We start from the raw sequence: 56489 nt of genomic DNA on the forward strand, positions 1-56489 counted from the left end.
CCAAGATAGCTGTTGTTTATTATCGCAACTTTGACAGGCAAGTCATATATTACAGCAGTAGCAAGCTCCTGTATGTTCATCTGAATACTACCGTCTCCAGCAATATCTATAACAATCTTGTCAGGATGGGCAAGCTGTGCACCTATGGCAGCAGGAAATCCGTAACCCATTGTGCCAAGCCCTCCAGAGCTAACCCATCTTCTTGGTTTATTGTATTTATAAAACTGTGCTGCCCACATCTGATTCTGACCAACTTCTGTTGTGATAATTGCCTCACCCTGTGTTAGTTCATAAATTTTTTCAATTACATATTGGGGCTTTATGACTTCAGGGTCAAATTCATAGGTTAGAGGTCTCTCTTTTTTCCACTGAGCTATCTGTTTTAGCCAAGCCTTTCTGACTTCATCCCATTGGGGCTTCACCTCTTCCTTTAGAATCTTATTCAAAACCTCTAAAACTCTACTCACATCGCCAACTATAGGAATGTCAACTCTTACATTTTTACGAATGGAAGTAGGGTCTATGTCTATGTGAATAATCTTTGCATTAGGTGCAAATGCATCTGTTTTTCCGGTAACTCTGTCATCAAATCTCATTCCAATAGCTATTATGAGGTCTGAATTTTGAACAGCCATGTTTGCATAATATGTGCCATGCATTCCAAGCATTCCAAGAGAAAGTTCATGGGTTCCAGGGAAACTTCCAAGCCCCATAAGAGTATTCGTGACAGGAATTTGAGTGAATTCGGCAAGTTCTCTTAAATGTTCGTGAGCTTCTGATATAACACATCCGCCGCCGGCTATGATTACAGGCTTTTTAGCCTTAGCAATTTCACTGGCAGCCTTTTTTATCATGTAAACATTGCCTTCATATGTGGGATTATAACTTCTGATATGAATCTTTTCAGGCCATACAAATTCTGCCCTTCCCTGTGTCACATCTTTTGGCAAATCTATTAAAACAGGCCCAGGTCTTCCTGATGTGGCTATGTAAAAAGCTTCTCTTACTTGCCTTGCAAGGTCTTTCACATCTTTCACTAAAATATTGTATTTTGTGCAAGGTCTTGTAATTCCAACAATGTCAGCCTCTTGGAAGGCATCATTTCCTATAAGAAAAGTAGGCACTTGACCTGTGAAAATTACAAGAGGGACAGAATCCATAAATGCAGTGGCAATTCCCGTTACCGTATTTGTAGCACCAGGACCGCTTGTAACCAAAACTACTCCAGGTTTACCTGTAACTCTTGCGTAACCATCGGCTGCATGAGTTGCTCCCTGTTCATGTCTTGTGAGGATCAGTTTAATATCAGGGTCATCGTAAAGAAGGTCGAAAATATCAAGAATTACCCCGCCGGGGTAACCAAAAATGTGCTTTACACCTTCTCTTTTAAGACACTCAATTAAAATTTCTGCACCCTTCATTTTTGCCATGGCTATACCCTTACTTTAATATATTTTAAAGGATAAAATAACACAGTTAATCTAAATTAATCAATTCATTGAATTTTTTTATACTTTTGAAAACTTCTTCAGCATTATGAGCTTCTATTGTGTAGACATAATCTCTCTTATCGAAGAGACTGAAAAGTTTTTTAAAATCAAAAGAACCACTGCCTATTGATAGATGCTCATCGAAACCGCCGTTGTTGTCGTGGAGATGAAATTCAAATATGAAAGGACCAAGCGTTGATATCCATTCTTCGAGAGCTTTCTTTGAAAATAAGTTAAAATGGCCTGTATCAAAACAAATACCAAAGAAAGGAGAAGAAAATTTATCCATGAGCAATTTTAAACTCTCCGGTTCCTCTTCAAATATGTTTTCTATGGCAATTTTTATCTTTAAACTTTCCGCTTTCTTTAAAATCCTCTCCCATGTAAAAAGACTCTGTTCAAGCCAAATATTAACCTTAAAGGCATATTTCCATTTATCATAGCCAGAGTGAAAAACTATACACTTAGGATAGAGAATTTCAGCAATATCCAAGACCTGATTAAATCTCTCAATAGTTATATCTCTTACTCTTGGGTCAACAGCACCGGGTGAAAGGTCCAAGAATGGACCATGAAAAGACAGAAAAGGATTATAAGAGAGAGAATCTTTGAGCCTTAATATAGCCTTTTTATCAATCTCATCAAGGCTTACTCCGTCAAAATATATCTCAAGATTTAATTTCTCCCTCTGAATAATATCAATATAGTCATAAAATTTACGGTAAGGAATATGGACATGAGGTTTGATAATCATCTATGAATTTACCTTTCCATCAGATTTTTCTTGTGAAACATTTGTTTTTTCTGTATCTTTCGACTTTTTTCCGTTTGAGCCATTATTTGAATTATTTTTTCTTACATAGTCTGTAACATACCAACCACTTCCCTTTAAAATAAAAGAAGACTGAGAGATTAACTTTCTCAGCTCTCCTCCACATATAGGACAACTTTTCAGGGGCTCATCGCTAAACTTCTGGATAAACTCATGAATTTTGTTGCAATTCAGACATTCGTACTCATAGATGGGCATAGGTAGCACCTCCTTCTGTTATTTTATGAAGTCTTCTATAGAAATATTTTAAAATATACCCTCTAAATTTTGGTATAATAACAAAAAAGTCTTAGGAGGCACTCATAATGAAAGTCCTTGTAACAGGCGGTGCTGGTTTCATAGGTAGTGATTTCGTAAGATTAGCAGCCAGAAAGGGCTGGAAAGTTACTGTGGTGGACAAACTTACCTATGCAGGTGACCTTGAGAGACTTAAACCTATTCAGGATAGGCTTGACTTCTATAATGCCGATATCCTTGACAGAGATGAGATGAGAAAAATATTTGAAAAACACTCTCCTGAAGCAGTTCTACACTTTGCATCAGAGACAAACATAGATAGGTCTGTAATTGAACCAAGCATATTTATGGAAACTAATATCATTGGAACTATCTATCTCCTTGAACTTGCCAGAGAATTCAATGTTAAGAAATTTATAAATATCACCTCTTATGAAGAATATGGTGAGATTAAAGAAGGAGAAAGAGATGAAGACTGTCCCCTTAATCCTCGTTCTCCCTATGCAGTAAGTAAGACTTCTGCTGACATGCTCGGACAGGTTTACTGGCGAGCTCTTCAATTACCTGTGATTACTTTAAGGCTATGTAGCATCTATGGCCCTTGGCAAAATCCTGAGAGACTCATACCTATGACCGTTCTAAAAGCCTTGAGAAACGAACCGATACCTATATATGGAACAGGAGACATAATTCGTGAATGGTTATACTTATGCGATTGTATAAGAGCGGTTTTTGCGGTTTTAGAAAAAGGAAAACCAGGAGAAGTTTTTAATGTAGGAAGTGGAGAGAGATTTCAGGTCATCGATATTGTTAAGCATATTCTTAAATTACTTGACAAGCCAGAAAGCTTAATCAAATTTGTTCCTGACCGTCCAGGACACGAGAAAAGATTTGCCATTTGCAGTGAAAAAATAAAAAACAAACTCGGTTGGACACCTACCACAAAATTTGAGTCAGGATTAAAAATAACTATTGATTGGAATTTAAACAACAGAATGTGGCTTTTCAAAAAACTTTTCTATTACGAAGACCTATGGAGCAAGCTTTACAGGGAAGATTAAAAATGAAGAAGCTTCGCTGTTAATTAACTACTTACAATCGGCAGGTGAAAATATTGGACACACTTCTCCTGCCTCCTGTTTAGGAACAGCTTTTACAAGAAGATAGTTTTTTATTTTATCTGCTCCAACTATAAATTTCTTCTCCACCCCTTCATCACAAAACAATATGGGAACAGAGTTTATATTTAAAGCTCTTAGTATAGCTGTAACTTCCTTTACATCAATTTTTTGAACAGGTATCGACATTTGCTCACAATACTGAATAACTTCCTTGCATTTAGGGCAATTACTTGAATAAACAAGCACATACTTTGAAGAGGGTATTTCATTCAGTTGTGGATTGACAATATAAGTAATAAAAAACACCGAAATAAAGCTAATAAAGGCATAAGCAAGTTCTCTTCTACCCCGGAGAAATCTAATTAATGCTGAGAAGAAAAGAATTACAAAAATAGTAATACAAAACAAACAGAACTCCTTAAGTATAAAACTCTGAAAACCTAATAGATATCCCTCCACGGAAAGAGCAGATATTAGCAAAATTGAATGTAGAGACTGTAACTTCTTACTGAATGTAAGAAAAATTAGAGCTCCAAACAGCAAAACTCCTCCCAAAAGTAAGATAGCTTCCCCACCCCTTACAAAGCTTTCAACAATTCTACATCCCTCAGTCCTGCAAATGCTTTTACCATAGACATTCAAAAGTAATTCTATTGTTGTGAGGGCAAAACCTATGGCATAAAGAAAAATTTGTGCGGAAAACTTCTCTTTTAGTCTCATAGATTTAATATACCTTAAGAAGAGATTAATTTCAATTTACCTGACTTGCGAAGATAAAATTTCATTGAGCTGAGAGTTGCATTTTTTGTTTAAGTCATATAAATTATCTAAGGAGAAATTTTTAAAGGAGATAAATTAATTGTTAGTTCTCACGAGAAAAGCAGGTCAGTCAATCCGAATTGGCGATAGTATAGTTATCAAGATAGTCAGCGTTGATGGTTCTCAAGTAAAAATAGGCATAGAAGCACCGAAGGGGATAGCAATATTCAGAGAAGAACTCTACGAAAAGCTAAGAGAGAGCAATATAGAAGCAGTTACCACAGCGAAAGAACTCAAACTTGATGAATTAATCTTTAATTCTGAAACTTCTTTGAAAAAGACCGAAGTATATCAAAGCAAGGAGACAGGCAATGATAACCCTTAAATCAGAAAGATTCGGAGAAATACAGATTGAAGAAAATGAGATAATTCATTTTCCCCTCGGCATACCCGGTGTGCCCTTTGATAGATTTATAATAAGAGATTTAATTGAGCCAGTAAAATGGCTTATAGCGATTGATGATACAGATATAGCCATGCTCATTATTTCACCGTTTAAATATTTTCCAGAGTATAGTTTTGAGTTAAACGATGAAATTGTAACAGTACTTGATGCCAAAAGTGAGGAAGAACTTGAGATATATGTCTCACTTCTAAAACACGAGGACGGAGTAGCAGCAAATCTTAAATCTCCGTTTGTGATAAATAAAAATAAGAAGATAGGGGTGCAGATTCTTCTCGAAGATGACCATTACAGCTTTAAAGAACTCATAAAAAAGTGAGGTCTCATAAATGAAAGTATGGAAAGCAAAGACAAAGTTTGACTTAAGTTTCAACGGATACGACTTCAACATAAAGCCGGGCGATAAATTCCTCTTTGCCGATGATGTTTTTAATCTCATGCCAGAAAACATAAGAAACCTCTTTGAGCAGGCTCACAGTGTCCTTCCTCCCTTTTACAAAGGTGAAAACCTAAATGGTAAAACCCTTCTCGTTATTGCTCAGGCTGCATTCGGTGATGCCCTATGCATGACTCCAGCCCTAAGGGAGATAAAGAAAAAGTATCCAGAGATGACCCTGAATGTAACAATTTCAGGAAGGGCAAGACCTGTTCTTGAGGGACTTCCCTATATTGACAATCTCCTGCCTATGCCAGTGTCATTTAAAGAAGTTTCAAGGGCAGACTATATTGTAAAAGTAATTGAAATGGTTAATACTCCCCAGTTTGACAACCTCTCCCTTGTTGATTACTATCTTTGGAAACTTTACATATATAAAGCTGAGAAGGAAACTCCTGATGTGATTGTTGACCAGAATATTTTTACTGAAATGAAAGAGGCTTTCGATAAGATTAGAGAAGCATCGGGCGGAAAAAAGGTCTTGCTCTTTCACTATCTTGCCTCTTCAGTCCATAGAACCCTTCCGCCAAGGCTTCTAAAAGAGATTGAGGACTTAATATGGGATGAATATGTGCCTGTCATATGTTCGCTTCCCGAAGAGGATATTACTGTTGAGACAGCCCTTGATGCCTATGGGATTAGGGCTGCAAATCTATCAGTTTTTATGAAAGATATTCGATACTTGATTGCCTCTGTTGCCCTCTCTGATGCAGTGATTACGGCAGACACGGCAACACTTCACATTGCAGCTGGACTTGAAAAACCAACTGTGCTTGTAGCTGGTCCTATTGATGCTGAATTGAGGGTTGGAAATTATCCTACTGTAATTCCTGTTTCACCAAATTACAGAGGTGATACCTGTGTGTCTCCCTGTATGAGACACGCCATAAATGAACCATGCATTGAGGCACAGGTAAAAAGACAGTTTTATAGTCCCTGTATTTCGGCAATACCTCCAAAGGTAATTTACTTTGCCCTAAAAGATGCTGAGTTGCTCATTCAGAAAGAATACGAGAAACCTTCAAAATGCATAGTTTGCGATTTTGAGGGAGAAATACCCCTTTTTGAAGTAATCAACTCTTCAAGAATTTTCGAGTGTCCATCTTGCGGTGTTCATTTTGCCTATCCAATGAAAACAATGGATTATGAAAAAGCCTATGAAAAGGATTATGATAATCTATTGAAATTCGGTTCATCCCTTGCCTATGAATCCTATCAAGAGATAAAGGATGAAAAAGCAGAGATAGAGTCTTGGAGTAACTTGCCAAGGTTTAATGTTTTAATTCCTCTGCTTACTCAGATTCCAAAGGGAAAACTTCTTGATGTAGGATGTTCTACTGGTTTCTTTATGCTGATTGCAAGAAAATGGGGATTTGATGTCTATGGAATAGAAGCCTCTGAGAAGGCTGTTAAAATTGCCCAGGAAAAATTTAAATTAAATGTTGTTAAAGCAAATACTTTTGCTCAATTGCCAGAAGAGCTTAAAAAACAGTATGACCTGATTACTGCCTTTGAAGTTCTTGAACACTTAGTTAGCCCCATTAATTTTTTAAGTGAGGCTTTCTCATTACTCAATGATGGAGGAATGCTTATACTTAGCTGTCCTCCCTTCTACAAGTTTGAAAACACAGCAAGAGGTTACAGAAAATACAAGTGGTGGTATAATGATTACCCACCCCATCACGTAACTCGTTGGAAACCTTGGACACTTCACTATGCCCTTAAAAAAGTTGGTTTCAGTGAAGTCCATATTTTCACAGAGCCTCTCCTCCCAGGAACAGTCTTTGAAGGAGTTACGCCGCTTAGTTTTCAGCTGAAACTTCCGAATGAGCAAACGATAAACATAGATTCAAAAACTACAAAAGCAATTGTAGCCGAGACACTTAAACCCCTTTATCTTAATTCCCGTCTTCTTGGTAACTTTCAGTATGCCATTGCTGTCAAAGGTAAAAGCCCAATAAACTTTGAAGAAGTAATCAAAAGGGCAATTCGATACTCGGCAGTTGAGACTATATGGAGTAAAGGAGATTTTCTATAACAAAAATGTTGACTTTTTTGTCTCTTAATATTATCATTTCAAATAAAAAAAATTGGGGGGTCAATATGAGAAGAATACTTCAAATGCTACTGTTTGTCGCTATAACTTTCACTTTTACCATACTTTACTATCAGATATCTGATGCAAAGGAAAAGTTAGTTCTAAGATGGGGTGCTACTTCTGTTCGTTCTGGGCTTTATGCCATTACCGCAGATATGGCAAGAGTTGTAAACAAAGCTTATCCCAATGAAATAGAAATAAGAGTTGTAGAGACAGGAGGATATACTGACAATCTTAATCGTATACAAAAGAAAACAGTACATATGGGGCCTTCTGATATTACTGCAGGATATGCTAACTATCTTGGTTTACTCGATTATAGAGGTAAAGCTAATCCAAATCTCCGAATAATGTGGGGAGGTTATATTACTCCTATACATATAATAGTCTCAGAAAAAAGTGGAATAACTGACATAAGACAATTAAATGGAGTTGAATTTGCCATGAATCCTGGAACATCAACGGGAAGACTGGTTGATTTTTTCTTTAAATCTTTAAATATCTACCCCTCTTACAAAATGATTAGTCTTGCAGAAAGTGTAGATGCTATGAAAGCAGGAACAGTAAAAGGCTGGTATAAATCAGGCTTTAGGGACAAGGCAATAGTTGAACTTGAATCAAGTATGGACATAAGAATTCTTCCCGTAACACAACAGATGATTGACCAATTCAATAACACCTATCCTGGCTACGGACATTCAATTAAAATTCCCGCAGGATTATTTAAAAGCGTCAAAAAACCCCAAATGAGTCTCGCTTTTATAGTAACTGATTTTATAGATAAAGACGTGCCAGAGGATGTTGTATTCAAAATAGTAAAGGCAGTATGGGAAAACAGACAAAAAATTGCAGGCTCAAACTCCACCCTAAAAGAAGGTGATTTTGAAGATATGTTTGGTATGGCAGTTAAATATAGCAATGTCCCCTTTCATGCTGGAGCTGTTAAATTTTACAGAGATGTATTAAAATTAAATATTCCGAGGAAATTACTGCCTCCAGAGATGAAAGTAAGATAAGGGAAAATAATAACATTTTTCAAACTCTCAAGAGCGACATATTGTTTATTTCTAAATTTTTGTTTGAAAAATCAGGAGGAAAAAGATGAACTTTTTTTTAAAGAGTCTTATGGTGCTAATTATCAATCTAAGCATATTTTCCTATTCTTTCGCTGAACCAACTGTAGTTGTAAAACCTTCGAAGGGTAAACCAGCTGAAATAATAACTATAGAAGGGAAGGGATTTAAACCTCAGGAGGAAATCGAAATTGTCTTCGTTGTAAGCGAAGACGAGAAAGCAGTCCTTGGAACGGAAAGAGATGATGTAATAAAGACTGACTCGAATGGTAATTTCCTTATTGAAACAGGAATACCCATAACTGCAAAGCCTGGAAATCATAAGATAGAAATTTCAGGAAACAAAGGAAGTTTTATAGAGACTTATGTAGAAGTTGTTCCCTAAAAGTCTTTCAAGGAGTTATTTTTGAGAAAAAAAGCTCTTAAAAAAGCGAAATGTAAATACTGTAAAAATCAAATCTTAGTTTTTTTCTATTGAAGTAGAGTAGTGCTCTGCTGTAGTGAATGCGGAGCAGAATTTAAGGTTTCCGAGTATATGAACGACATAGATGAAGAAACATGGGAGCTTATTTCAAGACGCTCCTGCGACAGAGCTTAATCTATTTTATCTTTGCCCCCATTTTTTGTAATTCTATAAAAACTAAGCAAGTTGAAATCCGCTATTATAGTTGAAAGCTGAATATGAAGGGAGCTGTGAAAAATAACTTGATAGGGCTTCATGTATTTGATAGAATTGAAATAAAAAAGTTTTAACTTTATAAGTAACGGGAGGAATAGCTTAAAAAAATGATATAAAAGGGGGCTAAAATGACAAAGGTTTTTATTATCAAATTTTTTATTTTTATCCTATTTTCCTTTATTCTTTCAACTGTTTCTGCTTTTGCCCAAGTAGACGTAGAAAAAATGGCCAAAAATTTCAATATATATCTTTCTTTCCCTGAAAAACATTTTCAGCTCAAAGATGGAAAATACTCCGGTAGAACATCTCCTCAAGATTTTGCAAATGTCTCGATTGAAAAGATAGTTATTAAGGACTTAAACGGAGATGGCTTGGATGATGCTGTGCTTGTTACAGTTGGAAACTATGGAGGAAGTGGAGGCTTCTATGAGCTTACAGCTCTGCTTTCAACAAGCTCTGGCTTGGTTCAGACAAACTCAATAGTCATTGGAGACAGAATCAATATAAAGAAAATTCAAGTGCACAGTCCAGAGGCGCATAGTCCTCCAGAGTTAGGACTAATTAAGCAAAACTTCGAGATATTGATTTACATGCTTAAACATAAACCTAATGACCCTGCCTGTTGTCCAACAGAACCTACAATAGAATGTTTCACTATACATAAAAACAAACTCATACCATGTAAGGAAGCTCCAGAGCCACCTGTAGTAAAAAAACCTGCTTTATATCTTTATCCAATCAAAAATCAAGAAGTAGAAGTTGAGATAAATCCTAAAGGCAAAGTTTTAAAAACAATTCCAGAGTATAGAGAAAAATGGAAAGTATATGTAACAAAGAATGGTAAAATTAACGGTAAATACAACTATCTTTTTTATGAAACAACCTTGAATGCTCCTATTCCCGAATATCAAAGGGGATGGGTAGTAAGTCATAAAGAACTCTCCCGATGGTTTGATGAAACTCTAACGAAATTTGGTTTAAATAAAAGAGAGATTAGAGATTTCAAAGCATACTGGCTTAATGAACTTCCTCAATTTCCATACTACGAAATCAGACCACTGGATACTCAGTTCGTAGAGGAAAATCTTACCATTAAGATAAATCCAAAACCTGAGACAGTCATAAGAGTAATACTACACTTCAAAGGAACAGATACTCCCTCAAAGTTAGAAGAACCTGCGATAATTACAACTGTAAGAAAGGGCTTCACAGCTGTTGAGTGGGGAGGCATATTAGAAAATAGCCCCAATTCAGACATTAAGCCTCAAGCTAAATACAGCTTTCTTGCTCAGGATACGGGGGTGGTAGTTTTAAGAGCAATAGATTTAAGGGAACATAAACTCTCAATCAAGCTGAGCTCAAACGGCTGCACAGATAAAAAAGCTTTAAAATCTCTTATTAAAAAATCAGAGGGACTTGACAGGGAAGTGCCTCACTATGAAATTACGCTCATAAGGGAAAAGCCAGACAGATGTAAGGCACTTATTTCTGAGGGAACTACAATTGTCTATGACTTAAAGGAAGAATTTGGGATAAATACAAAACTCCCATATACAGTAACAGTTAAAAATCCAATCTACCCGCTCATCACTGATGAACCATACTTTCAATTTTTCCCTAAAAAAGAGGAGAAACCAAAGCCTGTTGAAGAAGATATGTCTCTAAAAGAGCATCTGATAAAAGCAACTGTCAGGGCGATTGAAATGGAGATAAAAAGATATGAGACAAGTCAGCAGAGGGATAAAGAGGATAAGATTGATAGGCTTAGGAATGAAATTGAAAAATTCAATAAAATGAAGCCTGAAGATTATATTTTAGGCTATCCTAATGGTGCTGAATCTTCTATGGAGATGTTCACCTACGGTCCTCTAATGCCTCCGATTCATAGACAGGTAGAAGCTATTATAGAAGAGCCTCTTAAAATTGGTTCAATACTCAAACTCACAACCATGACAAAATCTGGTCCTTTTTACCATATTGCAGGAATAAATGAAAATATAGATATAGCTAAAGAACTAAAGCAGGGACGATATAGAATGAAACTCTATTTAGTTTACAAAAGAGAATACTTCGGATTTATTCCAAATTACTACGTTTACATAGCAGAGGTAGAAAAATGATGAATTTAGTTAAATACAGCATTTCTCATAAAAAACTAATAACACTTCAGATAAAGAAGCTGAGTTAGAGATAAAAATGCTACCACTAAGGAGTTTTATCGCAGATGCTCTCTAATCTTGAGAAAATGAAAAAATTTGGGTTTAGCATTCAGACTGTTCTATTTTTAGCGTTCTTTTTAAATACTACTTTAACAGCTGAAACCCTTTCAAAAAATATCATAACAGTAGAAACAGATATGCATACTTCTTTGATAACATCAATTTCTGCTGATAAAAACAGCAAATACTTTCTTACAAGCTCCTATGACAAAACTCTCAGACTTTGGGATACAAAAGATGGAAAATTAATAAAAGTTTTTATTGTTCCCCCACCGGATAACACTAAACTGTATAAAGCTAAAATTTCCCCTGATGGTAAACATATAGCTGCATTAACCTCAGAAGGTGTCTATGTTTTTAATTTAGACAATGGAGAAATCATCAAGAGAATTGACCTCTCCGGATATCGAATAGAAAACTACTACTATTGGTTTGATATATACTATTCGGAGAATTCTCAGAATTTGGCAATTTATAGCTTATACGACCAAACAACAAAAGTTTATAGTGCGAAAAACTACGAATTTATAAAAAAATTCAATGGAAAATTGTTCTTCTCGCCATCAGGAGATATACTTAATTTTGATGGTAGAAAGGTTATAATTTACGACTCCCATCTCAGAGTAAAGAGAAAGATAAAATTTCCATCTTATCCTGATCATGTTTCTTTCTCTAAGGATGGTAACATGATTGCTTTTGGATATTCGTCAGCCTTAAATGAAAAAACTCATTATATTAAAATCGAAATTTACTCTGCTGAGTTAAAGAAAGTAGTTACGATAAGTGATAAAGTTAATCAAGAATTACTTCACAAACTTTTCTGGTCTTCTGATGGAAAAACTATTTATGCTGTTTACGGAATTGTAACTTTTAAAAACTACTCTTTCAATAAGATTTTAAAAATTGATACCTCCAATAAAAAGATTATTTCAACCATAAATATCAACAATTTTGGGGAAGTTACAGATTTAGTTTATTTAAAAGATAATAAATTCGCTGCTGTAACAAATATACCATCGATTTTAATCTTTGATAAAGACAAAACCATTTTACTCAAACTTAATCAGAGAAATTGATGGGAGCAAAATTTCATAATGGACAGAAACCATTGAGTTTAATCAATGGGCGATGAGGGATTTGAACCCACGACCTCTTCCGTGTGAAGGAAGCGCTCTCCCCCTGAGCTAATCGCCCATTTGATGAATTATAAAGTTATTTGAGTTTGTTTTGTCAATCTTACCAAAGAGCAGGAGCATGAATTACGTAAGATTTTAGTGGAATTTCGCCAGTGGATTTTAATCCGTGAAGTTCATTGGCTCCTACCACTATAATGTCTCCCGCTTTTATTCTTATCCATTCATTATTTAAAAACATCTCGCCCTCGCCCTGCAATATGAAAATGCTGTCAATTTCTCTTTCATGGGTATGAAGAGGAATTTGAATTCCTGGCACTACTTCAAGAATAATTATGCTTAACTCTGGATGCCTCTCTTTTGTTGAAACATATCCAACCTTTACGCCTTCAAATTTAGGATGAGGCTGCATGTTTACCTCTTGCAAATTGATTTTTAAAGCCATACTCTCCTCCTATTTATTCAAGTTTCATTAAAGCCACATTTTCAATGTGATAAGTCTGAGGAAACATGTCCACTGGTTGAACCTCTATGAGTTTGTAACCTCTTTCTCTTAGATATTTTAAATCTCTGGCAAGGGTTGAGGGCTCACAGGATACGTATATAACTTTTTTTATGCCTTTTTCTGCTATTGCCTGAAGAACTTCTTTCATTACACCAACTCTCGGAGGGTCAATCACTATCGCATCTGCGCTAATATCATCCCTCGCAAGCGTTTCCTCTGTCTTTTCACATAGATAGGTTATGTTGTCAAAATCCTTAATATTTGCTTGCGCATCTTTATAAGCTGACCGACTTTCTTCAATGGCTATTACTCTCTCTGCTTTTCTGGCTATGAAAACAGTAAATGTTCCTACTCCTGCATAGGCATCTATAACCGTTTTGTCCTCTTCGGTAATGTAGTTCAATACTGTTTTAATTAAGTTTTCTGCCTGATAGGTGTTTACTTGAAAGAATGATGGCACCGATATTCTAAACTCCTTGTCAAGGAGTTTTTCCGTGTAGAATAGTTGTCCCGTTTTCAGTTCTTCTATGTCTATTTCAGGCTGAACAAGATAGTTTGAGGTGTTTATGCCATATCTTATTGTAATGTTATGAGTCTTTCTTTTAGGACTTTTTCCTTGAATAAGAGATAGAATTTTGTTAATATTATCATGCATTATGTGGCAGTAAGAGACATGAATAAATCGATGGGTGCCTCTTATTTTAAAGCCTAAAAGTTTCTCTCTGTTTATTGAGAAATCTCCTCTATTTCTGTAATTGTAAGGATTTTCAGCATAAATTGTGAGATTTGTAAAGTCCTCGGGATTTTCAAAACCACCAATCCTTTTAAGCTGTTCCATGACTACTATTTCCTTGAGTTTTGTTTGGTAACTGTAGGCAACATGCTGAAAGCTACATCCTCCGCATCTACCGAAGAGTTCACAGGGAGGAGTTTCTCTGAAAAGGGATGGTTCTAAAACCTCAATGATTTCTCCTCTACAATAATCTCCCTCATCTTTAATTATCCTAACCTTAACCGTCTCTCCAGGAATACCATAAGGAACGAATACTACCTTTCCGTTGTATTTTCCAATAGCCTCTCCAAGATGGGCAATCCCTGTAAGGCTAATTTCTATTTCTTGCATAGAATAGCCTCAAAACAGGGTATGCATAAAGTTCTTCCGTTCAAAAGCCTTGCCTTTATCTCGGCAACCTTTTCTCCACATTGTTCACATCGGAGGCTTTTAAATATTCTTGCCTCTTTAGGTGGGTTGAAAGAAGGGTAGGATATTTTAAGTAGTTTTTCTTTATCAGCATTGAGTATCTGTTTTGTTTTTTCAGCTTTTCTTCTATTGATGAAATCTAAAACTTCTTTAGTTCGTTCTCCTTCGGTAAATCTTCTCCATATGGCCTTCTCTTCATCTGTTTCTGTTAATTCGAAATCTATCGAAATTCTCACAGCCTTTTCTTTTTTTCTGTCAAAAAACGTATATACCTGTTTTCCGTAATCTCTGTAAAGAAGATTACCCTTTCCAAAGGTGCAACCTGTAATTACCTGAATAGCATCTACTGCACAGGAGTCGTTTTCTACAATGCAGACAATTTCCTCATCTTCAGCTCTCTTTATACCAAGCTCTTCTATGGCTGCAAGGGCAACTCTGTAACCTAATGCAAGACCGGGGCAGCTGTGTCCGTGAAATTTTACTACCTCATCAAATCTTTCAAATTTCATCTCTAAGACCTCCTTCAAAATTTGTTATAAGAACCCTGTAGCCTTCCTGTCCCATAGCTTTTGCAACACCGTATGCCTCATCATAACTTCTGTATTTTCCAACCCTTACTCTGTAGAAGACTTCTCCTTTGACAGAGGCTTTGATTATGTAAACATTTTTGTAATTGAGGCTCAGGGCTTCTTTCAGCCTCTGGGCATTTTCAATTTCTCTGAAAGCTCCCACCTGAATTGTTAACTGGCCATTAATAGGTGAGTATTTTACATATCTTACGTAGGCTAAATCTCTTCCTATCGGCTCCATTAATACCTCTGTAATTCCTAAACCTATGAGGTCTATCTTTCTTGCAGAGGCATAGGATAGGTCAAGGTCTCTACCTGGAACAAAAGGTCCTCTGTCATTGACAGTGCATACTACGTCTTTACCATTCTTGAGATTTGTCACCTTTAGCCTTGTTCCAAATGGATATTCTCTATGAGCACAGGTGTAGTCATACATGTTATATATCTCTCCGGAAGCAGTTGGTCTTCCGTGAAACTCCGCACCATACCAAGAGGCAACTCCTCGTTTTGCTTCTGCAGAGGGCTGATAATCTACCGAAGATGGTCTCTTTGCTGGTGCACAGGATATTGCAAGCAAAGAGACCAAAAAAGCTATCTTCAGCCTTAAGCCATATTTTTTAAGACTAAAGAATGTATCTACTGAGGTCTTCACTTTTGACTATTTCACTTAGTTTTTCTCTTACAAATTTTGCGTCAATCTTAATTGTCTGTCCTGTAAGTTCGGAAGCATTAAATGATATGTCTTCAAGTAGTTTTTCCATTACTGTATGAAGTCTTCTTGCTCCTATGTTTTCTGTTTTTTCATTTACGTGTTGTGAGATTTCTGCAATTTCAGCTATTCCGTCTTTAGTAAACTCAAGCTTAACTCCTTCTGTGCTAAGCAGTGCTATATACTGTTTTATCAGAGCATTGTCGGGTTCTGTAAGAATTTTTATAAACTCCTCTTTCCCAAGAGAGCTAAGCTCTACCCTTATTGGAAATCTACCCTGAAGCTCGGGAATTAAATCAGAAGGTTTTGCCACATGAAAAGCCCCCGCTGCTATAAAAAGTATATGGTCCGTTTTAACAGGACCGTATTTAGTCGTTACTGTTGAACCCTCTACTATAGGCAGTAAGTCTCTCTGGACTCCTTCTCGGGATACATCGGGTCCATAAGAGCTTCCACGAGAGGCGATTTTATCAATCTCATCGATAAATACTATTCCTGTCTGCTCAACTCTCTCGATAGCCTCTTTTGTTACTTTTTCCATATCAATCAATTTATTTGCCTCTTCCTGCGTGAGTATCCTTATGGCTTCAGCGATTTTCACTTTTTTTCTCTTTACTTTTTCTGGAAGAAAGCTTCCAAGCATTTCCTTGAGATTTATTTCAATCTCTTCCATTGCCACGTTTGAGATAACTCCGAAGGGTATCACTTTTTCTTTCAAGTCAATCTCTACATACCGTTCATCAAGAGCTCCCTCACGAAGTTGTTTCCTGAGTTTTTCTCTTGTCTCTTGATATCGAGTTCTCTCCTCTGCCTCATTAATATCTCTTGTGTATCTTGGCTGAGGCAGAAGAATGTCAAGAATTCTCTCTTCTGCCATCTGCTTAGCCTTTTCTTGAACTCGCTGGGAGTGTTCCTGTTTAACCATGTTCATTGATACTTCTGTGAGGTCTCTTATTATTGATTCTACGTCTCTTCCAACATAACCTACTTCAGTAAATTTTGATGCCTCTACTTTAACAAAAGGAGCATTTACAAGCTTTGCAAGCCTTCTTGCAATTTCCGTTTTACCAACTCCCGTAGGCCCAATCATGAGAATATTTTTCGGAAGCACTTCATCTCTTAATTCCTTCGGTAGTAACTGTCTTCTAAATCTGTTTCTAAGAGCTATGGCTACAGCCTTTTTAGCACCTTCCTGGCCAATTATGAATTTATCAAGCTCTTCAACTATCCTCTTCGGTGTAAGATTTTCCATTACTCCAACTCCTCCATTACAGTCGTATTGTTTGTGTAAATGCATATCTTTGAAGCTATCTCCATTGCTTTATTTGCAATTTCTCTTGCAGAAAGTTCAGTATTTTCATAAAGTGCCTTTGCAGCAGCATAAGCAAAAGGTCCTCCAGAGCCAATTGCTGCAATTCCCTCCTCAGGCTCTATTACATCACCATTACCAGAGAGAACAAGGATATGCTCTTTGTCTGCCACAAGAAGCAATGCTTCAAGTCTTCTGAGAATTTTGTCAGTTCGCCAGTCTTTCGCGAGCTCTACTGCTGCTCTGAGAATGTTTCCTTTGTATGTCTCAAGTTTGCCTTCAAATCTTTCAAAAAGTGTAAAAGCATCTGCTGTAGAGCCTGCAAAGCCTGTGAGAACCTTACCATTGTAGAGTTTCCTTATTTTCTTTGCATTATGTTTAAGCACCGTATTTCCAAAAGTTACCTGCCCATCAGATATCATAACAACTGAACTGTCTCTTTTTACGCATAAAACCGTCGTTCCGTGAAACTCCATTTAGTTTTCCTCCTTATTAAGTGGATGGGATTTGTCATAAATCTCCATTAGATGCTTTAAATCAATATGCGTGTAAATCTGAGTTGTTGATAGAGACGAATGCCCTAACAATTCTTGTATCACTCTTAAATCAGCACCTTCCATGAGAAGATGACTTGCAAAGGTGTGTCGTAGGGTGTGAGGTCCTATTTTTTCTTGAATTCCAATTGCTTTAGCATATTTAATTACCACTCTTCTTACCTGTCTGTCGGAGATTCTATTGCCCCTGTTGTTTATGAAAAGAGGAGCTTCCTGAGTGGCAAATTTCTTTTTTATTCTCAAGATATGTCTCATAGCAAGATATTTTTTTATTGCTTCCTTTGCCTTCTGTCCTAACGGAACAATTCTTTCCTTTTGCCCTTTTCCTTTTACCTTTATTAGTCCATCTTTAAGATTTAAATCCTCCAGATTTAGACTGCATAACTCACTAACTCGTATTCCACAACCATAAAGAAGCTCTAACATAGCCCTGTCTCTCTGGACAATGAACTTATCTTCTGAGGAGGCTTCGATAAGCTTGAAAGTATCATCTATTGTTAAGAATTTAGGCAGATTTCTTCTTACTTTAAGAGAAGATACTGCCCTTGCAGGATTAATCTTGATTATTCCCTCGCTGTAAAGATAAGAAAAAAAAGACCTAATTGATGAGAGTTTTCTCGTCACCGTTGTTTTAGAATTGCCCTTTAAAATTTGTTCTGAAATAAAACCTCTAATAGCAACGGAATCTACTTCTTCTGGCATAGTTTTTACAAACTGAAAAAATTCGAACAAGTCTTTTTTATACGCTCTAATAGTGTTTGGTGACTCACCTCTTTGAAGCTTGAGATAATTCAGAAAATTGTTTATGTAATTTGTGGTAGTATCCACGCTTAAAAGATATTGTAAAATCCAATGCTCAATTAAATCAACACTTTAAGGCTTGACATAAAGATATTTATTAGTTTATAAAATTTTGTTTTAGCATTTTTTCATCCAAAAGGACAAGGAGATAAGAATGGGAAAAATAAAGCTTGCTATTGTTGGACTTGGAAACTGCGCAAGTGCTCTTATTCAGGGAATTGAGTATTACAAAAATTATAAAAGCGAGGAAAAAATTCCGGGATTGATGCATTTTAATCTCGGAGGTTATCTTCCAGGAGACATAGAGGTAGTTGCAGCTTTTGATATAGACAAAAGAAAGGTAAACAAACCTCTTAAAGAAGCTATCTTTGCCAAGCCTAATTGCACCAAAATTTTCTATTCTAACCTGCCAGATTATCCTGTAAAAGTCTCAATGGGACCAATCCTTGACGGTGTTGCTGAACACATGAAGGATTACCCAGATGATAAGAGATTTATTCCTGCCGATGAAAAGCCTGTAGATGTGGTAAAAGTTTTAAAAGAAACGGGGGCAGAAATAATAGTAAGCTATCTTCCCGTAGGTTCAGAGGAAGCAACCAGATACTACGCCCAGTGTGCGCTTGAGGCTGGTGTTGCTTTCATCAACTGCATACCTGTCTTTATTGCTTCCGATGATGAATGGATAAAAAAATTCGAAGAAAAGAAAATTCCTATAATAGGCGATGATATAAAAAGCCAGATTGGAGCAACAATAGTGCACAGAGTTTTAAGTAAACTCTGCATGGACAGAGGGGTTCGTATAACAAATACCTATCAATTAAATGTTGGTGGAAACACTGACTTTCTCAATATGCTAAATCGTAGTAGACTGACCTCAAAAAAGATTTCTAAAACAGAGGCAGTAACGAGTCAGATAACTCATGAACTTGAAGCAGAGCATGTTCATATTGGCCCTTCTGATTACATACCGTGGATGAACGACAATAAAGTATGCTTTTTAAGAATAGAGGGAGAAATTTTTGGAAATGTGCCGATAAATTTAGAGCTCAGATTGAGTGTGGAAGACTCACCTAACAGTGCAGGTGTTGTCATAGATGCCATAAGATGTTGTAAATTGGCTCTTGACAGGGGAACTGGCGGACTTCTCATTTCGCCATCTGCCTATTTCATGAAACACCCAAGAGTTCAGTATCCTGACGAAGTGGCAAAAAATATGGTGGAGGAGTTTATAGAAGGAAAGAGGGAAAGATAGCTTGTTAAGTGAGAAATTCAGCCATCTTCTTGATAAACCCCTTACACCTTTAGCAAAAGCCTTTCCTGTAAATCCCAATATTATAACCTTTATGGGCATGATTATAACTTCAAGTTCTTGCTTTGTAATCCCTTTTAATCTATTTCTTGGTGGCGTTTTTATTCTTGCCGGTGGAGCTTTTGATATGCTCGATGGAATTATGGCAAGAGTGAATGGAAGGACAACCAAATTTGGTGCTTTACTTGACTCAACTCTTGACAGAATAGCTGATGGATTTATCTTCACTGGTATAGCATGGTATTTTCTGAAACTCAATCATGCAGAAGGACTAATCTTAACTCTTTTCTGCATGATTGCCTCTTTTTTAATCTCCTACATAAGAGCAAGAGCTGAAGGTCTTGGAGTTTCCTGTAAAATCGGCATTATTGAAAGACCTGAAAGACTTATATTAATTGCATTGGGATGTCTAACGGGATTTCTATATACAACCCTTATATTCCTCACCATCCTTAGCTGGATAACTGTAGCTCAGAGAATTTTATACGTCCGAGCAAAGCTAAAAAATTTGCCACAATAAAATCTAAAATGTTATCCTTTCTTAAAGGAGGAAACAATGAGTGAGACGTGGATTATTATTTTAAGCATAGGATATTTTCTTGCTACCTTAAGCCTGATAGGAGCCCTAATTTTTCTTATAGTTGTTGCTGTAGAGTTAAGGAGAGGAATTAATGCTTTCAAGGAATTTCTTAATACAACAAAAACAAGACTCGAACCTGCAATTCACGAGACAGAGAGAGTAATTGAAGGAGTTAAATCTTCCGTTGAGGATATTAATAAGGTTACTGAAAAGGTAAAAGAATTAGGTGGAACCATTGAAAAACTAACCTTCATCGTTTCTGAACTTATCGCAACTGTTGAAAGGATGAAGAATTCCGTAAACATAAAGGGTAATGCCTTAAAAACAGCAATAACCGTCGCAGCATCCGTATTCTTTGAAAATTTAAAGAAAGGAGGGAAATAAAATGGAAGAGGAAAGAGGATTTAGCGCTAAATCTGTTTTTTTATCTTTTTTGTTGGGGGGAATTGTAGGAGCTGGTTTGGCACTTCTTTTAGCGCCTCAAGCAGGAAGTGAGACAAGAGCAAAAATAAAAGAAACAGCAGAGGATGTAAAGGAAAAAGCAGAAGCTTACATCAAGGAGGCCAGAGAAAAAATTACGTCTACCTTTGACAAAGCAAAGGAAACTCTTGATGAAAAAAAGTCTGCCCTTACAAAAGCCTTTGAAGCTGGTAAAGAGGCCTATGAAAAAGAGGTTTCCCGGGAGAAGGAGCAAGAGGGCTGATGCATGAAGCATCTATAGCCACAGAGCTTATAAATATTGCTGTTCAGGAATGTGCAAAAAATGGATACAGTAAAATAGAATCCATTAAGGTATCAATAGGCAGGGCAACAGGAATAATGACTGATGCCCTGCTTTTTGCTTTCAATGTTTTAAAGGAAGGCACAGTTGCAGAAAAAGCAAATTTAATAATCGAAGAAATACCTGTTAAAATTGTTTGCAAGGATTGCGGAAAAAACTTTGAAAGCAATGAGAACTATCTTCTTTTTGAATGTCCCCACTGCGGGAGTTTTTCAATTAATCTCATATCTGGGAAAGAGCTCAATATTACAGAAATGGAGGTAAGCAATGAAAATTAAGGTTACCACAAAGATTCTCGATGCCAACGAGAGAATTGCCGAAGAAAACAAAAAAATGTTTAAAGAAGCAGGGGTTTATGTAATAAACCTCATGAGTTCTCCTGGTGCTGGGAAAACATCACTTCTTGAGAGAACTATCGCAGCCCTGAAGGATAAGGTAAAGATTGGCGTCATTGAAGGAGATATAACTGGAACAAATGATGCTGAAAGAATTGACAAACTCGGAGTACCAGTAGTGCAAATTAACACAGAAGGAGCATGTCACTTAGATGCCAATATGATAGCCGATGCAGCAAGGGATTTGCCTCTGAAAGATTTAGACATGCTTTTTATTGAAAATGTTGGTAATCTCGTATGTCCTGCTGAGTTTAAAGTTGGTGAAGACATTAAAGTAATGATTCTGAGTTTAACAGAGGGTGACGATAAACCCCTTAAGTATCCTCTTATGTTTCAGGAGTCTTCGGTTTTGATTATAAACAAGGTAGACCTAAAGGATCTGCTTGACGTTAGCTTAGAAAAAATAAGGAAAGACGCTCTATTTCTTAATCCAAACATAAAAATTTTTGAAGTATCCTGTAAAACAGGACAGGGAATTGATGAGTGGACAAACTGGCTTCTGACGAATATTTCCTAAAAGAAGCCCTAAAAGAAGCAGAGAAAGCATACAAAAAAGGCGAAATTCCCGTTGGTGCTGTGATTGTTGTGGATGGTAACATTATTGCCAGAGCACATAATCAAAAAGAGACCACCTTTGACCCAACAGCACACGCTGAAGTTTTAGCCATACGAGAAGCCTCAAAAATTCTCGGTGCTTGGCGACTTACAGAAGCAAGTTTATATGTTACTAAAGAACCCTGCATAATGTGCTCAGGTGCAATTGTGAATGCAAGAATAAAAAAAGTTGTCTACGGCTGTGACGACCCTAAGGCTGGTGGTGCTGTAAGTTTATACAGAATTCTTCAAGACTGTAGACTTAATCATAGGGTTGAGTTAAAAACGGGAGTTCTTGAAGAAGAATGTCGTAAGATTTTACAAGATTTCTTTAAAGAATTAAGGAAAGCTCAAGATTAAGACTTAATTTAAGGAGGACACTTACTACAAATTGAGGCAAAAAGGGAGGTAGACAGATACCTATCTCCCCTATCTGGCAGTATAACAACGATTACACCACTTCTTATCTCGCTTGCCTTCTTAAGAGCCACGCTCATTGCAGCACCTGAAGACATGCCGACAAAAACTCCTTCAAACATTGCAAGCTTTCTTGTTATATCAAAAGCTTCCTCGTCATTAACATTTATCTTTTCATCCAATCTTGAAGGATTAAATATTTTCGGAACAATACTCTCTGATAGATTTTTTAGTCCTTGAATCCTGTGGCCAGGAACTGGCTCAACTCCGACTATCTGAATACTGCTATTGTACTCTTTGAGTCGCTTACTTACGCCCATAAGTGTTCCCGTTGTTCCCATTCCAGCCACAAAATGAGTAATCTCACCTTTTGTCTGCTCTATTATCTCAGGAGCTGTGGTTTCATAATGAGCCCTTATATTGGCTTCATTGTCAAATTGATTTGGCATAAAGTATTTATCAGGCGAGTCTTCATAAATCTGATGGGCAAGCCTAATAGCACCGTCTGTGCTTTCCTCTGCAGGCGTTAAAATAAGCTCTGCGCTTAATGCCTCGAGAACTCTTCTTCTCTCAACGCTTACACATTTTGGCATAACAAGCTTAATTCTATATCCCTTAGCAGCTGCAATCATTGCAAGGCCTATACCTGTATTGCCTGAGGTTGGTTCCAGTATTATTTTTTCCTTTGTAAGCAGTCCTTTTTCTTCAGCTTCTTTTATTAGATAGAGCGCTGTCCTGTCTTTAATTGAGCCTCCTGGATTAGCTCCTTCGAATTTACCGTAGAGAATTACCTTAGGATTAGGGTTTATTCTATCTAATCTAATAAGAGGGGTGTTTCCTATAATATCTATTACGCTCATTTGTCAATTATATCACAGAGTTTTGAATTTTTTCCTTATTTGTCCAGCCTTGCCACAGGAAAATCTTCCCTCAGGACATTTACCGACAACACATGAAGGACCTGCATCCTTGAATAATAAAGGAGCTACTTTTTTAACAAGCCTAAGCATTTCTGTTGCAAGTGCTCTTATTTCCCACTGGGCACGGCTACAACATCTTACACGGAAGAAATGAAGTAGCTCTCTTGCATTCATTGTTATTACAATCTTTGTCTCTGCCGCATTAGGCAAAACAAACCTTGCATCCTGTCTTGCAGTTTCACCTTTAATTCCTCTTTTTTCAAGCTCTTTTAGCAATTTACAGTAATACTTATGAGATTGTTCCATAGCCTCCTTGAAAAGAGTATTCAGGAGATTATCTTCTTTAAAAATTGGAGGCACTACAAAATCAAAACCACTTTCTTCGCTTACATATCTCTGAGACTGTTGACTGTATGATGCGATTCTGTGCCTCACTAACTGATGAGAACAAGCCCTTGATATTCCCTCTACGGCAAAAGTAAAAGAGGCATGTTCAAAAGGGCTCAAATGACCGCTCTCTCTTAGAAGATTTATGAGCTTTTCTTTCTCCTCCTCTGACATTTTTTCCCTGAGTTCATCAACTCCAACAGGACTGTAACAAAGTCTTGCAGAGAGAGCAACTAAATTTTCAGGCATTGGAGTGTGCTCGATAAGAGAAACCTTAAGCAAAGCTTCTTTCATATTAAGCCTTTTGTAGAAGGTAGAGTATCTCCTGTTAGTATTACAGCTTCTTTAATTGCTATTGCAAAGGCTTTAAATATTGCCTCAACTACGTGATGTAAATCTTTACCGTAAGCTACATTGACATGAAGGATAATTTTCGCATTGTTTACAAGAGCTCTAAAAAATTCTTCAAACAGAGCAATATCAATATCCCTTATTAATCCTGTAAAAGGCACATTATAGACAAGATATGCTCTACCACCAAGGTCTAAAGATACTTGGGCAATGGCTTCATCCATCGGGATTGATGCAAAGCCGTATCTCTTTATTCCTTTTCTCTCTCCAAGAGCATCATCAATGGCTTTCCCAAGAACTATTCCAATATCCTCGATTATATGATGATAATCTACGTGAATATCTCCTTCTGCTTTAACTTTTAGATTAATTCTGCTGTGAAAGGAGAAAAGTTCGAGCATGTGATTTAAAAAGCCCAGCGGAGTTTCTATATTATTTTGTCCAATACCGTCCAGGTCTATCTCTATCTTAACTTCTGTCTCTTTGGTTTTTCTGCTTATAGAGGCTTTTCTCATATCCTTTTCCTCAATATGCTTTTTATTGTTTCTATGAACTGAGAATTTTCTTCCTTTGTCCCTATCGTAACTCTTAAAGCATTTTTTATTAATGGTGACATGTTTCTTATTAAAATGCCTTCTTTAAGAAGTTTTTCATAAATCTGATTAGTCCGTCTTGATTTAAAAAGTATGAAATTAGCCTCCGAGGGATATACGGTAAGCTCCTTAAAAGTGGAAAGTTCTCTTAACATTCTATCCCTCTCTTTTGTAATTTCAGCTATGAATTTTTTTATTTTAGAGTAGAAATCCTTAAGAGCGTAGGTGGCAATGTATTGGGTTAGAGAATCAACGTTGTATGGAAGCCTGACTTTAGACACCTCATTGAGAATTTTCTCATCTCCAATAAGATAACCCAACCTTAATCCAGCAAGCCCGATTTTACTTAAAGTTCTGAGTATGAGCAAATTTTCAAAATCTTTTAGAAATGGTAAAAAGCCTTTATGGCTGCAAAAAGGGACATATGCTTCATCTATTATAACCAGAGAGTTGCTTTTTCTTGCCACATCAATAATTTTAAGTATCTTTTCCGCTGAAAAGGTATTGCCTGTTGGATTATTGGGAGTGCTCAGAAAAATGAGAGAAGGTTTTTTTAACCTAATTAGATTTAAAAAATCTTCCTCCTGAATGTCAAATTCTCTGTCAAGTTTAGACTCTACTGTTTCAACTCCTACAGATTGGGCAATAATTCCATACATGGAAAAGGTTGGAACAGGGTATAAAACAGGTCCTCCAAAGGTTAAAATTAGATAATATATAAGCTCGTCAGAGCCGTTTCCGACCATTATACTTTCTGGTCTAACTTGAAATCTCTTAGAAATCGCCCTCTTGAGTTCCTTTGCCTCTGGGTCTGGATATCTATTAAGCGGAATATCTACACCACTTACAATTTCAGAAAGTTTAACGGGAAAAGGTGATTCATTAGCATCTAACTTTATAAGACTTGGAATTTCTTTAGCCTGATAGGGTTTTAACTTCTTGATATTTTCTCTTGTTATTGACTTTATATTGAATTTGCTCATAGACTTTTATCATAAATGGTATTTTAAAGATTGTCAACTACCGTATTTTCAGGATATAATAAGGGCTTATGAATATAGATTTTTTAAGACAGATAGGACGCAGGCTCTTGAAAGAGATTTCCTCAAAAAAACCTCAATTCAATAGCGCTGCCCTTGGTAAAGGGGCTTCAGGAGATATAACATTTCCTGTGGACAAATTGGCCGAAGATGTTATCATTGAAAGTTTTGATAGAGAGGGATTTAAAATAAACGTTATAGCAGAAGAGAGGGGAATCAGGCTTATTGAAAACAGTGACATAACCCTCATCATAGACCCCATTGATGGAAGCAAAAATGCTGTTTCTGGAATACCCTTTTTCTCTACATCTGTTGCAATAGCTGATGGTAAAAAAATTAAAAATCTAAAAACTGGCTACATTATCAATCTAATTAACGGAGATGAGTTTTATGCTGAAAGAGGGAGGGGTGCATTTTTTAATGGCCACCAGATAAGAACACAGCTCGAAGAAAAACCTGTTATAATAGCCTTTGAAGCCTCTAATCCATATTCATCTCTTCAAGGAATTTTTCCGCTTTTTAAATTAGCAAGTAGAGTAAGATGTTATGGAAGCACAGCCTTAGACCTCGCCTATCTTTCAATGGGAGCTTTAAGCATCTTTGTAACTCCTACAGCATCAAGAATATTTGATTTTTCAGCAGGTGTTTTAATAGCTAAAGAGGCTGGAGCGTTAATTACAGACCTTGAGGGTCAAAGTATTGACGAGCTTGAAGTTGATTTTGGAACAAAGACAACCCTTCTTGTTTGTGGAAACGAGAGACTTCAAGAAAAGGCTATAAAAACATTTAAAATAAAATGAAAAACTCCTCCGCTAAGAGACTTTTCATTACTCTTATTATAACGCTCATAATCTTTTCAGCCGAAATTATTGGTGGAATTATAAGCAATTCACTTGCTCTTTTGAGTGACGCTGGTCATGTTTTTACAGACTCTTTTGCCATAATACTGAGTTTGATTGCTGCAATTATAGCAAAAAAGCCTTCTAACAGAAAGGCAACCTATGGGTATCAGAAAATAGGCATTCTTGCTGCATTTATAAATGGTGTAAGCCTTATCATTATTGCTATTTTGATAATATTTGAGGGATACAGAAGATTGATTTCACCTCCTGAGATTAATTCTAACTTGATGTTATCGGTGGCATTTTTTGGATTTTTAGGAAATCTCTTGATGGCTTTGATTTTAGGACACAAACACGAAGATTTAAACATCAAAAGTGCCTGGCTACACGTAATAGGAGACACCGTATCATCGATTGGCGTAATATTTGCAGGACTAATAATAAAATTTACAGGCTGGATTTTAATTGACCCATTGATAAGCTTACTCGTTGGCTTAATAATCATTTACGGAGGTAGCAGGGTTATAAAAGAATCCCTTTTCATTTTTTTAGATTTTACACCTCGAGGCTTTGATGTAAACGAAATAACTGAAAAAATTGGCAAAATCAAAGGGATTTGTGACATTCATGACCTTCATATCTGGTCAATAGGCTACGGCATACCTGCCTTTTCTGCACATGTTGTAGTTGACGTTAAACTTTTAAGTGAGGCAGATAAAATACGCTCAGAAATTGAGGCAGAACTTATAAAAATAGGGATAAAACACAGCGTAATCCAAATAGAGAGTTGTAAGTGTAGTAAAAACAGTTTTTACTGTAATTTAGGTCATCCCCCCTCAGACATTCACAATTGATTTTGCTTTCGAGAATATTTATAATAAATCTAAAATATCAACCAAAGGAGGCAATAATGAAAAAGTACAAATGTAGTGTCTGTGGATATGTATATGACCCTGCTCAGGGAGACCCCGACAATGGTATAGCACCGGGAACTCCTTTTGAAAATCTGCCTGACAGTTGGGTTTGTCCAGTTTGTGGAGCAACTAAAGATATGTTTGAAGCAGAAGGCTAAGTGAGGGGGTTCTATGAAATCTATTGAACTTGCCTTAAAAATGGAGACAGATGCCGTAAAATTTTATAAGGAAGCAGCTGATAAAGTCTCCCATCCTGTTGGAAAAAAGATGTTTCTGACTATCGTAGAAGATGAAAAAAATCATATCAAAATGATTGATGAAGTTCTAAAGGGACTCGAACTAACCATAAGAGAGGCCAACCCTATCAAGACAGTCAAAACAGTTTTTGAAGAGCTTAAAGATAAGATGATGGAACGCATTCAGGCTCAAACTGATGACCTTGAATCATTCAGAATTGCCATGGAGATGGAAAAAGAAGGCATTGAATTTTATAAAAAAATCCTTAATGAAGTTAATACGGAAAAAGAAAAAAAGCTCTTTGAAAGGTTGATTTTTGAAGAAGAACAGCACCACAAAATATTTGCTGAAACTTATAATTTTCTCAAAGACACCGGAAACTGGTTTATGTGGAAAGAATTTTCCATTGTAGAGGGAGGATAAGAGGGAGGACTAAATCCTCCCTTTTTTATTTTATTCCAAGCACGTCCCCCATATCATAAAGCCCAGCAGATTTTCCATACAGCCATAAGGCTGCCTTTAATGCTCCTCTTGCAAAGGTATCTCTGCTTGATGCTTTGTGTGTTATTTCAATTCTCTCGCCAAGCCCACCGAATAAAACCGTATGTTCACCAACAATATCTCCTGCTCTGACTGTTTGAATACCTATTTCCTTTTTGGTTCTCTCGCCAATTATTCCTTTTCTTGCATAAACAGCCACTTCGTCAAAATTTCTTCCCAGGGCTTCTGCAATAACTTTAGCCATCTTTACAGCTGTTCCACTTGGTGCATCCTTTTTCATTCGGTGATGTGCCTCAAATATCTCTATATCGTAATCATCGCCAAGAACTCTGGCAACATCTCTAAGTATCTTAAATAAAAGATTTACGCCGATGCTCATATTTGGAGATAGAACAATTGGAATGTCACGTGATGCATTCTGAATAATTGAAATCTGCTCATTGCTAAAACCTGTTGTGCCAATGACCATTGACTTTTTATTTTTCCTTACAATCTCAAGATGCTCAAGTGTTGCCTCTGGAGAAGTGAAGTTCACAACAACATCTGTCTCTCCTATGACTTTTGAAATATCTTCTGAGATTTTTACTCCCATTTCGCCAATGCCTGCAACTGCTCCTGCATCAAGTTCAACTTTTGGATTTGCCTTTGACTCTATTGCACCTACTACCTTTAGTTCTGCATATTCTTTTGAGAGGGCAATAATTCTACTGCCCATTCTTCCTGCTGCGCCACATACTGTCAGCTTTATCATCTTTTTCCTCCTCAGTGTTTATTTTTTCATCTACTTCTTCAACTTTTATCGAATACTTTTCATAAAACCAGTTCCAAAGGTCAAGAACTTTACAGCTCTTTGAGCAGAAAGGTCTCCAAGGATTGTTTTCGTAATCTACAACTTTTCCACAATGGGGACATTTAATTGGCATGCTTTAATTTTAATTTTTCCTATCCTAAAGATGCAAGGGAATGTGATAGACTATATTTTAAGAAAAATGATTACAATTATTGGTATTTCAAAAACCTACGGAAAAGTCAAAGCACTTGACTCCCTTACTCTTGAAATAAAACAGGGCGAAATATTCGGACTTCTGGGACCAAATGGAGCGGGAAAAACAACAACAGTAAAAATTCTTACAACCCTTACAAAACCCGATTCGGGCAAATGCTTTATTGATGGCAAAGATGTGATAGGACAACCTCAAGATATTAAAAAAATCATCGGAGTTGTTCCTCAGGAAAATAATCTTGAAAGAGAACTTACTGTTTATGAGAACCTTCTAATTTACGGAATGCTTCATAATGTATCGGAAATTAAGAAAAAAATTGAATTTATTTTGAAGACAATGGAGCTTACGGAAAAGAGAGAAACAGTGGTAAACAAGCTCTCTGGTGGGCTTCAGAGAAGAGTTCTCCTCGCAAGGGCTCTTTTGTCTGAGCCTAAGGTTTTATTTCTCGATGAACCTTCCATAGGACTTGATCCACACATCCGCAGAGAGCTTTGGCAATTAATAAGAAAGATAAAAATAGAGGGCAGAACAGTGCTACTTACGACCCACTACATTGAAGAGGCAGAAGCTTTATGTGACAGAGTAGGAATTCTCTCGCATGGAAGTTTAATAGCCCTTGGAAGTCCTTCAGAACTGAAAAAACAAATAGGCGAATATGTCGTCGAATTTATAGATAAGGATGGAAGTCTCATAAGCGAAATATGTCATAGCAGAGAAGAGGCTTACGAGATTGCCAAAAGAAGAAATGATGGCGTTACAATAAGAAGGTCTAATCTTGAAGATGTTTTCGTTAAGTTAACAGGTGAGAGAATAATACAGACAAGGATAAATCAATGACAAGCTGGTATCCCATATTTCTCAAGGAGATGTTACATTTCAGAAGAAAGCTTTTACGAATGGGCTATATTTTTTCTGCCATGATTGCACCAATTATATATCTCGTCACGTTCGGACTTGGTTTAGGCAAGACAGTAAGGCTTGCAGAAGGCGGCGATTATCTTACTTTTTTACTTCCTGGGCTTGTTGCCATGAGTTCAATGAATAACTCTTACTCCTGGGTTGCAAGTGCTTTAAATCTAAGTAGACTTTACTTTAAAACATTTCAGGTATACATACAGTCTCCTATAAAACCTTCTTCAATAATGATAGGAGAAGTCCTTGCAGGTATGGTTAAAGGACTTTTTGCCTCTTCCCTCATAATAGCTGTTGGCTTTACTGTGCCCTCTGGTTTCTCAATAAATCTTATTTTTCTTATAACTCTTCTTCTAAACTGTTTCATGTTTGCATCCCTTGGTGTGATAACAGGGATGATTACAAAGTCCCATGAAGATACTGCCACCTACTCTAACTTTTTCATCATGCCCATGGCATTCTTCAGTGGAACATTTTTCTCCCTTGATAGAATCCCACTTATTTTTAAGCCGCTCATATACATTATGCCCCTTACCCATACAAATATTGTCATTAGAAAAACTCACTTTGACCTTGAAGCAGTTATCTCATTGGGCGTAATAATTTTTTACTGTCTCTTATTCTTTATTTTGGGCTCAAGGTTAATAAAAGGATATAACGAGTAAGCTTTTAAATCTACTTCAAGAAAAATAAAAAATATGACGAAAATCATAGTTATTTTTCCTACCTTCATTTAAACTCAAAGTATAAATAATTTCCAAAGGAGGTTTAGCTATGTTTTGTAGACAATGTGAACAAACAGCTAATCAGACTGCATGCACAAAATTAGGAGTATGCGGAAAACAGCCCGAGACTGCTTATCTTCAAGACTTGCTTACTTATGCACTACAAGGGCTGTCAGCTTATGCCAAGGAGGCATTGAAGGAAGGGAAAATTGATAAAGAAGTTAACAAATTCACGGCAGAAGCTCTTTTTTCAACCCTTACAAATGTTAACTTTGACGCCGAAGCAATTAAAAATTTTATTTTCAAGGCAGTTGAATTAAGAGAGGAATTGAAGAAAAGGGGAATAAAAGCACAGCAGACTTATGCAAGCGAATTTAAACCTGCCGAAGATTTTCAGGAACTTGTAAAGCAGGGAGAAGAGGCGAATAAGAAAATTTTTCAAAACTCACCAAATGAAGACATACAGTCACTTAAAGAGATAACACTATATGCTCTCAGGGGTATAGCTGCCTACACAGACCATGCGCAGATTTTAGGAAACGAGGACGAGCAAATTTATGCTTTCATATATGAAGCACTTGATGCAATGCAAAAAAATGGTGATTTAAACTACTGGCTCAACATGGTGCTTAAAGCAGGCCAGATAAATCTACGAGCCATGGAAATACTTGACGCAGCAAACACTGAAAAATACGGCCATCCTGTTCCAACTCCAGTGCCCCTGGGATATAAAAAGGGCAAAGCTATTGTTGTATCAGGCCATGACTTAAGAGACCTCGAATTACTCCTACAACAGACGGATGGGAAGGGGATATATGTGTATACTCATGGAGAGATGCTTCCGTGTCATGGCTACCCTGAATTAAAAAAGTATAAGCATTTCTACGGCCATTATGGCACTGCATGGCAAAATCAACAGAAAGAATTTGCCCAATTTCCTGGAGCAATACTTATGACTACAAACTGTTTGATGAAACCGCAGGAATCCTACAAGGATAGAATTTTTACTACAGGGGTAGTAGGTTGGCCAGGTATCAAGCATATAAAAGATAAAGATTTCACTCCTGTAATTGAGAAAGCCCTTGAAATGTCAGGCTTTCCAGAAGACAGGGAAGGTAAAAAAGTCATGGTTGGCTTTGCAAGAAATACGGTGCTCAGTCTTGCTGATAAGGTTATTGAACTTGTAAAAGCAGGCAAAATAAAACACTTCTTCCTCGTTGGTGGCTGTGACGGAGCAAAACCTGGAAGAAGCTATTACTCCGAATTCGTTGAAAAGACTCCCAAAAATACTCTAATACTCACTCTTGCCTGTGGCAAATTCAGATTTTTTGATAAAGAACTCGGCGATATTGATGGAATTCCCAGATTACTTGATGTTGGTCAGTGCAACGATGCCTATTCGGCAATACAAATAGCAATAGCACTTTCAAAGGCCTTCAATACAAGTGTAAATGAGCTACCCCTTTCATTAATCTTATCATGGTATGAGCAGAAGGCCGTTGCTATTCTTACCACCCTACTCTACCTGGGCATAAAGAATATAAGATTAGGTCCAACCCTACCTGCCTTTGTAAGTCCTAATATTCTGAAAGTTCTCGTGGAAAACTTTGCTATAAAGCCAATAACCACAGCCGAACAGGATATGAAGGAGATTTTAGGATAACCCAAATAAGCTCCGTCATTACCACAATGACGGAGCTTAAAATTTTCTTTATATTCCTCTAAAAATGACAAAAAGGCTTGCCCAATGGTATCCTAAGATATGGAAGAAATATATCTTGTTGACGGAAGTTGCTTCATATACAGGGCTTATCATGCCATCAAACCGCTAAGCAGTTCAAAGGGAATCCTTACAAACGCAATATACGGATTTACCCGTATGTTGCTCAAGTTAATTAAAGACAGAAACATAAAATACATGCTCATTGCCCTTGACAGCCCTCATCCTACAAAAAGACATAGGGTATATGAAGAATACAAAATAACAAGACCTGAAACACCAAAGGACTTACCACTACAGATTGAATACATAAAATCCATTATAGAAGCTCTGGGAATTATGAGAGCAGAAATTCCTGGATACGAGGCTGACGATATAATTGCTACAGTGGCAAGTCAACTATCCTCAAAAAATACTTCAGAGCCTTCAATATGTTATATTGTGACTCTTGACAAAGATATGCTTCAGATTGTTTCTGAAAATACGAAGATATATGATCCCTTTAACAACTTAATAATTGACAGAGACTTTATACTTAAAAAATACGGCATCGAGCCTGAAAAACTGACTGATTTCATGGCCATGGTCGGTGACAACATCGACAATATTCCAGGCATAAAGGGAATAGGAGAAAAAACAGCAGCAGAACTTCTTAAAAGATACGGCTCTGTGGAAAATATTCTCAAAAATCTTGATATAATTAAACCCTCAAAAATAGGAGAACTAATAAGAAAAAACAAGGAAATACTACTTTTAAGTCAGGAACTTGTAAGCCTTAAAAAAGATGCTCCCATTGAAATATCCTTAAAGCAATTAGAAATAAAACCATCTCACAGGGAAAATCTAAGGAATATTTTTAAAGAACTTGAATTTCACTCTCTCCTTAAAGAAATTCAATCAGAAGAATTGGAGAATTCTGAAGGAGACATCTCCGTTAAGTTTGAAGAAAACCAAAAAATATTAGAGAAAACCAACGAGAAGGGAATTTTTTCATTAAAACCTGAGGAAACGGTTGCCCTTGTAGGTGTTGAAAAGAGCATCTCCGAATTTAGCTTAAAAGATAAATCCCTCAGCAATCTTTTAAATACAAAGATTCTGAAAATAATATTTGATGCCAAGGAGGTAATAAGAAAATTTAAAAAAGCAGGTCTTGAGTTATCTCCGCCCTTCTTTGATTTGTTGATTTCAGCCTATCTTTTAAATCCAAACAGAGCAAAATATGATTTTATCGAGCTCTGTATAGAGTATCTCGGAACAGTAGAGTCCTCAAGAGAGAAAATCGAGCCCTTGTTGATGCTACAACTTTATGAGAAACTGTCAGAGGAAATTAAAGAAAAAGACCTTGAGAGGCTCTACTACGAAATTGAAATGCCCCTTGTGGAGGTTCTTTTAGAAATGGAAGAAGTGGGTATTATGGTAAACCTTTCTAAACTTAATCAACTTACTGAATTAGTATCAAAAGAAATTGATAAAGTAAAGGATAATATCTACTCCCTTGCAGGCATACAGTTCAATATCAACTCGCCCAAACAACTTGCAGAAATTTTATACGACAAATTAGGGCTTAAGACAATAAAGAGAGGGAAAAAAGCTCGCTCTACAGAAATGGAGGTTTTAGAGGAACTTAGTTTCCAGCATGACTTACCAAGAGAGATAATTAGCTACAGAATCTTAAATAAACTTTTAACGAGCTATCTGACCCCACTTAAAAGTTACATAAATCCACAGACAGGAAGAATTCACGCAAAATGGTCACAAACAACGGCTGGAACAGGAAGAATAGTAAGCAGTGAGCCAAATTTACAGAACATACCTGTTAAAGGCCAATGGGCTGAACATATAAGGGAAATCTTTGTTCCCCAGAAGGGATTTTTATTTCTAAGTGCTGACTATTCGCAGATTGAGCTAAGGCTTCTATCCCATCTAAGCGGTGATAAAGCTTTAATTGAAGCCTTCAGAAAGGGTAAAGATATTCACAGGACAACGGCTTCAGAGATTTTCTCAGTACCAGAGGAAAGTGTGACCGATGAACAGAGAAGGGTTGCAAAAACAGTTAATTTCGGAATTACCTATGGAATAAGCCCCTTTGGCCTTTCCGAGTCGGTTAAAATACCCTATGAGAAAGCTGAAGAACTGATTGAACTTTATTTCTCGAGATATCCGAACGTAAGGGATTTCATAGCTAAAACCATTGAACAGGCAAGAAAGCAAGGATATGTGAGAACTCTCTTTGGCAGAATACGGCCATTACCAGACATAGGAAGTGCCAATCAGTTTTTAAGAACTCAGGCCGAAAGAATGGCAGTGAATGCAACAGTCCAGGGAACAGCAGCAGATATCATAAAAATTGCCATGATTAGAATATACCGAAAAATCAAAGAACAGAAGATTAACGCAAAATTAGTCTTACAGATACATGACGAAATTGTCCTTGAGGTTGAAGATAGAGATGTTGAAAAATTAAGAGAAGTTGTAATTAATGAGATGAAAAATTTTTCCCTCCAAGTTCCTCTTGAGGTAAATGTTTATGTAGGAGAAAGCCTAAATCTTTAACCATGCAAATTAAATCATATAAACAGTTGAAACAAAATAAGCTTTCCTGCTATTATTATAATTAGCCGAAGTGGTGGAACTGGTAGACACGCACGTTTGAGGGGCGTGTGGGGAAACCCGTGCGGGTTCGAGTCCCGCCTTCGGCATTAAATTTTATTAAATTGTCACACTGATGCAAAGTCGAGAGATTTTCTCTTTTTTTGAAAATAATGTTATCTCAGAAAGTCAAAAAGATTACTTCTAAAGAAATCCGTAAGAGTTGTTCTCATTGCCTGAAGCACAGTCATTCTTCTGTTAAGTTCAGATATTACTGCTAAGGCATCAGCATCTTGTTCGTTGGATAGATTTTGATTAGTGTTCGTCTTAAGCTCCAGATTATAATCGGTAATACTCTCAATTTTATTAAGTCTCGCACCTATGAGAGACTGCTGTTTATAAAGGTTATCGGCAATTTTATCGAGATATGAAACAGCTTTCTGAATCCTTAGTTGGTCATTGTTTTCAAGGGCTTCTTTTAGGAAATGGAGAGCTCTTATATAATAGTTTTCGTTGACATAGTTATTATTAAAGTCGTTGAAGTTAGAGCTTGTTGGATCTGTGAAGTAATTGTAGTTGAGAATGTTTTCCTCAAGCTTCATAAATACCTTACGATCTTCAAGTTTTTCTGCATCAGGATAGTAGTTTAGTAATTTAAGATTATCTTCAGTTGTTTGATTTACGGAGATTCTTATTTTGTCTGATTGTCCTATTGGAATACTATTAATAACTATTCTATAATCCTTGTCGGTGGAAGTTCCAACATTTACAACTCTTGCTTTAACATACTGTCCTGCAGGACTATTATTTATTTCATTCACTATATCACTTAATGAGGCATTTGCATTGATAGTTATCTCCACAGGGGCTTTATCACCAATCCAAATATTGATGGTTCCTCCATTATCAGTAAATGAAGCTGTTTCACTGGTTATAGCTGTTAAAGGCTTAGGCATGAGAAGAGCAGACATAATGTCTATATCATCGTTTTTGCTATACTCAACAAAAACAGAAGAATTACCGGAAAAGGTAAAAAACTCTGTTGCTGGTAGATTTACTGCCACATCAAGGAATGGATTTATATCGAGATACTGCATATTCCTGTCTACTCCGTAAATACCTGTTGATTCGTCTACAGGCGCAACGTCGCCCTTGAAGCCTCCAAAAATATACCTGCCGGAAACCTTCGTGTTTATAGTATCCAAGCTTCTCTGAATGAGAGTATCAATCTCTCTTGCTATTGCAAGTCTGTCAGTGGCTGAAAGTGTATCGGTTGAACCCTGAACAGCATAGGTTTTTGCCTTTGTGACCATGCCTTTGAGGTCATTTATGGCACTCTCAATTGAGGAATTATAAATCTTGGCAGTGTCAATCAGCCTTGCATACTCATCAAGGGCAGAAATATCAGCTCTGTATTTTATTATTCTCTGCATAGCAACAGGGTCATCACTTGGAGAGAGGACTCTCTTGCCAGTGGTTAGCTGTTTTTGAGATTTGAACATAGCCTCAATATGTGCGTTGAGGTCTTTAAGAAAAGTTTGATACATGAAAGATGATGTTACTTTCATAGCTGCATCTCCTTTTTATCTTACCATCTCAAATAAACTTGCAAGTATCTCATCAGCCACCCTTATAACTCTTGCTGATGCCTCATACATTTTCTGATACTTTAGGAGATTTACCGCTTCCTCGTCCAAGCTAATTCCTGACATATCCTGCCTGCGCTTCTGAATCTCCTGCACAAGAGCTTCTTGAAAGCTCTTTTGCGTTTTTGCACTCGATGTAAAAACACCCACATTAGAGACTATACTTCTGTAATAATCAATTGTTTTAGAGCTACCTATTATCTCTTTATCGAGTAAAGCATAAATTGCTCGGGCATTTCTGTTGTCCATTACACCACTGGTTGTGCCTGTAGGGTCTTCTGCAGCGGCTGCAATCTTTTGTGTGTCAGTGATTGCAACACTAAATAGAAAAGCTGCCTGGGGAGATATCTGGAAATTGAAGTCAAGATTGTTTGAAGGATTATTGATGGTAACATCTATTCCATTGAAGCTGAGAATATAGCCGTTAGTTATAGGGGTTGTAGTTAAAGCTGAATTTATATTTATATATGTCGGAGGTGATGTGCTATTGTCGATTTCGTATAATGTCCAGCTGCTTCCAGTACGTTGTATTCTGTAATTTTTATAAGTATTCTCGTTAACACTGTTTATCTTAAATGAAATATCAGAAGAGGGTATTTGAAGATTGAAGTTCAAGTTGTTGCTTGGATTTTCAATGACTAATTCCATTCCACTGAAACTGAGTTTGTAGTATGTATTTCCTCCCTCACTCCAAGAGCTTACATTAGAGTTTGAGAGAGGATTGCCGTTTACTGTCCAAGAAGTTCCATTAAATTGTATAGAGAATGTTGAATTAATCGCTTGAGATGGGTTATTTACTCTATATTTAATATCAGTAAAACTACCAGTGGTAACTTGTGAGACAGGAGGAGAGGTTATATTTAAGCTGTTAAGAGGAGTAAAGAAATTATATCCTGTGCTTCCGTTTAATCCATACCCCTGTCTATGCTGGGCATTTATTGCCTCGGTGAGGTCAAAAACGAGCATATTAAGCTTGTTCATGTATTCAGGTATTGTTTCATCTCTCAAGTCTATCTCTGCCTTGAGTTTTCCACCTTGTATAAGGCTTGTAACATCAATAAAGCCCGATTCTGTCTCAAGATTAAACTGCATTTTCTGGTTACTATCAAGTCCCACCCTCAGATGATAAACCCTTCCGCCGTCAACCATTGGCATACCACCAAGAAGAATTGAGTATCTTCCTGCAAAGTCAGTAAAATAGTTTATCTGCACTATATCATTAAGCTGTTTTACAAGATTATCACGCTGGTCTAAGGCATCAAGAGAGCCCGGACTTGCAGCAATCTTTTCATTTAGTTCATTTATCTGGTCAAGATACTTGTTAATCTGGTCAACAAGATTCTGCGTGTCTTTGTAAATCTCGCTTCTCTCATCAATCAGAGATTTGTAAGAAAGATTTACCCTTTTGGTAAGATACTGAGCCCTGTCAAGAAGAAGCGTTCTTTCAGCAGCACCTGGCGGATTCTGGCTCACCTCTTGCCAAGCATTGAAAAAGTCATTTACAACATTGCTGAACGCAGTCTCGGAAGCATCGTTAAATATGTTTTCAAGCCTTAACATGCCATTGTAAACAACATCCCAGTAAGCGAGGTTAGAATTTTCCGTTTTAAGCTGGAGGTCTATGAAAGAGTCATAAAGCCTTCTTATGTCTTTAAGCCTTACTCCCCTACCTGTGACGCCAGATATGCTTAAAATTCCAGAAGACATGTTCTCAAAGACCACATCTTGTCTTGTGTAACCCTCTGTGGCAGCATTTGATATGTTGTGAGATATTACCTCAAGAGCTTTCTGGTAGGTAAGCACACCTGTTTTGCCGATGTCAAAAAGTGCTGTTAACATTTTATGCCTCCCTTGAGAGGTTCTGTTTTGCCTTTATGCCAAAAGTTTCAAGAAACTTTAATGCCGTGCCTATATGAATCATTGAACGGTCAACAAGTTGTTCGTTTATTTTCTGTATTTCAGCAATTGCCTCAAGAAGACTTTTCATTTTTATGTAAAGCTCTTTAAGAGCCGATAAATCTATACTTGGATTTTCTGCTTCAAGCCTATTTATCAAATCCCGCAAATTCATTCCTTTCATGCCTTGTGAGTTAAGGAGCTTTTCTCTCTCATTCTCCCAGAGAGACAGTTTAGTAAAAACCTCTTGTTTTTTAGTTAAAACCCTCTCGAGTTCATCGGAGTTAAGACTCACAATAGCATCTCTCTCCGCAGAGACTATCTCATAGAGCGAACTCAGTAGAGATTTTTCTTCTTCCAGGATTTTAATAAGCTCCTCATGCAAGCTTGTCAATTAAAGCCTCCTTGAGCATTTTCCCTGCCACCTCACTTCCCTTAACTTCATAAGTGCCAGAGTTTATAGCGTTTTTGAGTTCTTCAACTTTGTCTGCCCTTATGTCTGGTATGTTACTAACCTCTACCATTAGCCTTGCAATGTTTTTAGCAGCCTCTGAAACGGTAATCTGGTCTTTTGTTAGAACTTCCTCGCCTCTTTCAGGAGCTTTGCTTTGAGATTTTTCAGGCATCATGCCTGAATTTGGTGCTACGCCGTCTATTCTTATTGGTCCGCCTATCATGTAAAACACCTCCCTCTCCTTTAAAGGTTTTTAATTATACAATCGTCGGTTTCTCAGAAAGATTTAATGCCACAAAAGGATTTACAGGTTTTCCCTCTCTTCTTACTTCAAAATGAAGGTGCGGACCTGTTGTTCTGCCCGTTGAACCTGAAAGAGCGATTACGGTATCTGAATTTACAGTATCTCCTGCCTTTACAAGATTTTTTGAGTTGTGGGCGTAAACAGTTTGTATGCCATCTTCATGTTCAATAATAACGCAGTTGCCATAACCCTTTGAATATCCTGAATATACTACCTTCCCTGCTAAAACAGGCTTTACCTTTGTTCCTTCTGGCACAGCAATATCAATTCCGTTGTGATGACGCCTTTTTCCATCAATCGGGTCTATGCGGAAACCAAATTTTGAAGAAATATAGCCATCAACAGGCAAAGAAAGTTTTTTGGGCATGGATATCTTTCCGTCTTTAATCTCAAAGGACTCTTCCTTTTTATCTTGTGGCGTAGGTTTAAGTTCTATCTTGCCATTTTTGCTTATGCTATTAAGAAAATTCTGATTTTCTGTTAAAAACCTTCCTATGCCTATCTCTCTCTGAGCCATTATTTCTGCAATCTCAGGGATTAAAACACTCATATAGGTAGACATTGTTCTGTCCTTAGTGAAGGAAGTGTCTTTAAGCATTACCTTTAGCATTTCTGTTAGAAACACAGTCTCAATTTTTTTAGAAAGCTCCCTTGCCTGCTTAAGCGTTGCCTCATCGGTCTGATTTATGCCTGATACTCTTGATACCATATCAACCTCACATAAGCACTAAATCTGCCTTCAAAGCTCCTGCTGTTTTGAGAGCCTGAAGTATAGAAATTAAATCTTTAGGAGTAACTCCAAGAGTATTAAGAGCTTTAACAAGTTCTCCCACTGTAGAGCCCTGAACTTCCACCAAAGATGCCTGTTTTTCCTCAGCTTTTAGCTCTGTTCTTGGAACGACCTCTGTCTGAGCTCCGCGAGGAGCAAGGGGAGGAGGTTGAACCACTTCTGGTGTCTCTTTTATTGTAATTGTAAGCCCTCCATGAGCAAGAGCTGTAGGGGCTATTCTGACATTAGCGCCTATTACAACTGTGCCTGTTCTTTCATTAACAACTACCCTGGCGGGCACATCAATGGCAACATCAATTCTCTCAACCTCTGCCATGAAATCAAGCACATTACCTCGATATGCTGATGGAACTAATATGGCCACTGTAGATGGGTCTATGGCCTTGGCAATTTCTCCTTTGTATCTGTCGTTTATTCTCTCAGCTATATTTCTTGCTGTTGTAATGTCAGGAAATTGAAGCAACAGTTGAAGTTCATTTTTTGCCATCAGATTAACGGGCACTGTCTTTTCAACAATTGCTCCCTCGGGAATGTATCCTACATTCTGATGGTTCTTTACTGCCTGAGCTGCTCTGCCTGCGGCAATAAAGCCACCGATTGAAATAGGACCCTGTGCTACAGCATAAACCTCACCATCAGGTCCTGTAAGGGGAGTAAGAAGCAGGGTTCCGCCTTGAAGAGATTTGGCATCTCCGATTGAAGATACTTGCACATCTATCTTAGCCCCCGGCTTCACATTAGTTGGCAGTTTCGCAGTGACCATAACAGCAGCAACATTCTTAACTTTACCTTTTAAGTCCTTTACATTGACAGTTACTCCCATTCGACTGAGCATATTTGCAATTGGTTGATAAAGATATGTTCCGTCTTTATCACCTGTGCCATTCAGACCAACTACAAGTCCGTAGCCAATTAGCTGGTTTTCTCTGATGCCATACCAATTTGCAATATCCTTTATTCTCTCTGCGGAAGAGGAAGAAGAAAGAAAGAGTATAAGGAAAAATATGAGAAGGAGCTTCGTCGCTTCGCTCAGAATGACCTTAGAATGTCTCAGAATGCAATTATAAAGTTTCAAGCTATGTTTTAAAGATTTTGAATTGAATTTTTTATTATGCATTTTCATCACAACCACCTCTAAAATGGCCATATTTTATCAAGAAATCTCACAAGCCAGCCCTGTGACTGTTTGTCTCCAAGGGTGCCATCTCCTACAAGAAAAATCTGAGCATCTGCCACATACTGACTAAGGATTGTATTGTTCTGACTTATGTCATCGGGTCTTATTATCCCCCTTAAAACTAAAATCTCCTTTTCATTGTTAACGAAAATCTCTTTTCTTGACTCTATAACCAAATTTCCATTAGGAAGCACCTCAACGACTTTTGCGGTAATTGTTCCTGTAATTGTTCCAGTTCTTGCAGTATTTCCATCTCCTTTGAAATCACTTCTTGCAGAACCAGAAACAGAGGGCGAGAAGATGTTACCTGCTTTATAGAAGCCATTTATTATGGGCAAATTATGAATGTTGAAATCTGTATTCATTCCGAAGAAAGTGTCAAGTCCGTAGTTGGTAGAGGAATTTCTTGAAGTTGTAGTCGATGCCTTTTTCTGAGCAGAAGTGGTTTCATTTATAAGAATTGTAACAAGGTCATTTACTCTTCTGGCTTTTTTGTCTTCATAAAGAGAGGCCTTGTTTCTCCACAAAGAACCCTCGGTTGCACTTGATTGCTGGGGAGTTTCGGGATAATACTTTGGCGGCATCCCTGCACTTTTTATCTCCCTCACTTCTTTTAATTCTGAACAGGCTGCTAATAATGACATGGAAATTAGTAGAATAAATATTTTTTTCATAGCACTACCCTCACTTTATCTTTTTCTACTAACTCTCCTACAATTTCCTTGCCAGTTTGAAAGCACTGAACCTTGGCCTTTTCTCCAACAGCACTGTCATATTTAAGGACACCCTCTGTCAGGATAGTGACCTGTCCTGACGTTATCACTACCTGAACATGACTGCCTCTTTTAACTGGAAAACCTGAATAAAAATGTTCTTCCTTAAGGATTATTCCCTGAGCAACAGTCCTTTTTAAAACTCTTCCTATGAGTTCATCTTTTTTGGTTATTGCTCCTGCAGGTATTTTATACGCAGGTCTCTTTATCTCAATAAAGTCTTCCTCATTTAGCGTATCACCCCTTTTCAAATTTCTCTGAGGCACGTAGACGCTTAAGAGCACTTCATAATTCGCTAAAGCCCTGTATTGCCTTGTTCCACAGTAAAAAGTGAACTCTACCGCATAGGGTCTCTTTATCTCTCTTATCTTTATTCTGTCGGGAATGCAGTTTTCTGTGGGAGCAAAGCCTATAAATTTTATATCACCTATGTTCACATCATTACTAATGAAGGATTTTTTCATTTCTTCTTTAAGCAGGAGCTTTAGAGAATTTGTATCGAATGAATATGCGTATGTTACGGCAGATAAAAGCAAGGCCATTAGAAACATGAGACTGTTATAAATTCTAAGCATCATTACCTCTTAATTGCAGTAGTGGTTTGTAACATCTCATCAGAAGTCTGCACTGCCTTTGAGTTAATATCAAAAGCTCGCTGAGCAATTATAAGATTTGCAAGCTCCTCAACAATGTTAACATTAGACATCTCAAGAAAGCCTTGAATTATTGTTCCCCTTCCCTCTGTTCCTGGCGCTCCTGTTGTAGGTGCTCCTGAGGCATCGGTCTCAAGAAATAGATTTTTACCAATGGCTCTCAGTCCGCCGGGATTTATAAATCTTGCAAGCTCTATAGTGCCTATCTCAACAGGCGCTACTGTTCCTGGTTGTAGCACCGTTACTCTGCCGTCTCCTCCGACGGTAATACTCAAAGCATCAGCAGGAACTGTAATGCCTGGTTCAATTGGATAGCCGTCATTTGTGACAATCCTGCCATCTCTGTCTACTCGAAAATTACCTGCCCTTGTGTAGGCTATTGTTCCATCAGGAAGAGTGACTTGAAAGAAACCCTCTCCGTCAATTGCCAGGTCAAGGCTGTTTCCTGTATTGACTAAATCGCCTGTTGTAAAAAACTTGGCAACAGCAACAGGTCTTACCCCAAGACCCACCTGAATTCCAGAAGGATACTGTGTCCCATCATCTGAGGGAGCTCCCGGTTGAATTATTGTCTGATAAAGCAAGTCTTGAAACTCAGCCCTTCCCTTTTTAAAACCTGTTGTATTTACATTGGCGAGGTTGTGCGATATGACATCCACATTTATCTGCTGGGCATACATGCCTGTGGCAGCTGTAAAAAGTGACCTAAGCATCTTTTACCTCCTTATATTCTTGCTATTTCACTTACTGCTCTTTGAGCAAGCTGGTCAAAGTTAGTAGTTACTCGCTGAGCAAATTCAAAGTTTCTAATTGCCTGAATCATCTGAACAAGCTCATTCATCGGATTCACATTCGAAGACTCAAGCCAGCTCTGCAAAACCTTTCCTGTAGCCTCTCCAGCCTCTCTTCCCTCGTAAAGAGAACTACCTACATGTCTTACACCGTCTATGCGGACAACTTTTATTTTGGAAATTAGATTGCCATCTACATATACATTTCCGTCCTGGCCAATTTCTACTTTAGTTCCATCTATTACGATTGGATTATTATTTTCATCCAGAACTCTTAATCCCGCTTGGGTTACAAGAAAATTCTCACTGTCCCTTGTGAAAGCCCCTTCTCTTGTGTAGAAAATTCTATTACCTCTCTGGACAGCAAAAAAACCCTCGCCCTGAATGGCAAGGTCAAAGGGATTGCCCGTTTTTCTTAATACACCCTGAGATGTATCAATAGTTTGCGTGCCGAAAAAGGTCTGGGACCGCGCATTCTGATAAATAGCTCTTGGTTCTACGGGTTTTCCAGAAAGGAGGGGATAAAGTCTGCTTGCAAAGGACTGCCTTTTGTAGCCTGTAGTGTTTATATTGGCAAGATTGTTTGAAATGGCTGAAAGTTCATTTTCTCTCATTGCCATTCCTGTCATTGATATGTAAATGCCCTTATACATAAGCTTTTCCTCTCTTATGTCTTGGATTTTATAATAAAAACTTGCAAGGAATATGCCAGATATTGCAAATAGTAAAATGCTTATTTTTCTTACAAAATCCGGAAGGAGTTTTTAAATTAAATAGGCAAATTTTGCCTATGCTGGAAAATTTAGACTTCGATATCTATTCCTCTTTTCGATTGGTCTTTTCCCTCAGACTTAGCTTGCTCTTCACTGGGCTTTTCTCTGGATTGCTGTTTTTTTCTGACTTTGTATTTTGCAAACACATTTCCTTCTCTCAGAGGCCTGATGCCTCTGTAGGGAAGTAAAGGGTCTATTTTTTCATCCGCAGGCATCTAACTCAAAAGAAAATCTTTTTGGTCATCAAATTTTATTTTAAATAGACCGATAAGTTCGTTTAAGGCATCTTCTGTTATGCCAAGAGATTCATAATCTATAGGAATGTCAATAGGGTCTTTTACCCCTATTCCTAACTTTAAGCATATCTGGTCTGAAACTCTTATGATGTTACATATGTCTGCAAAGGCAGGGTCTTCATGAGTTGGATAGGGATAGTCGTGATGATATGTAATTACCATCTCCATCTTTTCTGGAAGCTTCCATTTTTTTGCTATTAGATTGCCTATGATTGTATGATTAAAGCCAAGAACCTCGTCCTCTACGTCTTTAACTGACTTACCTTCTTTGTAAACTTTATCGTAAATCTTTATGTAAATCTCTGGAAGTGTATTGTTTATTACTGTCTTGCCAACATCATGCACTATTCCACAAACAAGAGCTTCATCGGGAGTTGCTAAATTTGTAATCATTGCCACAAGACTACCACATAGAGCCACACCAAGACTATGTTCCCAAAGTTTCTGTTCAAAAACACCAAACCTTCTATGAAGGTCTCTTATGGAAGTTGCGATAACAAGAGATTTTAAGGTCTCAAAACCAATAAGCATAATTGCTTGCGATATATTCTCTATTTTTCTGTCTCGACCATAATAGGGCGAGTTAGCAATCCTGAGAAGTCTTGTAGAAAATCCCTGGTCCCTTGATATTATCTCTTCCAGAGCATTGAGAGATGCATGGTCATCATGAATCAATCCCATGACCTTCATAGCTACAGGGGGCAGTGGTGGAATATCAATTGTTTTAAGAACTATCCTTTCAATAATGTCTTCCTGCAATTTTATCCTCCTTATACGGCATTTATAATCTCTCCAGCCATTTCATCAAGCGATACTATCTTATCAGCCAATCCGGCCTCAACAACAGCCCGGGGCATTCCATATACTACACAGGTTTCTTCATTTTGTGCAAACACTCTGCCACCGGTCTCTTTTATTTTTTTACATCCCCTTGCACCGTCATTTCCCATTCCCGTAAGGATAACTCCCAAACTTCTTCCTGGAAAACACTCAGCCACAGAAAGCATTAGAGCATCCACACTGGGACGATAGATAAATTCTTCTTTGTCCTCAGAGATAGAAATAAATGTCTCAATACCCCTTCTTTTTAATCTCATGTGTCCTCTTCCAGGAGCCACATAGACTATGCCAGGCTTTATTGTCTCGCCTTCTTCAGCTTCCTTTACAGAAAGTTGACTCAGTTGGTCAAGTCTTTCTGAAAAAGGCTTTGTAAAATTAGGTGGCATATGCTGGGCAACCACTATTGGAACAGGAAAATCCTTAGGTAGCTTAGGGATGATTTCCTGTAAAGCCTTCGGTCCTCCTGTTGAAGTACCAATTGAAACTATGCCCACTTTTCTCTCTGTAGATATTCTCGCCTTAGGAACTTCAATTTTAGGAGTTTCTATCTTGCTTTCTGCTGTTTTGACAAAAGGTTTTCTCTTAACAATTCCTCTTCTACCTATTGTTTTTATCTTGTCAAGAAGCATTCCCTTTATTTTCACAATATTTACAGAAAGTTCCGATAAATTCTTGGGTATAAAATCAACGGCACCGAGGTCTAAAGCTTCAAGAGTAACCTTTGCACCTTCTGTGGTAAGAGAGCTTACCATAATTACAGGAACAGGACATTTACTCATAATCTCTTTAAGAGCTGTTATTCCATCCATTCGTGGCATCTCTACATCCATTGTTACCACATCGGGTCTTAGGTCTTGAATCATCTGTAAAGCCTCTACTCCATCCCTTGCGGTTCCTACAACTTTTATCTCCGGGTCTTCTTGAAGCATTGATGTTAAAGCTTTTCTCATGAATGCGGAATCATCAACAATCAAAACCTTTATCATCCTTACGTCTCCTTAAAAACCGAATTCCTTGAGGAGGTCATCCACATCCTCCTGAGAAACTTTTTCTACTTCTTTAGGAACTGTTTTCTTCTCTTCTATTTTTAAGCCAAAGGTAGTGATTAGTTTTAAAAGCTCTACTTCAAGGTCGCCGACAAGATTAATAACCTTCTTTAGAACCTGACCTGTAAGGTCTTGAAAAGACTGAGTTGTAAGTATTTCTGTCAAATCGTCCTCAAGAGAATTTTTGAACTCTTTTATAAAATTAACAGAAGCCTCGGGTCCCTGAATTTCTCTTATATGATTGGCGAGGTCATCCATTTTGAGAATATATTTCTCAACTATCTCCATTGTCTTGTTAGCGGCCTCCTCTGTTTTGTCAATGACCATCTGTAATTGGTCTACTGCTCTTGGCATCTGTTGGGTGGCTATTTCTTTAAGTCGAGGGTCAAGGGCTTCTCTGAAACTTTTAAGTGAATCGTGTAGCTTCCTTGCAACCTTTCCAACTTCCTTGAAAAGGTCACTCTGACTTTTCTGAATTATGCTGTTCATTATTGAGTCTGCTTTGCCGTAATCACCCTGAGAGACTGCATTCATAAAATTTGTAATCTCTTCAATCAAGGCATACTTAGGGTCGTCCTTTGTTATGCCTTTGCTCTCATATAGCTTCAGAGGGTCTACTACCTCTGTAACGGTCATATCTCCACCTATGCTTGAGACTTTCTTTACGACCTCAACTTTTTCTCCGTCCTCTATAATGTCAACAATCTCTTCTTCAAAGAGGGCTTGGTCTTCAGAAGGTATTAGCTTTTTTATGTCAATTATAATGAGAAGTCTATCGTCTACCCTTGCCACTCCTTCTATCTGATTTTGTCCGTGCTGAAGAAACTCTTCGGCTGGTTCAATTTTTTCTTCATCAATGTTTACAACACCTGTTATGTTGTCTACAAGTGCTCCGAAGGTTATCTTGCCTGTAGATATGACTACAACTTTGCTTCCCGATGAATCCTCTGGCAAGCTTAAAATTCTCTTTAGATTAACCACGGGGATAACTCTTCCTCTTAGATTAGTAACACCTTCAACGTAAAAGGGCACACCGGGCATTTTAGTTATCTGCGGAATTTTTATAATCTCCTGAACCTTGAGAATTGGAATGATATACTCGTTTTCATTTAAAAGAAAACCAATGCACTGTCTCATTTTTTTCTCCTTCCCTTTATTTCAATTAAGTTTATCCCTTACCTGCAAAAACTTTTCTTGAAATTAGTGCAAGGTCGAGTATGAGAACTACTTTACCATCACCAGTTATTGTAGCACCCATTATTCCACATGCCTCTGAATCAATACCGTGGATTGTCTTTATGACAATCTCCTCCTGACCTAATACGGCATCTACTGCCACACAAAATCTTCTGTCTCCAACGCTTGCAACAAGTATATACTTCTTGTCTGAATTATTATCTCCGAAAACTCCTAAAAGTTCATTAAGTATGAACACAGGCAATACCTTTTCTCTAATCGTAAAAACTCTTTGTCCTGATACTTCTTTTAATTGCGATACGTAAACCCTAAGAGTTTCCTCAATCATAGATTGAGGAATTGCATATATTTCCTCACCTACCTGTATCATCATTGCTTGAATTATGGCAAGTGTAAGAGGTAGACTTATTCTAAATGTAGTTCCCTTGTCCTTTTCTGTGAATATCTCAACATAACCATTAAGTTTCGCCACATTGGATTTAACCACATCCATCCCTACTCCTCTGCCACTAACCTCGGTAGAGACTTCTTTTGTAGAAAATCCAGGCAGGAATATTAGGTTTATTATAGCATCTTCAGAAAGCTTTTCTGCTTCCTCTACTGTAATAAGTCCCTTTGTAATAGCCTTTGCTTTGACAACTTCTACATCAATACCTTTTCCATCATCTATTATGTCTATTACAATCTGAGTGCCCTTCTGATAGGCATCTATTAAAATTTTCCCTTTCTCAGGCTTTCCCTTTGCCACTCTTTCTTCAGGAGATTCAATTCCGTGGTCTATTGAGTTTCTGATTATGTGAACAAGAGGGTCTCCTATATTTTCAATGACTGATTTATCGACTTCTGTATCCTCACCTCTTATTTCAAGCTCTACTTCCTTGCCAAGATTTCTCGCAAGGTCTCTAACCATTCTGGGAAATTTAACGAAAACTTTCTGAAGAGGCTGCATTCTCATCTTCATCACCGCAAGCTGAAGGTCTGAGGTAACCCTATCGAGAAATGCTGTAGTCTCTATTAGACTTTCGACGTTTTCGTCACCACTGTATTGAACTTCAAGCTTGTTTGCAAGATTAAGAAGTCTGTTTCGGGCAAGAACTATCTCTCCTGCTAAATCCATTACTTTGTCTATTCTTGCTACGTCCACCCTGAGTGTTGCAACTTCCTTTTCTTTTTCCTTTGGAATTTGAGACACTGTTTCTTCTGGTTTCTGAATCTTCTCCTCTTCCTCTGCCTTTACTGGTTCTTTTTCTTCTTCTTTCTCCTCAGTCTCTACCTTTGACTCCTGCTCCTCAGGCTTTGAAGGTTGAGAGAGAACACTGTCAAGTAGATTTAGAACGGGATTTATATCTTCTTTAACATCTTCTCTTGATTTTATGTGAGATATCAAAGTTCTCAGCACATCTGTAGCTTTAAGAATTGCATCGGTTATTTCAGGAGAGATAGACATCTCTCCTTCTCTTAATTTTTTTAATATTGTCTCAGCCCTGTGAGCCACATCTACAACATTTTGAAAACCTAAAAATCCTGCAGCTCCTTTTAGGGTATGCATGCCTCTAAATATCTCATTGATTATTTCGGCGTCCTGCCCTCTCTGCTCAAGTTCAACAAAAAGAGGGTCAAGTTGTTCAAGTATTTCTTCTGCTTCAACTATAAATTCGTTTATTATTTCATCTATCTCATCAGCCATCACTGTCCTCCTTTCAGAGATGGTTTTTTCTGAGCAATCTTCTCAAGCTTTTCCTTTAAAACTTCTCCTGTAAATGGTTTTACTATATAATTGTCTACGCCTGCCTTTATTGCTTCAATAACTTTTTCTTTCTCCGCCTCTGCTGTAACCATAAGAAATGGAATATCTTTAAGTTGGGGGTCACTTCTTACATTTTTCAGAAGGTCTATTCCTTCCATAACAGGCATGTTCCAGTCTGAAACAACAAGACCGTAGTCGCCACCCTTCAGCTTCCTTAAAGCATCCTCGCCATTTTCAGCTTCGTCTATATTTTCAAAACCTAACTGTTTTAAAAGATTTTTAACAATTCTACGCATTGTTGGAAAATCGTCAACGACAAGAACTCTTATCTTAAAGTTAAACATTTCCGCCTCCTATTCTTTTTTACCAAAAATTTTCTTTATGATTTTCTTCATGCTATCAACAATCTGTTCTGCCGTTGCAGGTTTAACAAGATAGTCATCTACTCCTGCCTTAAATGCCCTCTGTTTTTCTTCTTCATCTGCCTCTGTAGTTAGCATTACAATAGGAATATGAGAAGTATCTGGATTAGTCCTAACCTGCTTTGTAAATTCTATTCCATCCATGTAAGGCATATTCATGTCCGTAAGAATTAAGTTTATCTGTTCTGTTCCTAATTTTTGAAGTCCATCCATACCATTTTCAGCAGTTACTACATCGTAACCCTTACTTTTCAAAATCAGAGAGACCATCTTTCTTGTTGTTTTATCGTCATCAACTACAAGAATCTTCATATTCATCCCTCCAGTTAAACTTTTTGATATACAATAACTTTGTTGATAGCTAACGGTCTGAAGGCTCTTGTCACGTTATGCAAACTCTCTGAAGTGCCTACAAATAGATATCCCTTGGGACGAAGCACATCATATATTAGCGAAACCGCTTTTTTCTTTGCCTTGTCGTCAAAATATATAAGCACATTTCTGCAGAAAACCACATCTAAGCCTTTTAATTGCTTTACTTCCTTCTCTTCAATGAGATTTATATTCATAAATTTTACCAACGATTTAACCTGCTCTGAGAGAACATAAATACCACCTGAATCTTTAAAATATTTTGCCATATACTGAGGTGGAATGTTTCTTACTGAATAACCTCCATACATGGCTCTTTTTGCAGACATTAAAACAGATTCGCTAATGTCTGATGCATAAATTTCCTTTCTTACAGAGACCAGTTCGGACTTTTCCAGCAAAATCATAGCTATTGTATAAGGTTCTTCACCTGTTGAACAGGCCGCAGACCATATTTTTATATCCTTTCTTCCCATCTGGCCGTTCTCTTTGAGTATCTGGGGTATCAAATTATTTGAAAAAACTTCAAACTGTTGCGGTTCTCGGAAGAAAAATGTTTCGTTTGTAGTGACTGCATCAAAAAGTCTTGCTATATCATTTCTGTTGGCACTATATCTTAAATAATAAAGATAGTCTTCATAACTACGGAAGTTTTTTTCCTTGATAACCTTACTAAGTCTGTTTTCAAGAAAATACTTTTTATTGTCCGGCACGTAAATTCCAGTTTTTTCATATATAAAATCTCTTAGTTGCCTAAAGGTTTCATCGTTTATTGTCATTGCCGATGCGGTAAGAGTAGTGCTCATATTCTACTTAATACCTCCTCTATCTTCTCTCTCACCTCTCTGTCTGGATGATTAACCTTGCTTGATAACAATTCGTAAACCACACTCCCTCCCACACTGCCCAATGCTTCCACAACAGCAATCACAACAGGTGGAAAAGGGTCATCCAGAAGAGGAGTAAGCTTTTCAATTAAAATCTCCGGGTCACAACCTTTGTTCATCGCCTTTACAGCGTAGTATCTAATCCACGGGTCTTCGTCATTTAGACATTCAAAAAGAATATCCGAACAGAACTGTGCCTCTCCAAGCGCTGATATGGCCGTTTTCTTTATTTCTTTGTTGTCTGAACCTATGAGTTCTAAAAGCTTCGTTATCGCTTCTTCTGTTCCAAGTCTTCCTAAAGCCATTATGGCCGATTTTCTTACCTCAAAGTTATCACAACCAAGAAGCATTTTTATGATATCTAAAGAATACGTGATATTGGCAAGTGTTTGCTTTACTTCTGTTCTGTAGGATTTTATATTGCTTAAGAATCTCTCCTGGTCTATCTCTATGAGGGATGTGACAATGGTTTCAATTACATCTGGATACTCTTCTCTTTCAAGTAAACTTAACAGAGGTTCAAAGGCATCTTGAGCTCTAATCATTCCGAGTGCTTCTATGGCTGATTTTCTAACATTTGTATCGGGGTCTTCTATGCTTCTTGTTACAAGAGGTTTAATTGAGCCTGCATCGGCAATATCACCAAGTGCTTTAGCAGAAGCTATTCTTATATCCCTCTTTATGTCCTCTAACAACTTTAGCAGTAACGGCACGGCCTTCTTGCTTCGAAGCTTACCAAGAGTACTGATTACAAAGGCTTTAGCTCTGAATTTTAATTTATCCCTCTCAAGAAGATTTATTAACTCATCTTCCGAATTTATATTAAGAAGAGCATCTTGTAGTAATCCAATCTTTTCATCATAGTCAAAACATGAAGGGTCTAAAGCACCTGCTTGTTCTACTATCAAGGATACAGCATCGGTGAGATTTGTTAGCACAATTCCTCTTAGAGCAAGAGGTTTTTCTTCCCAATCACCTTCTTTTAAAATGCTTAGTAGTTCTTCCTTTATGTCTGTATCTTTCGGCAAAGCACCCACTCTTATTAATGCCTTGATTATTTCTCTTTTTTCGTCTTTCGTTGCTAAAGGATAGTATTTTAATAGTGGGGAGATTACTCTTTCTGTTCCAATTTTGCCAAGAGTTTCTATTGCCTCTGCTTTTACGAGAATGGAGTCAGAGGCTAAAAGTAGCTCTCCTATGGCATCGGCAGCTTCCTCTGCCTGAAGCACTGCTAAGGCTTGAAGAACGTAAAAACTAACCCACTCTTCATCATTGAGGCTTTCAACAAGGTATGGAATAGCTTCTTTGTAGTTTAACTCTCCAATTGCTCTTGCAGCAGCAGCTCTCACATTAGCATTTACATCTTTCAAAAGAGGGATAATCATGGAACCGTCAAATCCTTCTTTTATATCTGCTATTAAATCAAGGCCAAATTTTCTTACATCGGGGTCTTTATCTTTGAGTAGCTGATAAATGAGGTGGGGAGCTTTACTTCCGATTTCTGTAAGTATAAGCAATGCAGTGTTTCTAATAAATGCCTCCTCTTCTCTTAGAAGAGGTATTACCATGTATGTGACAAGCTCACCTGGATTTGTAAGAAATCGCTCATCATCCTCAGATATGCCTATGGTAATTAAGGATTGTGTAGCCGCTTCTTGTACAGCGGTGTTTTCATCTTTCAATGCTTTAATCAGAGGGTATATGGCTCTTTCATCATACTGAGACAACTCTTCTGCGGCATATCTTCTTTCGGAGGAGTCCTCATCATTGAGGAGTTTATGGGCAATCCTCTTGAGATTTTTTTTCATAGCAGTTCCTCCTCGCTTAAAATTATTCTTATTATAACAAATATTTCATACTCTTCAATCGGTTTCAAGTAAATTTTTTAGTTTAACCATAGCCCTTCCGTGAATCTGACTTACCCTTGAAAGAGATACTCCGAGGATAGCTGCTATTTCTTTCATATTCATCTCTTCATAATAGTAAAGAGATATTACTAACTTTTCCTGTTCAGAGAGCCTATCAATTGCCCGAGCTAATTTGTCCCTTATCTCTTTGAATTTTATCTCCTCAAAAATATCTGTTTTATCGGAGATGATATTCAAAATACTTAACTTGTCTCCGTTGTATCCCTCAATATGGTCATCAAGACTAATCAGCTCAGAGGCCGTGATGCTCTGAAAAACCTTGCTAAGCTCGGTCTCTGAAATATTCAACTTTGAGGCAAGCTCTTCGTCGGTCGGTTCATATCCCTTTTGTTTTATCTCTTTGTAAGCTTTTTTAAGACTTTCAACTTTTTTTCTGTATTCTTTCGAAAAGACATCAACTGACCTTATTTCATCTATTATGGCACCCCTAATCCTATGTTCAATATAAGCAGGTAGAGGAACATTTAGGTTCGGATTGTATTTATTAAGTGCCTCAAGTAAGCCCTTGACACCAGCGGAGATTAAATCATCAACTTCAAGGAAAGACTGAACAATATGATAGTATCTTAAAGCAAAATGCTTTATCCTTGGAAGGAACGTCTTTATTAGTCTTTCCTTTTCTTCTTCAGAGTAATGCATTTTTATTGAGCCATGGCTTTTTTAAGGAAAAACTGCATGCCTCCTTTTAATAAATTAACTTCCTTTTTTAACAGATTTCTGGCAATGTCATTCAATCTTTTTGAAAAATCGGAAGTGGGATATAGATTTATATAAGGTTTCTGGGCTATTACAGCTTCCTTTATTTTTTCATCGTAGGGCAAGAAACCTAATAAATCAAGATTTATTCCGAGAAATCTCTCGGCAACCATGGAAAGTTTCTTAAAAGTATTCCTTCCTTCTACCTGACTTCTTACATTGTTCACAACTATGCGGAAATTCTGCTCACCATGTTCTTTATATATTACCTTTATAAGAGCATAAGCATCGGCTATCGAAGTTGGCTCAGAGGTTACGATTATTATGTTGTCATGGGCAGCAGAGCAAAAGAATGTCACATTTTCTGAAATTCCAGCACCGGTATCTATGAGAAATAAATCATAATCAGAGTCGAGGCTATCAAGTTCTTCTACTATTCTCATTTTATTGTTAAAGGAAAGCTGAGTGAGCTCTCTTATGCCTGAACTGGCAGGAATTATGTCAATACCCTCATTGGTGCTTACGATTATATCTTTTATACCCTTTTCCCCGGCAAGAACATGCTTTATATTGTATTTCGGTGCTATGCCGAACATAATATCAATATTACTTAACCCTATGTCTGCATCCATCAGAAGAACTCGCTTCTGAAGACTTCTAAAGACAAGAGCGATATTTGTTACAAAATTTGTCTTACCAACTCCTCCTTTTCCACTTGCTACAGCAATAATTCGCGGGATATTAGTTTTCACATATCCCTCCTAAAATAAGATTTTTTATGCTCTGTGGATGCATAATTTTACCATCCTCTTCTCCATAAGCTCCTGATGATATAAAGCTTACTGGTTTATCTGATAAAACTGCAAGATTATACAGATTTCCGTAGTTGTAGGCAAGGTCAATCTTTGAAAATCCGATGCAGTCAAAGGTAGTTGGATCAATATTTTTCATAATTCTGAGGCTTGCTCCCTTGGACATTGTCGAGTCTAAAAGTAAACATTTTCGTAAAGGTGAATCTTTAAGTAAATTTCTGAGCTCCGTTGCAAGATTTGCGCTGCCATCGCCTGGAGTGTCAATGAGTAATCGGTTCTTTTCAATCTCTTTATGTATTATTTTATAGAGTTCTTTTGGTTCTTTTACAACTTTTGCATCACACTTAAGATTTAAAGCCATCTCTTTAATGCTCGCCACTGAACTAATTCTGTTGTCGAGGGATACTATTAAAACTCTCTCACCCTTAGACCTTAAATGTCTACCCATTTTGTAAAGAGCCGTTGTTTTTCCCGTTCCTGGAGCACCGTAAATAATAAAGCCCCTCTCCTCCTCAAAAGACCTTTTAGGTGTTTTTATTTCTTCATTTATTCTATCTTTTAATTGTTCAATGTCGGAGACTCTTTCAAGAAGTATGAGGGCAAGATGAGGTTCAATATTGTTTTTAATAAGAAAATTATAAAGACTGCTTTTTGATTTATCGCTCAAAGAAGGAAACAATCTTGTAACGCTCTCTCTTAAAAAGGCCACCTCTGCTTTAAGTCTCTCTAATTCTTTTAGTAAGCCTGTGTCATTTTTTTCAATATTTAGACTGTTAATTGAGGGAGTCTCGCCTTCATCCACCGCAGCAGTAATCTCTATAGTTGCATTTCCTGAAAGGATGTCTTTGTTTGTTTTGCTTGACAGAATAACTGCGTCTGGGCCAAGTTCCTGTTTTACTAACTCTAACAACTCCTTAAAATTTTTACCCTGAAACTTCTTTATTCTCATAACCTGTCCTCCTTAATCAGGTTTTACTGTTGCAAGCATTAATACCCTCACGCCAGATGATATCTCCTGAGGGGAAATCACAGGCAGAGCAGGACTAACCCTCTCAATTGCCCTCTTTAAAAATCTTCTTATTGCTTGAGAACATATCAAAACAGGCTGATACCCCTTTATTGTAGCTTCATCGGCAATCTTTTTTACCTTCTCCATTATTTTCTCCATCAGTAAAGGGTCTGGTGCAAAATTTATGCCTTGCGGAGTTGTCTGTAGTGACTCTATTAAAGTTCTTTCAATAGACGGGTCAAGCAGAATAGCTGAGATAGAACCGTCAGGATTTTGTACACTTTTTGTTATCTGCCTTGACAGAGCCTGCCTCACATACTCTGTGAGAATATCCGAATCCTTAGTTATATTTGCATATTCTGACAGTGCCTCAAGAATGGTTTGTAAATCCTTTATAGAAACTCTCTCTCTGAGAAGATTTTGAAGAACCTTTTGCACCTGAGAGAGAGTCAAAAGATTTGGTATAAGGTCATCTACCACCCTTGGAGCAGTTTTAGCAAGATTATCTAAAAGTCTTTGAGTTTCCTGTTTGCCTAAAAGTTCATAGCCGTAATTCTTTAGTATCTCTCTTAGATGAGTAACAATTACAGATGCTGCGTCAACAACGGTAAATCCAAGCATCTGAGCACGAGAAAGGTCTTTCTCTTCAATCCACAAAGCATCAACTCCAAAGGCAGGGTCTTTCGTAGGTATTCCCTCTATGTCCTGTCCTGGTCTTGCACCTATGGCAAGAAATCTACCGGGCATTATCTCTGCTGAGGCTATTTCTACTCCTTTTATGAGGATACTGTATTGTGAAGGCTTTAGCATTAGGTTGTCTTTTATATGAATTGACGGAACGATGTAACCCATTTCAATGGCAATCTGTTTTCTCAGCGAACGAATCCTCTCGACAAGAGAACTATCACCTTCCACAAGAGGAATTAGGTTGTAGCCTATCTCAAGAGAGATAGGGTCAACTTTAAGGAGACTTTCAAGCTG

The 56489-nt window shown here is 37.4% G+C and carries 64 protein-coding genes and 2 tRNA genes (2 of these 66 running past the window's edge); 25 read left to right on the forward strand and 41 right to left on the reverse strand.

Annotation, left to right across the window (positions count from 1 at the left end; genetic code table 11):
* The 3 genes in view from ilvB to ACZ430_RS02095 are tightly spaced (at most 46 nt apart) and all read right to left on the reverse strand, a layout consistent with a single transcriptional unit that may run on beyond the window.
* Positions 1-1430, reverse strand: the 5' portion of a protein-coding gene (gene ilvB, locus ACZ430_RS02085; RefSeq protein ID WP_297213618.1) for a biosynthetic-type acetolactate synthase large subunit. The gene continues 301 nt to the left of window position 1, outside the view; only the first 1430 of its 1731 coding nucleotides appear in the window; the start codon lies at positions 1428-1430; its stop codon lies beyond the left edge, outside the window.
* Positions 1431-1476: 46 nt separating this feature from the next.
* Positions 1477-2244, reverse strand: coding sequence for a sugar phosphate isomerase/epimerase family protein (locus ACZ430_RS02090; protein WP_297213621.1), 768 nt, complete (start codon positions 2242-2244; stop codon positions 1477-1479).
* Positions 2245-2520 carry an FmdB family zinc ribbon protein gene (locus tag ACZ430_RS02095; protein ID WP_297213624.1) on the reverse strand — a complete coding sequence of 92 codons (276 nt, stop codon included), beginning with the start codon at positions 2518-2520 and terminating at the stop codon, positions 2245-2247.
* Between the two features lie 107 nt (positions 2521-2627).
* On the opposite strand from ACZ430_RS02095, the gene ACZ430_RS02100 reads away from it, so the two are divergent.
* Complete coding sequence (locus ACZ430_RS02100) at positions 2628-3620, forward strand: dTDP-glucose 4,6-dehydratase (protein ID WP_297213627.1); 993 nt, start codon at positions 2628-2630, stop codon at positions 3618-3620.
* A 27-nt stretch (positions 3621-3647) separates the two neighbouring features.
* Here the strand turns inward: ACZ430_RS02100 and ACZ430_RS02105 are convergent, their stop codons facing one another.
* Complete coding sequence (locus ACZ430_RS02105; protein WP_297213630.1) at positions 3648-4400, reverse strand: vitamin K epoxide reductase family protein; 753 nt, start codon at positions 4398-4400, stop codon at positions 3648-3650.
* Between the two features lie 139 nt (positions 4401-4539).
* Between ACZ430_RS02105 and csrA the strand changes: the two genes are divergently transcribed.
* The 8 genes from csrA to ACZ430_RS02145 all read left to right on the forward strand — a co-directional run bounded on the left by csrA (position 4540) and on the right by ACZ430_RS02145 (position 12483).
* Complete coding sequence (gene csrA, locus ACZ430_RS02110; protein ID WP_297213633.1) at positions 4540-4824, forward strand: carbon storage regulator CsrA; 285 nt, start codon at positions 4540-4542, stop codon at positions 4822-4824.
* Positions 4811-5221 (forward strand): flagellar assembly protein FliW, encoded by a 411-nt coding sequence (gene fliW, locus ACZ430_RS02115; protein WP_297213635.1) that lies wholly within the window; start codon positions 4811-4813, stop codon positions 5219-5221. Before csrA ends, fliW begins: the two co-directional genes overlap by 14 nt.
* Before the next feature lie 10 nt (positions 5222-5231).
* A complete protein-coding gene (locus ACZ430_RS02120) occupies positions 5232-7376 on the forward strand; it encodes a methyltransferase domain-containing protein (protein WP_297213638.1) in 2145 nt (714 codons plus the stop codon).
* Positions 7377-7441: 65 nt separating this feature from the next.
* Positions 7442-8452 carry a TAXI family TRAP transporter solute-binding subunit gene (locus tag ACZ430_RS02125; protein ID WP_297213640.1) on the forward strand — a complete coding sequence of 337 codons (1011 nt, stop codon included), beginning with the start codon at positions 7442-7444 and terminating at the stop codon, positions 8450-8452.
* A gap of 85 nt (positions 8453-8537) precedes the next feature.
* Entirely contained in the window at positions 8538-8894 is a 357-nt protein-coding gene (locus ACZ430_RS02130) for a hypothetical protein (RefSeq protein ID WP_297213644.1), read from the forward strand.
* 102 nt (positions 8895-8996) lie between these two features.
* Positions 8997-9107, forward strand: coding sequence for a hypothetical protein (locus ACZ430_RS02135; protein ID WP_440871040.1), 111 nt, complete (start codon positions 8997-8999; stop codon positions 9105-9107).
* 209 nt (positions 9108-9316) lie between these two features.
* The gene (locus tag ACZ430_RS02140) at positions 9317-11308 is read left to right on the forward strand and encodes a hypothetical protein (protein ID WP_297213646.1); all 1992 of its coding nucleotides are present in this window, start codon (positions 9317-9319) and stop codon (positions 11306-11308) included.
* A 125-nt stretch (positions 11309-11433) separates the two neighbouring features.
* Positions 11434-12483, forward strand: a complete 1050-nt coding sequence (locus ACZ430_RS02145) for a WD40 repeat domain-containing protein (RefSeq protein WP_464910641.1) — start codon at positions 11434-11436, stop codon at positions 12481-12483.
* Positions 12484-12529: 46 nt separating this feature from the next.
* Here ACZ430_RS02145 and ACZ430_RS02150 read toward each other — a convergent pair.
* The 8 genes from ACZ430_RS02150 to xerC all read right to left on the reverse strand — a co-directional run bounded on the left by ACZ430_RS02150 (position 12530) and on the right by xerC (position 18215).
* A tRNA-Val gene (locus tag ACZ430_RS02150) sits at positions 12530-12601 on the reverse strand.
* Positions 12602-12643: 42 nt separating this feature from the next.
* Entirely contained in the window at positions 12644-12985 is a 342-nt protein-coding gene (locus ACZ430_RS02155; RefSeq protein WP_297211521.1) for a cupin domain-containing protein, read from the reverse strand.
* A gap of 13 nt (positions 12986-12998) precedes the next feature.
* Positions 12999-14168 carry a class I SAM-dependent RNA methyltransferase gene (locus ACZ430_RS02160; protein WP_297211523.1) on the reverse strand — a complete coding sequence of 390 codons (1170 nt, stop codon included), beginning with the start codon at positions 14166-14168 and terminating at the stop codon, positions 12999-13001.
* Positions 14156-14755 (reverse strand): FmdE family protein, encoded by a 600-nt coding sequence (locus ACZ430_RS02165; protein ID WP_297211524.1) that lies wholly within the window; start codon positions 14753-14755, stop codon positions 14156-14158. Before ACZ430_RS02165 ends, ACZ430_RS02160 begins: the two co-directional genes overlap by 13 nt.
* Positions 14745-15467, reverse strand: coding sequence for a septal ring lytic transglycosylase RlpA family protein (locus tag ACZ430_RS02170; RefSeq protein WP_297211526.1), 723 nt, complete (start codon positions 15465-15467; stop codon positions 14745-14747). Before ACZ430_RS02170 ends, ACZ430_RS02165 begins: the two co-directional genes overlap by 11 nt.
* The gene (hslU, locus tag ACZ430_RS02175) at positions 15439-16821 is read right to left on the reverse strand and encodes an ATP-dependent protease ATPase subunit HslU (RefSeq protein WP_464910642.1); all 1383 of its coding nucleotides are present in this window, start codon (positions 16819-16821) and stop codon (positions 15439-15441) included. The genes ACZ430_RS02170 and hslU overlap by 29 nt, the downstream gene beginning before the upstream one ends.
* Entirely contained in the window at positions 16776-17309 is a 534-nt protein-coding gene (hslV, locus tag ACZ430_RS02180; protein WP_297211530.1) for an ATP-dependent protease subunit HslV, read from the reverse strand. The genes hslU and hslV overlap by 46 nt, the downstream gene beginning before the upstream one ends.
* Positions 17310-18215: a tyrosine recombinase XerC gene (gene xerC / locus ACZ430_RS02185; RefSeq protein ID WP_297211532.1), complete on the reverse strand. Its 906-nt coding sequence runs from the start codon at positions 18213-18215 to the stop codon at positions 17310-17312. It lies immediately after the preceding gene.
* A 127-nt stretch (positions 18216-18342) separates the two neighbouring features.
* Here xerC and ACZ430_RS02190 point away from each other — a divergent pair, with 127 nt between their 5' ends.
* The 7 genes from ACZ430_RS02190 to tadA are packed head-to-tail and all read left to right on the forward strand — an operon-like array spanning position 18343 to position 22207.
* Positions 18343-19440 carry an inositol-3-phosphate synthase gene (locus ACZ430_RS02190; protein WP_297211534.1) on the forward strand — a complete coding sequence of 366 codons (1098 nt, stop codon included), beginning with the start codon at positions 18343-18345 and terminating at the stop codon, positions 19438-19440.
* Between the two features lies 1 nt (position 19441).
* Positions 19442-20017: a CDP-alcohol phosphatidyltransferase family protein gene (locus tag ACZ430_RS02195; RefSeq protein ID WP_297211536.1), complete on the forward strand. Its 576-nt coding sequence runs from the start codon at positions 19442-19444 to the stop codon at positions 20015-20017.
* 36 nt (positions 20018-20053) lie between these two features.
* Positions 20054-20461 (forward strand): DUF948 domain-containing protein, encoded by a 408-nt coding sequence (locus tag ACZ430_RS02200; protein WP_297211538.1) that lies wholly within the window; start codon positions 20054-20056, stop codon positions 20459-20461.
* A 1-nt stretch (position 20462) separates the two neighbouring features.
* Positions 20463-20780, forward strand: a complete 318-nt coding sequence (locus ACZ430_RS02205; RefSeq protein WP_297211540.1) for a YtxH domain-containing protein — start codon at positions 20463-20465, stop codon at positions 20778-20780.
* Positions 20780-21136, forward strand: a complete 357-nt coding sequence (gene hypA, locus ACZ430_RS02210) for a hydrogenase maturation nickel metallochaperone HypA (RefSeq protein WP_297211542.1) — start codon at positions 20780-20782, stop codon at positions 21134-21136. The genes ACZ430_RS02205 and hypA overlap by 1 nt, the downstream gene beginning before the upstream one ends.
* On the forward strand, positions 21126-21770 hold the full coding sequence (hypB, locus tag ACZ430_RS02215; protein ID WP_297211543.1) for a hydrogenase nickel incorporation protein HypB: 645 nt from the start codon (positions 21126-21128) through the stop codon (positions 21768-21770). Before hypA ends, hypB begins: the two co-directional genes overlap by 11 nt.
* A complete protein-coding gene (gene tadA / locus ACZ430_RS02220) occupies positions 21737-22207 on the forward strand; it encodes a tRNA adenosine(34) deaminase TadA (RefSeq protein WP_464910643.1) in 471 nt (156 codons plus the stop codon). The genes hypB and tadA overlap by 34 nt, the downstream gene beginning before the upstream one ends.
* Positions 22208-22215: 8 nt before the next feature.
* On the opposite strand, the gene ACZ430_RS02225 is transcribed toward tadA, so the two are convergent.
* The 4 genes from ACZ430_RS02225 to hisC are packed head-to-tail and all read right to left on the reverse strand — an operon-like array spanning position 22216 to position 25498.
* Positions 22216-23124, reverse strand: a complete 909-nt coding sequence (locus ACZ430_RS02225) for a PLP-dependent cysteine synthase family protein (protein WP_297211547.1) — start codon at positions 23122-23124, stop codon at positions 22216-22218.
* Positions 23125-23136: 12 nt separating this feature from the next.
* Positions 23137-23865, reverse strand: coding sequence for an FAD-dependent thymidylate synthase (thyX, locus tag ACZ430_RS02230; RefSeq protein WP_297211549.1), 729 nt, complete (start codon positions 23863-23865; stop codon positions 23137-23139).
* Entirely contained in the window at positions 23862-24437 is a 576-nt protein-coding gene (gene hisB / locus ACZ430_RS02235; protein WP_297211551.1) for an imidazoleglycerol-phosphate dehydratase HisB, read from the reverse strand. The genes thyX and hisB overlap by 4 nt, the downstream gene beginning before the upstream one ends.
* A complete protein-coding gene (gene hisC, locus ACZ430_RS02240; RefSeq protein WP_297211553.1) occupies positions 24434-25498 on the reverse strand; it encodes a histidinol-phosphate transaminase in 1065 nt (354 codons plus the stop codon). Before hisC ends, hisB begins: the two co-directional genes overlap by 4 nt.
* Positions 25499-25566: 68 nt before the next feature.
* Between hisC and ACZ430_RS02245 the strand changes: the two genes are divergently transcribed.
* From ACZ430_RS02245 to ACZ430_RS02260, 4 genes are read left to right on the forward strand one after another with little or no spacing between them, the layout of a single operon-like run.
* Positions 25567-26355 (forward strand): inositol monophosphatase family protein, encoded by a 789-nt coding sequence (locus tag ACZ430_RS02245; protein WP_297211556.1) that lies wholly within the window; start codon positions 25567-25569, stop codon positions 26353-26355.
* Complete coding sequence (locus ACZ430_RS02250; RefSeq protein ID WP_297211559.1) at positions 26352-27251, forward strand: cation diffusion facilitator family transporter; 900 nt, start codon at positions 26352-26354, stop codon at positions 27249-27251. Before ACZ430_RS02245 ends, ACZ430_RS02250 begins: the two co-directional genes overlap by 4 nt.
* 56 nt (positions 27252-27307) lie before the next feature.
* Complete coding sequence (gene rd / locus ACZ430_RS02255) at positions 27308-27469, forward strand: rubredoxin (RefSeq protein ID WP_297211562.1); 162 nt, start codon at positions 27308-27310, stop codon at positions 27467-27469.
* Positions 27470-27482: 13 nt separating this feature from the next.
* Positions 27483-27971: a ferritin-like domain-containing protein gene (locus ACZ430_RS02260; protein ID WP_297211564.1), complete on the forward strand. Its 489-nt coding sequence runs from the start codon at positions 27483-27485 to the stop codon at positions 27969-27971.
* A 25-nt stretch (positions 27972-27996) separates the two neighbouring features.
* Here ACZ430_RS02260 and dapB read toward each other — a convergent pair whose 3' ends face one another.
* Positions 27997-28800 (reverse strand): 4-hydroxy-tetrahydrodipicolinate reductase, encoded by an 804-nt coding sequence (dapB, locus tag ACZ430_RS02265; protein ID WP_297211567.1) that lies wholly within the window; start codon positions 28798-28800, stop codon positions 27997-27999.
* Positions 28754-28972, reverse strand: a complete 219-nt coding sequence (yacG, locus tag ACZ430_RS02270) for a DNA gyrase inhibitor YacG (protein WP_339942802.1) — start codon at positions 28970-28972, stop codon at positions 28754-28756. Before yacG ends, dapB begins: the two co-directional genes overlap by 47 nt.
* Positions 28973-29038: 66 nt before the next feature.
* On the opposite strand from yacG, the gene ACZ430_RS02275 reads away from it, so the two are divergent.
* From ACZ430_RS02275 to ACZ430_RS02295, 5 genes are all read left to right on the forward strand, one after another.
* Positions 29039-29890 carry an ABC transporter ATP-binding protein gene (locus tag ACZ430_RS02275; protein WP_464910764.1) on the forward strand — a complete coding sequence of 284 codons (852 nt, stop codon included), beginning with the start codon at positions 29039-29041 and terminating at the stop codon, positions 29888-29890.
* Positions 29887-30630: an ABC transporter permease gene (locus tag ACZ430_RS02280; RefSeq protein WP_297211574.1), complete on the forward strand. Its 744-nt coding sequence runs from the start codon at positions 29887-29889 to the stop codon at positions 30628-30630. Before ACZ430_RS02275 ends, ACZ430_RS02280 begins: the two co-directional genes overlap by 4 nt.
* 109 nt (positions 30631-30739) lie before the next feature.
* Positions 30740-32353: a hydroxylamine reductase gene (hcp, locus tag ACZ430_RS02285; RefSeq protein ID WP_297211577.1), complete on the forward strand. Its 1614-nt coding sequence runs from the start codon at positions 30740-30742 to the stop codon at positions 32351-32353.
* Between the two features lie 99 nt (positions 32354-32452).
* Positions 32453-34963, forward strand: a complete 2511-nt coding sequence (polA, locus tag ACZ430_RS02290) for a DNA polymerase I (RefSeq protein ID WP_464910644.1) — start codon at positions 32453-32455, stop codon at positions 34961-34963.
* Between the two features lie 64 nt (positions 34964-35027).
* Positions 35028-35109: transfer RNA gene (locus ACZ430_RS02295), tRNA-Leu, on the forward strand.
* Between the two features lie 66 nt (positions 35110-35175).
* Here the strand turns inward: ACZ430_RS02295 and flgL are convergent.
* The 23 genes from flgL to flhA all read right to left on the reverse strand — a co-directional run.
* A complete protein-coding gene (gene flgL, locus ACZ430_RS02300) occupies positions 35176-36567 on the reverse strand; it encodes a flagellar hook-associated protein FlgL (RefSeq protein WP_297211637.1) in 1392 nt (463 codons plus the stop codon).
* A 15-nt stretch (positions 36568-36582) separates the two neighbouring features.
* Positions 36583-38484 (reverse strand): flagellar hook-associated protein FlgK, encoded by a 1902-nt coding sequence (flgK, locus tag ACZ430_RS02305; RefSeq protein WP_297211640.1) that lies wholly within the window; start codon positions 38482-38484, stop codon positions 36583-36585.
* Between the two features lies 1 nt (position 38485).
* Positions 38486-38935 (reverse strand): flagellar protein FlgN, encoded by a 450-nt coding sequence (locus ACZ430_RS02310; protein WP_297211643.1) that lies wholly within the window; start codon positions 38933-38935, stop codon positions 38486-38488.
* On the reverse strand, positions 38919-39218 hold the full coding sequence (gene flgM / locus ACZ430_RS02315; RefSeq protein ID WP_297211645.1) for a flagellar biosynthesis anti-sigma factor FlgM: 300 nt from the start codon (positions 39216-39218) through the stop codon (positions 38919-38921). Before flgM ends, ACZ430_RS02310 begins: the two co-directional genes overlap by 17 nt.
* 34 nt (positions 39219-39252) lie before the next feature.
* The gene (locus ACZ430_RS02320; protein ID WP_297211648.1) at positions 39253-40008 is read right to left on the reverse strand and encodes a M23 family metallopeptidase; all 756 of its coding nucleotides are present in this window, start codon (positions 40006-40008) and stop codon (positions 39253-39255) included.
* Between the two features lie 7 nt (positions 40009-40015).
* The gene (locus ACZ430_RS02325; RefSeq protein WP_440871037.1) at positions 40016-41206 is read right to left on the reverse strand and encodes a flagellar basal body P-ring protein FlgI; all 1191 of its coding nucleotides are present in this window, start codon (positions 41204-41206) and stop codon (positions 40016-40018) included.
* A gap of 17 nt (positions 41207-41223) precedes the next feature.
* On the reverse strand, positions 41224-41940 hold the full coding sequence (locus ACZ430_RS02330) for a flagellar basal body L-ring protein FlgH (protein WP_297211653.1): 717 nt from the start codon (positions 41938-41940) through the stop codon (positions 41224-41226).
* Positions 41937-42614 (reverse strand): flagellar basal body P-ring formation chaperone FlgA, encoded by a 678-nt coding sequence (gene flgA, locus ACZ430_RS02335; protein ID WP_297211656.1) that lies wholly within the window; start codon positions 42612-42614, stop codon positions 41937-41939. Before flgA ends, ACZ430_RS02330 begins: the two co-directional genes overlap by 4 nt.
* A 2-nt stretch (positions 42615-42616) precedes the next feature.
* Positions 42617-43405, reverse strand: a complete 789-nt coding sequence (gene flgG, locus ACZ430_RS02340; protein WP_297211658.1) for a flagellar basal-body rod protein FlgG — start codon at positions 43403-43405, stop codon at positions 42617-42619.
* A gap of 11 nt (positions 43406-43416) precedes the next feature.
* The gene (gene flgF / locus ACZ430_RS02345) at positions 43417-44136 is read right to left on the reverse strand and encodes a flagellar basal-body rod protein FlgF (RefSeq protein ID WP_297211660.1); all 720 of its coding nucleotides are present in this window, start codon (positions 44134-44136) and stop codon (positions 43417-43419) included.
* A gap of 149 nt (positions 44137-44285) precedes the next feature.
* Positions 44286-44471: a hypothetical protein gene (locus ACZ430_RS02350; RefSeq protein WP_297211663.1), complete on the reverse strand. Its 186-nt coding sequence runs from the start codon at positions 44469-44471 to the stop codon at positions 44286-44288.
* Positions 44472-45311, reverse strand: coding sequence for an HDOD domain-containing protein (locus ACZ430_RS02355; protein ID WP_297211666.1), 840 nt, complete (start codon positions 45309-45311; stop codon positions 44472-44474).
* Between the two features lie 11 nt (positions 45312-45322).
* Complete coding sequence (locus ACZ430_RS02360; protein WP_297211668.1) at positions 45323-46378, reverse strand: protein-glutamate methylesterase/protein-glutamine glutaminase; 1056 nt, start codon at positions 46376-46378, stop codon at positions 45323-45325.
* A gap of 12 nt (positions 46379-46390) precedes the next feature.
* Positions 46391-47575 carry a protein phosphatase CheZ gene (locus ACZ430_RS02365; RefSeq protein ID WP_297211671.1) on the reverse strand — a complete coding sequence of 395 codons (1185 nt, stop codon included), beginning with the start codon at positions 47573-47575 and terminating at the stop codon, positions 46391-46393.
* Positions 47576-47606: 31 nt separating this feature from the next.
* A complete protein-coding gene (locus ACZ430_RS02370; RefSeq protein ID WP_297211674.1) occupies positions 47607-49322 on the reverse strand; it encodes a chemotaxis protein CheA in 1716 nt (571 codons plus the stop codon).
* Positions 49322-49726, reverse strand: coding sequence for a chemotaxis response regulator CheY (locus ACZ430_RS02375; RefSeq protein ID WP_297211677.1), 405 nt, complete (start codon positions 49724-49726; stop codon positions 49322-49324). The genes ACZ430_RS02370 and ACZ430_RS02375 overlap by 1 nt, the downstream gene beginning before the upstream one ends.
* 9 nt (positions 49727-49735) lie before the next feature.
* Positions 49736-50116 (reverse strand): response regulator, encoded by a 381-nt coding sequence (locus ACZ430_RS02380; protein WP_297211681.1) that lies wholly within the window; start codon positions 50114-50116, stop codon positions 49736-49738.
* 14 nt (positions 50117-50130) lie between these two features.
* The gene (locus tag ACZ430_RS02385; protein ID WP_297211688.1) at positions 50131-50982 is read right to left on the reverse strand and encodes a CheR family methyltransferase; all 852 of its coding nucleotides are present in this window, start codon (positions 50980-50982) and stop codon (positions 50131-50133) included.
* Positions 50979-52871 carry a HEAT repeat domain-containing protein gene (locus tag ACZ430_RS02390; protein ID WP_297211691.1) on the reverse strand — a complete coding sequence of 631 codons (1893 nt, stop codon included), beginning with the start codon at positions 52869-52871 and terminating at the stop codon, positions 50979-50981. The genes ACZ430_RS02385 and ACZ430_RS02390 overlap by 4 nt, the downstream gene beginning before the upstream one ends.
* Before the next feature lie 54 nt (positions 52872-52925).
* Positions 52926-53630: a sigma-70 family RNA polymerase sigma factor gene (locus ACZ430_RS02395; RefSeq protein ID WP_297211694.1), complete on the reverse strand. Its 705-nt coding sequence runs from the start codon at positions 53628-53630 to the stop codon at positions 52926-52928.
* A gap of 2 nt (positions 53631-53632) precedes the next feature.
* A complete protein-coding gene (locus ACZ430_RS02400) occupies positions 53633-54439 on the reverse strand; it encodes a MinD/ParA family protein (protein ID WP_297211696.1) in 807 nt (268 codons plus the stop codon).
* Entirely contained in the window at positions 54429-55448 is a 1020-nt protein-coding gene (locus ACZ430_RS02405) for a flagellar biosynthesis protein FlhF (RefSeq protein WP_297211699.1), read from the reverse strand. Before ACZ430_RS02405 ends, ACZ430_RS02400 begins: the two co-directional genes overlap by 11 nt.
* A 12-nt stretch (positions 55449-55460) precedes the next feature.
* Positions 55461-56489: the 3' portion of a flagellar biosynthesis protein FlhA gene (gene flhA, locus ACZ430_RS02410; protein WP_464910645.1), read on the reverse strand. 1014 nt of this gene lie beyond the right edge of the window; 1029 of the gene's 2043 nt are visible here — the last part of the coding sequence; its start codon lies off the right edge, out of view; its stop codon occupies positions 55461-55463.

The organism is Thermodesulfovibrio sp. TK500a (assembly GCF_055381765.1).

Excerpts from the sequence above, each read along its gene's own strand:
- ACZ430_RS02090 (WP_297213621.1), bottom strand. The coding sequence starts at position 2,244 with ATGATTATCAAACCTCATGTCCATATTCCTTACCGTAAATTTTATGAC.
- ACZ430_RS02095 (WP_297213624.1), bottom strand. The coding sequence starts at position 2,520 with ATGCCCATCTATGAGTACGAATGTCTGAATTGCAACAAAATTCATGAG.
- ACZ430_RS02100 (WP_297213627.1), top strand. The coding sequence starts at position 2,628 with ATGAAAGTCCTTGTAACAGGCGGTGCTGGTTTCATAGGTAGTGATTTC.
- ACZ430_RS02105 (WP_297213630.1), bottom strand. The coding sequence starts at position 4,400 with ATGAGACTAAAAGAGAAGTTTTCCGCACAAATTTTTCTTTATGCCATA.
- fliW (WP_297213635.1), top strand. The coding sequence starts at position 4,811 with ATGATAACCCTTAAATCAGAAAGATTCGGAGAAATACAGATTGAAGAA.
- ACZ430_RS02120 (WP_297213638.1), top strand. The coding sequence starts at position 5,232 with ATGAAAGTATGGAAAGCAAAGACAAAGTTTGACTTAAGTTTCAACGGA.
- ACZ430_RS02125 (WP_297213640.1), top strand. The coding sequence starts at position 7,442 with ATGAGAAGAATACTTCAAATGCTACTGTTTGTCGCTATAACTTTCACT.
- ACZ430_RS02130 (WP_297213644.1), top strand. The coding sequence starts at position 8,538 with ATGAACTTTTTTTTAAAGAGTCTTATGGTGCTAATTATCAATCTAAGC.
- ACZ430_RS02140 (WP_297213646.1), top strand. The coding sequence starts at position 9,317 with ATGACAAAGGTTTTTATTATCAAATTTTTTATTTTTATCCTATTTTCC.
- ACZ430_RS02145 (WP_464910641.1), top strand. The coding sequence starts at position 11,434 with ATGAAAAAATTTGGGTTTAGCATTCAGACTGTTCTATTTTTAGCGTTC.
- ACZ430_RS02155 (WP_297211521.1), bottom strand. The coding sequence starts at position 12,985 with ATGGCTTTAAAAATCAATTTGCAAGAGGTAAACATGCAGCCTCATCCT.
- ACZ430_RS02160 (WP_297211523.1), bottom strand. The coding sequence starts at position 14,168 with ATGCAAGAAATAGAAATTAGCCTTACAGGGATTGCCCATCTTGGAGAG.
- ACZ430_RS02165 (WP_297211524.1), bottom strand. The coding sequence starts at position 14,755 with ATGAAATTTGAAAGATTTGATGAGGTAGTAAAATTTCACGGACACAGC.
- hslU (WP_464910642.1), bottom strand. The coding sequence starts at position 16,821 with ATGCATTTACACAAACAATACGACTGTAATGGAGGAGTTGGAGTAATG.
- hslV (WP_297211530.1), bottom strand. The coding sequence starts at position 17,309 with ATGGAGTTTCACGGAACGACGGTTTTATGCGTAAAAAGAGACAGTTCA.
- ACZ430_RS02190 (WP_297211534.1), top strand. The coding sequence starts at position 18,343 with ATGGGAAAAATAAAGCTTGCTATTGTTGGACTTGGAAACTGCGCAAGT.
- ACZ430_RS02200 (WP_297211538.1), top strand. The coding sequence starts at position 20,054 with ATGAGTGAGACGTGGATTATTATTTTAAGCATAGGATATTTTCTTGCT.
- ACZ430_RS02205 (WP_297211540.1), top strand. The coding sequence starts at position 20,463 with ATGGAAGAGGAAAGAGGATTTAGCGCTAAATCTGTTTTTTTATCTTTT.
- hypA (WP_297211542.1), top strand. The coding sequence starts at position 20,780 with ATGCATGAAGCATCTATAGCCACAGAGCTTATAAATATTGCTGTTCAG.
- hypB (WP_297211543.1), top strand. The coding sequence starts at position 21,126 with ATGAAAATTAAGGTTACCACAAAGATTCTCGATGCCAACGAGAGAATT.
- ACZ430_RS02225 (WP_297211547.1), bottom strand. The coding sequence starts at position 23,124 with ATGAGCGTAATAGATATTATAGGAAACACCCCTCTTATTAGATTAGAT.
- thyX (WP_297211549.1), bottom strand. The coding sequence starts at position 23,865 with ATGAAAGAAGCTTTGCTTAAGGTTTCTCTTATCGAGCACACTCCAATG.
- hisB (WP_297211551.1), bottom strand. The coding sequence starts at position 24,437 with ATGAGAAAAGCCTCTATAAGCAGAAAAACCAAAGAGACAGAAGTTAAG.
- hisC (WP_297211553.1), bottom strand. The coding sequence starts at position 25,498 with ATGAGCAAATTCAATATAAAGTCAATAACAAGAGAAAATATCAAGAAG.
- ACZ430_RS02245 (WP_297211556.1), top strand. The coding sequence starts at position 25,567 with ATGAATATAGATTTTTTAAGACAGATAGGACGCAGGCTCTTGAAAGAG.
- ACZ430_RS02250 (WP_297211559.1), top strand. The coding sequence starts at position 26,352 with ATGAAAAACTCCTCCGCTAAGAGACTTTTCATTACTCTTATTATAACG.
- rd (WP_297211562.1), top strand. The coding sequence starts at position 27,308 with ATGAAAAAGTACAAATGTAGTGTCTGTGGATATGTATATGACCCTGCT.
- ACZ430_RS02260 (WP_297211564.1), top strand. The coding sequence starts at position 27,483 with ATGAAATCTATTGAACTTGCCTTAAAAATGGAGACAGATGCCGTAAAA.
- dapB (WP_297211567.1), bottom strand. The coding sequence starts at position 28,800 with ATGATAAAGCTGACAGTATGTGGCGCAGCAGGAAGAATGGGCAGTAGA.
- yacG (WP_339942802.1), bottom strand. The coding sequence starts at position 28,972 with ATGCCAATTAAATGTCCCCATTGTGGAAAAGTTGTAGATTACGAAAAC.
- ACZ430_RS02275 (WP_464910764.1), top strand. The coding sequence starts at position 29,039 with ATGATTACAATTATTGGTATTTCAAAAACCTACGGAAAAGTCAAAGCA.
- ACZ430_RS02280 (WP_297211574.1), top strand. The coding sequence starts at position 29,887 with ATGACAAGCTGGTATCCCATATTTCTCAAGGAGATGTTACATTTCAGA.
- hcp (WP_297211577.1), top strand. The coding sequence starts at position 30,740 with ATGTTTTGTAGACAATGTGAACAAACAGCTAATCAGACTGCATGCACA.
- polA (WP_464910644.1), top strand. The coding sequence starts at position 32,453 with ATGGAAGAAATATATCTTGTTGACGGAAGTTGCTTCATATACAGGGCT.
- flgL (WP_297211637.1), bottom strand. The coding sequence starts at position 36,567 with ATGAAAGTAACATCATCTTTCATGTATCAAACTTTTCTTAAAGACCTC.
- flgK (WP_297211640.1), bottom strand. The coding sequence starts at position 38,484 with ATGTTAACAGCACTTTTTGACATCGGCAAAACAGGTGTGCTTACCTAC.
- flgM (WP_297211645.1), bottom strand. The coding sequence starts at position 39,218 with ATGATAGGCGGACCAATAAGAATAGACGGCGTAGCACCAAATTCAGGC.
- ACZ430_RS02320 (WP_297211648.1), bottom strand. The coding sequence starts at position 40,008 with ATGGTATCAAGAGTATCAGGCATAAATCAGACCGATGAGGCAACGCTT.
- ACZ430_RS02325 (WP_440871037.1), bottom strand. The coding sequence starts at position 41,206 with ATGCATAATAAAAAATTCAATTCAAAATCTTTAAAACATAGCTTGAAA.
- ACZ430_RS02330 (WP_297211653.1), bottom strand. The coding sequence starts at position 41,940 with ATGAAAAAAATATTTATTCTACTAATTTCCATGTCATTATTAGCAGCC.
- flgA (WP_297211656.1), bottom strand. The coding sequence starts at position 42,614 with ATGCTTAGAATTTATAACAGTCTCATGTTTCTAATGGCCTTGCTTTTA.
- flgG (WP_297211658.1), bottom strand. The coding sequence starts at position 43,405 with ATGCTTAGGTCACTTTTTACAGCTGCCACAGGCATGTATGCCCAGCAG.
- flgF (WP_297211660.1), bottom strand. The coding sequence starts at position 44,136 with ATGTATAAGGGCATTTACATATCAATGACAGGAATGGCAATGAGAGAA.
- ACZ430_RS02350 (WP_297211663.1), bottom strand. The coding sequence starts at position 44,471 with ATGCCTGCGGATGAAAAAATAGACCCTTTACTTCCCTACAGAGGCATC.
- ACZ430_RS02360 (WP_297211668.1), bottom strand. The coding sequence starts at position 46,378 with ATGATAAAGGTTTTGATTGTTGATGATTCCGCATTCATGAGAAAAGCT.
- ACZ430_RS02365 (WP_297211671.1), bottom strand. The coding sequence starts at position 47,575 with ATGAGACAGTGCATTGGTTTTCTTTTAAATGAAAACGAGTATATCATT.
- ACZ430_RS02370 (WP_297211674.1), bottom strand. The coding sequence starts at position 49,322 with ATGGCTGATGAGATAGATGAAATAATAAACGAATTTATAGTTGAAGCA.
- ACZ430_RS02375 (WP_297211677.1), bottom strand. The coding sequence starts at position 49,726 with ATGTTTAACTTTAAGATAAGAGTTCTTGTCGTTGACGATTTTCCAACA.
- ACZ430_RS02380 (WP_297211681.1), bottom strand. The coding sequence starts at position 50,116 with ATGAAGATTCTTGTAGTTGATGACGATAAAACAACAAGAAAGATGGTC.
- ACZ430_RS02385 (WP_297211688.1), bottom strand. The coding sequence starts at position 50,982 with ATGAGCACTACTCTTACCGCATCGGCAATGACAATAAACGATGAAACC.
- ACZ430_RS02390 (WP_297211691.1), bottom strand. The coding sequence starts at position 52,871 with ATGAAAAAAAATCTCAAGAGGATTGCCCATAAACTCCTCAATGATGAG.
- ACZ430_RS02395 (WP_297211694.1), bottom strand. The coding sequence starts at position 53,630 with ATGCATTACTCTGAAGAAGAAAAGGAAAGACTAATAAAGACGTTCCTT.
- ACZ430_RS02405 (WP_297211699.1), bottom strand. The coding sequence starts at position 55,448 with ATGAGAATAAAGAAGTTTCAGGGTAAAAATTTTAAGGAGTTGTTAGAG.